The sequence below is a fragment of the Cellulosimicrobium composti genome (assembly GCF_010287905.1).
In the GTDB taxonomy this organism is placed as follows: domain Bacteria; phylum Actinomycetota; class Actinomycetes; order Actinomycetales; family Cellulomonadaceae; genus Cellulosimicrobium; species Cellulosimicrobium composti.
The window spans coordinates 1-50,951 of record NZ_JAAFAN010000028.1 but is presented as its reverse complement, the minus strand read 5'-3'; the positions used below and the strand labels follow the sequence as shown (position 1 = coordinate 50,951).

Annotated in this window: 45 protein-coding genes and 1 tRNA gene; 10 read left to right on the top strand and 36 right to left on the bottom strand. The window is 74.2% G+C overall.

The genetic code is table 11. The features are described 5' to 3' along the window. Window positions 1-204 precede the first annotated feature (204 nt). The 6 genes from GYH36_RS10055 to GYH36_RS10030 all read right to left on the bottom strand — a co-directional run bounded on the left by GYH36_RS10055 (window position 205) and on the right by GYH36_RS10030 (window position 6,379). Window positions 205-1,506 carry an ABC transporter substrate-binding protein gene (locus GYH36_RS10055; RefSeq protein WP_162289775.1) on the bottom strand — a complete coding sequence of 434 codons (1,302 nt, stop codon included), beginning with the start codon at window positions 1,504-1,506 and terminating at the stop codon, window positions 205-207. Between the two features lie 73 nt (window positions 1,507-1,579). Next, window positions 1,580-2,632, bottom strand: coding sequence for a LacI family DNA-binding transcriptional regulator (locus GYH36_RS10050; RefSeq protein WP_155098583.1), 1,053 nt, complete (start codon window positions 2,630-2,632; stop codon window positions 1,580-1,582). 252 nt (window positions 2,633-2,884) lie between these two features. After that, on the bottom strand, window positions 2,885-4,165 hold the full coding sequence (locus GYH36_RS10045) for an N-acetylglucosamine-6-phosphate deacetylase (protein WP_162289774.1): 1,281 nt from the start codon (window positions 4,163-4,165) through the stop codon (window positions 2,885-2,887). A gap of 68 nt (window positions 4,166-4,233) precedes the next feature. Further along, complete coding sequence (locus GYH36_RS10040; protein WP_024839288.1) at window positions 4,234-4,755, bottom strand: DUF1990 domain-containing protein; 522 nt, start codon at window positions 4,753-4,755, stop codon at window positions 4,234-4,236. Further along, window positions 4,752-5,690: a YndJ family transporter gene (locus tag GYH36_RS10035; RefSeq protein WP_162289773.1), complete on the bottom strand. Its 939-nt coding sequence runs from the start codon at window positions 5,688-5,690 to the stop codon at window positions 4,752-4,754. Before GYH36_RS10035 ends, GYH36_RS10040 begins: the two co-directional genes overlap by 4 nt. Continuing rightward, on the bottom strand, window positions 5,687-6,379 hold the full coding sequence (locus GYH36_RS10030; RefSeq protein WP_115942956.1) for a TetR/AcrR family transcriptional regulator: 693 nt from the start codon (window positions 6,377-6,379) through the stop codon (window positions 5,687-5,689). The genes GYH36_RS10035 and GYH36_RS10030 overlap by 4 nt, the downstream gene beginning before the upstream one ends. Window positions 6,380-6,556: 177 nt before the next feature. On the opposite strand from GYH36_RS10030, the gene GYH36_RS10025 reads away from it, so the two are divergent. Continuing rightward, window positions 6,557-9,922: an MGH1-like glycoside hydrolase domain-containing protein gene (locus GYH36_RS10025; RefSeq protein WP_162289772.1), complete on the top strand. Its 3,366-nt coding sequence runs from the start codon at window positions 6,557-6,559 to the stop codon at window positions 9,920-9,922. Window positions 9,923-9,944: 22 nt separating this feature from the next. Here the strand turns inward: GYH36_RS10025 and nucS are convergent, their stop codons facing one another. The 22 genes from nucS to argS form a co-directional block, all read right to left on the bottom strand. Continuing rightward, entirely contained in the window at window positions 9,945-10,640 is a 696-nt protein-coding gene (gene nucS, locus GYH36_RS10020) for an endonuclease NucS (protein ID WP_115942958.1), read from the bottom strand. 63 nt (window positions 10,641-10,703) lie between these two features. Further along, a complete protein-coding gene (locus GYH36_RS10015) occupies window positions 10,704-11,120 on the bottom strand; it encodes a DUF2550 domain-containing protein (protein WP_115942959.1) in 417 nt (138 codons plus the stop codon). A gap of 13 nt (window positions 11,121-11,133) precedes the next feature. After that, window positions 11,134-11,403, bottom strand: coding sequence for a F0F1 ATP synthase subunit epsilon (locus GYH36_RS10010; protein ID WP_024839294.1), 270 nt, complete (start codon window positions 11,401-11,403; stop codon window positions 11,134-11,136). A gap of 133 nt (window positions 11,404-11,536) precedes the next feature. Then, a complete protein-coding gene (gene atpD / locus GYH36_RS10005; protein WP_024839295.1) occupies window positions 11,537-13,018 on the bottom strand; it encodes a F0F1 ATP synthase subunit beta in 1,482 nt (493 codons plus the stop codon). 91 nt (window positions 13,019-13,109) lie between these two features. Then, the gene (locus tag GYH36_RS10000) at window positions 13,110-14,006 is read right to left on the bottom strand and encodes a F0F1 ATP synthase subunit gamma (protein WP_024839296.1); all 897 of its coding nucleotides are present in this window, start codon (window positions 14,004-14,006) and stop codon (window positions 13,110-13,112) included. Between the two features lie 2 nt (window positions 14,007-14,008). Then, window positions 14,009-15,640, bottom strand: coding sequence for a F0F1 ATP synthase subunit alpha (atpA, locus tag GYH36_RS09995; protein WP_024839297.1), 1,632 nt, complete (start codon window positions 15,638-15,640; stop codon window positions 14,009-14,011). A gap of 108 nt (window positions 15,641-15,748) precedes the next feature. Continuing rightward, window positions 15,749-16,564 (bottom strand): F0F1 ATP synthase subunit delta, encoded by an 816-nt coding sequence (locus tag GYH36_RS09990; protein ID WP_162289771.1) that lies wholly within the window; start codon window positions 16,562-16,564, stop codon window positions 15,749-15,751. After that, on the bottom strand, window positions 16,564-17,166 hold the full coding sequence (locus GYH36_RS09985) for a F0F1 ATP synthase subunit B (protein WP_024839299.1): 603 nt from the start codon (window positions 17,164-17,166) through the stop codon (window positions 16,564-16,566). The genes GYH36_RS09990 and GYH36_RS09985 overlap by 1 nt, the downstream gene beginning before the upstream one ends. Further along, complete coding sequence (locus GYH36_RS09980; RefSeq protein WP_024839300.1) at window positions 17,166-17,393, bottom strand: ATP synthase F0 subunit C; 228 nt, start codon at window positions 17,391-17,393, stop codon at window positions 17,166-17,168. The genes GYH36_RS09985 and GYH36_RS09980 overlap by 1 nt, the downstream gene beginning before the upstream one ends. Window positions 17,394-17,501: 108 nt before the next feature. After that, window positions 17,502-18,296, bottom strand: coding sequence for a F0F1 ATP synthase subunit A (atpB, locus tag GYH36_RS09975; protein WP_024839301.1), 795 nt, complete (start codon window positions 18,294-18,296; stop codon window positions 17,502-17,504). 219 nt (window positions 18,297-18,515) lie between these two features. Further along, window positions 18,516-19,037, bottom strand: a complete 522-nt coding sequence (locus GYH36_RS09970; protein ID WP_196217298.1) for a Cg1360 family ATP-synthase-associated protein — start codon at window positions 19,035-19,037, stop codon at window positions 18,516-18,518. Continuing rightward, on the bottom strand, window positions 19,034-20,278 hold the full coding sequence (locus GYH36_RS09965) for an MraY family glycosyltransferase (protein WP_024839303.1): 1,245 nt from the start codon (window positions 20,276-20,278) through the stop codon (window positions 19,034-19,036). Before GYH36_RS09965 ends, GYH36_RS09970 begins: the two co-directional genes overlap by 4 nt. Next, window positions 20,275-21,024 (bottom strand): L-threonylcarbamoyladenylate synthase, encoded by a 750-nt coding sequence (locus GYH36_RS09960; protein ID WP_162289770.1) that lies wholly within the window; start codon window positions 21,022-21,024, stop codon window positions 20,275-20,277. The genes GYH36_RS09965 and GYH36_RS09960 overlap by 4 nt, the downstream gene beginning before the upstream one ends. Continuing rightward, a complete protein-coding gene (prmC, locus tag GYH36_RS09955) occupies window positions 21,021-22,046 on the bottom strand; it encodes a peptide chain release factor N(5)-glutamine methyltransferase (RefSeq protein ID WP_376739820.1) in 1,026 nt (341 codons plus the stop codon). The genes GYH36_RS09960 and prmC overlap by 4 nt, the downstream gene beginning before the upstream one ends. A gap of 1 nt (window position 22,047) precedes the next feature. Continuing rightward, window positions 22,048-23,151, bottom strand: coding sequence for a peptide chain release factor 1 (prfA, locus tag GYH36_RS09950; protein WP_162289769.1), 1,104 nt, complete (start codon window positions 23,149-23,151; stop codon window positions 22,048-22,050). A gap of 171 nt (window positions 23,152-23,322) precedes the next feature. Next, window positions 23,323-23,541 carry a 50S ribosomal protein L31 gene (rpmE, locus tag GYH36_RS09945; protein WP_024839307.1) on the bottom strand — a complete coding sequence of 73 codons (219 nt, stop codon included), beginning with the start codon at window positions 23,539-23,541 and terminating at the stop codon, window positions 23,323-23,325. A gap of 166 nt (window positions 23,542-23,707) precedes the next feature. Further along, window positions 23,708-25,789, bottom strand: coding sequence for a transcription termination factor Rho (gene rho, locus GYH36_RS09940; RefSeq protein ID WP_115942962.1), 2,082 nt, complete (start codon window positions 25,787-25,789; stop codon window positions 23,708-23,710). A 248-nt stretch (window positions 25,790-26,037) separates the two neighbouring features. Then, entirely contained in the window at window positions 26,038-26,961 is a 924-nt protein-coding gene (gene thrB, locus GYH36_RS09935) for a homoserine kinase (RefSeq protein WP_162289768.1), read from the bottom strand. Further along, window positions 26,961-28,064 carry a threonine synthase gene (gene thrC, locus GYH36_RS09930; RefSeq protein WP_162289767.1) on the bottom strand — a complete coding sequence of 368 codons (1,104 nt, stop codon included), beginning with the start codon at window positions 28,062-28,064 and terminating at the stop codon, window positions 26,961-26,963. The genes thrB and thrC overlap by 1 nt, the downstream gene beginning before the upstream one ends. Next, window positions 28,064-29,401 carry a homoserine dehydrogenase gene (locus tag GYH36_RS09925; RefSeq protein ID WP_162289766.1) on the bottom strand — a complete coding sequence of 446 codons (1,338 nt, stop codon included), beginning with the start codon at window positions 29,399-29,401 and terminating at the stop codon, window positions 28,064-28,066. The genes thrC and GYH36_RS09925 overlap by 1 nt, the downstream gene beginning before the upstream one ends. Window positions 29,402-29,566: 165 nt before the next feature. Beyond that, entirely contained in the window at window positions 29,567-30,955 is a 1,389-nt protein-coding gene (lysA, locus tag GYH36_RS09920; protein WP_162289765.1) for a diaminopimelate decarboxylase, read from the bottom strand. Beyond that, window positions 30,952-32,637 (bottom strand): arginine--tRNA ligase, encoded by a 1,686-nt coding sequence (argS, locus tag GYH36_RS09915; protein WP_024839313.1) that lies wholly within the window; start codon window positions 32,635-32,637, stop codon window positions 30,952-30,954. Before argS ends, lysA begins: the two co-directional genes overlap by 4 nt. 216 nt (window positions 32,638-32,853) lie before the next feature. Here argS and GYH36_RS09910 point away from each other — a divergent pair, with 216 nt between their 5' ends. The 3 genes from GYH36_RS09910 to GYH36_RS09900 all read left to right on the top strand — a co-directional run bounded on the left by GYH36_RS09910 (window position 32,854) and on the right by GYH36_RS09900 (window position 34,589). Next, window positions 32,854-33,657: an isocitrate lyase/PEP mutase family protein gene (locus GYH36_RS09910; RefSeq protein ID WP_179151474.1), complete on the top strand. Its 804-nt coding sequence runs from the start codon at window positions 32,854-32,856 to the stop codon at window positions 33,655-33,657. 130 nt (window positions 33,658-33,787) lie between these two features. Further along, window positions 33,788-33,860, top strand: a tRNA-Arg gene (locus GYH36_RS09905). Window positions 33,861-33,956: 96 nt separating this feature from the next. Then, entirely contained in the window at window positions 33,957-34,589 is a 633-nt protein-coding gene (locus GYH36_RS09900; protein WP_155099586.1) for a CYTH domain-containing protein, read from the top strand. A gap of 50 nt (window positions 34,590-34,639) precedes the next feature. On the opposite strand, the gene GYH36_RS09895 is transcribed toward GYH36_RS09900, so the two are convergent. From GYH36_RS09895 to GYH36_RS09880, 4 genes are all read right to left on the bottom strand, one after another. Then, entirely contained in the window at window positions 34,640-35,197 is a 558-nt protein-coding gene (locus GYH36_RS09895; protein ID WP_162289764.1) for a hypothetical protein, read from the bottom strand. A 51-nt stretch (window positions 35,198-35,248) separates the two neighbouring features. Beyond that, window positions 35,249-36,058 carry a M15 family metallopeptidase gene (locus tag GYH36_RS20055; protein ID WP_034603340.1) on the bottom strand — a complete coding sequence of 270 codons (810 nt, stop codon included), beginning with the start codon at window positions 36,056-36,058 and terminating at the stop codon, window positions 35,249-35,251. A gap of 142 nt (window positions 36,059-36,200) precedes the next feature. Beyond that, window positions 36,201-37,244, bottom strand: a complete 1,044-nt coding sequence (locus tag GYH36_RS09885) for a hemolysin family protein (RefSeq protein ID WP_024839318.1) — start codon at window positions 37,242-37,244, stop codon at window positions 36,201-36,203. After that, a complete protein-coding gene (locus GYH36_RS09880; protein ID WP_115943734.1) occupies window positions 37,241-38,614 on the bottom strand; it encodes a hemolysin family protein in 1,374 nt (457 codons plus the stop codon). The genes GYH36_RS09885 and GYH36_RS09880 overlap by 4 nt, the downstream gene beginning before the upstream one ends. A 275-nt stretch (window positions 38,615-38,889) precedes the next feature. Between GYH36_RS09880 and GYH36_RS09875 the strand changes: the two genes are divergently transcribed. The 3 genes from GYH36_RS09875 to GYH36_RS09865 all read left to right on the top strand — a co-directional run bounded on the left by GYH36_RS09875 (window position 38,890) and on the right by GYH36_RS09865 (window position 45,068). Further along, window positions 38,890-39,570, top strand: a complete 681-nt coding sequence (locus GYH36_RS09875) for a response regulator transcription factor (RefSeq protein WP_231492789.1) — start codon at window positions 38,890-38,892, stop codon at window positions 39,568-39,570. After that, window positions 39,567-40,853 (top strand): sensor histidine kinase, encoded by a 1,287-nt coding sequence (locus GYH36_RS09870; RefSeq protein WP_162289763.1) that lies wholly within the window; start codon window positions 39,567-39,569, stop codon window positions 40,851-40,853. Before GYH36_RS09875 ends, GYH36_RS09870 begins: the two co-directional genes overlap by 4 nt. A gap of 348 nt (window positions 40,854-41,201) precedes the next feature. Then, window positions 41,202-45,068, top strand: a complete 3,867-nt coding sequence (locus tag GYH36_RS09865) for a multifunctional oxoglutarate decarboxylase/oxoglutarate dehydrogenase thiamine pyrophosphate-binding subunit/dihydrolipoyllysine-residue succinyltransferase subunit (RefSeq protein WP_312028586.1) — start codon at window positions 41,202-41,204, stop codon at window positions 45,066-45,068. 93 nt (window positions 45,069-45,161) lie between these two features. Here the strand turns inward: GYH36_RS09865 and GYH36_RS09860 are convergent, their stop codons facing one another. After that, complete coding sequence (locus tag GYH36_RS09860) at window positions 45,162-46,157, bottom strand: aldo/keto reductase (protein ID WP_162289761.1); 996 nt, start codon at window positions 46,155-46,157, stop codon at window positions 45,162-45,164. A gap of 108 nt (window positions 46,158-46,265) precedes the next feature. Here GYH36_RS09860 and GYH36_RS09855 point away from each other — a divergent pair, with 108 nt between their 5' ends. Next, a complete protein-coding gene (locus GYH36_RS09855; protein WP_312028585.1) occupies window positions 46,266-47,180 on the top strand; it encodes an aldose 1-epimerase family protein in 915 nt (304 codons plus the stop codon). Window positions 47,181-47,280: 100 nt separating this feature from the next. Further along, window positions 47,281-47,895 (top strand): GDSL-type esterase/lipase family protein, encoded by a 615-nt coding sequence (locus GYH36_RS09850; RefSeq protein ID WP_231492778.1) that lies wholly within the window; start codon window positions 47,281-47,283, stop codon window positions 47,893-47,895. Between the two features lie 128 nt (window positions 47,896-48,023). Here the strand turns inward: GYH36_RS09850 and GYH36_RS09845 are convergent, their stop codons facing one another. Genes GYH36_RS09845 through GYH36_RS09835 form a run of 3 tightly spaced genes read right to left on the bottom strand, consistent with a single transcriptional unit; the run spans window position 48,024 to window position 50,496 of the window. After that, on the bottom strand, window positions 48,024-48,827 hold the full coding sequence (locus GYH36_RS09845) for a DUF4097 family beta strand repeat-containing protein (RefSeq protein ID WP_024839326.1): 804 nt from the start codon (window positions 48,825-48,827) through the stop codon (window positions 48,024-48,026). A 53-nt stretch (window positions 48,828-48,880) separates the two neighbouring features. Further along, window positions 48,881-49,477 carry a PadR family transcriptional regulator gene (locus GYH36_RS09840; RefSeq protein WP_024839327.1) on the bottom strand — a complete coding sequence of 199 codons (597 nt, stop codon included), beginning with the start codon at window positions 49,475-49,477 and terminating at the stop codon, window positions 48,881-48,883. Beyond that, the gene (locus GYH36_RS09835) at window positions 49,477-50,496 is read right to left on the bottom strand and encodes a DUF4097 family beta strand repeat-containing protein (protein WP_162289760.1); all 1,020 of its coding nucleotides are present in this window, start codon (window positions 50,494-50,496) and stop codon (window positions 49,477-49,479) included. The genes GYH36_RS09840 and GYH36_RS09835 overlap by 1 nt, the downstream gene beginning before the upstream one ends. A gap of 145 nt (window positions 50,497-50,641) precedes the next feature. On the opposite strand from GYH36_RS09835, the gene GYH36_RS20470 reads away from it, so the two are divergent. Next, the gene (locus GYH36_RS20470; protein ID WP_099052597.1) at window positions 50,642-50,716 is read left to right on the top strand and encodes a 50S ribosomal protein bL37; all 75 of its coding nucleotides are present in this window, start codon (window positions 50,642-50,644) and stop codon (window positions 50,714-50,716) included. The last annotated feature ends 235 nt before the right edge of the window (window positions 50,717-50,951 follow it).

Sequence of the window (50,951 nt, the reverse complement as noted above, 5' to 3'; positions counted from 1 at the left end):
CCGCGTGCGTTCCGGCCGTCGCGCTTCAGGCGAGCGAGAGGAAGAGCTTCTCGAGCTTGGCCACGTCGAGCGTCGGGGGGGCGGCGGCCGCGGGGGGGGGGGGGGGGGGCGGGGGGCGGGCGGGGGGGCGGGGGCGGGGGGGCGGGGGGGCGGGGGCGGCCCGGCGGGGCGATCGGGGACCGCCGCGGCCGGCCGGGCGTCCGCTCAGCTGTCGAGCAGGTCGGCCTTGCCGTCCACGTAGGCGGACTCGAGGCCGTCGAGCACCTCGGTCGGCGACTTCGACTGGTTGATGAGCGACTGGAGCTCGCTGACGATCACGTCGTAGTAGCCGGGGACGGGCCAGTCGGGGTAGAACGCGAGGCCGTCGTCGTCGAGGATCGCCTGGAAGTTCTCGGTGAGCTGCTGCGTGCGCTCGTCGGTGATGACGGACGCGTCACCGGCGACGGGCAGACCGCCCTTCTCCGCGAGGATGTCCTGCACCTCGGGGCGCAGCGTGATGTCGATGAACTCCTCGGCGAGGTCGGGCGAGTCCGCGTTCGTCGGGACGACCCACAGGTTGCCGGACGAGCCGACCTGCAGCGTGCTGCCCGGGAAGTTGAACTGGCCCCAGTCGGCGTCCATCTCCTCGACGATGCGGCCGAACCACCACGAGCCGGAGACCATCATCGGGTAGGTGCCGTTGATGAACGACACGCCCATGTCCTCGGCGGTGAGCGCTGCGGAGTCGGACGCGACGTAGCCGGCCTTGATCCACTCGTCGAGCGTCTCGGTCGCCTGCGTCATCTCCGGGCCGTGGAAGTCCGGGTCGCCGTCGAACAGCTGGTACTGGTCCACGAAGCCGCGGTCGGCGTTCGCGAGCACGAGCTCGTACCAGAGCTGGCCCATCGGGTACTCGGCGCCGGCCTCCGCCAGCGGGGTCACGCCGTGGTCGGCGAAGGTCTGCATGACGGTCTCGAGCTCGTCGAGCGTCGTGGGCACCTCGAGCCCGTGCTCGGCGAACATGTCCTTGTTGTAGTAGACCTGCACGAACTCGCCGTAGTTCGGGACGCCGTACCAGTCGCCGGAGCCCATGAGGCCCTGCTCGTCGTAGGTGGCCGTCGTCTGGAGCGAGCCGCTGAGCTTCTCGTCCCAGCCGCGCTCGGACGCCGCGTCGGTGAGCGGGGTGAGCAGGCCCTGCGCCGCGAGCTGGCCCGCGGTCGCGTTGCCCTTGTTGTACTCCATGACGTCCGGCACGTCGTCGCCGGTGAGGACGATCTTGGCGTTCTTCTGGATCTGCTCGAACGTCTGCTTCTCGACGACGACCTCGACGTCCGGGTTCTCCTCCTCGAAGATCTCGATCGCCTTGGCCCACGCCTGGCCCATCGCCGAGTCGTCGTTCTCGTAGTGCCAGATGGTCAGGGTCTGGTCGTCCGACCCGCCGGCGCCGCCGGCGTCCCCGCACGCCCCGAGGGCGAGCGGGAGCGCTGCCACGGCAGCGACGAGCGAGATCTTCCGGGATCGCAGCATGTGCGTGTCCTCCTCATCGAGTTCCGGCGCGACTGCCGGAGGGTGACCGGGCCTCGCCCGGTCGGTCGGTGGATCAGCGAGCGGCAGGCTCGCGGTCGTCGTCCGGCGCCCGGCCCGCCGCGGGGGCGACGCTGCTGCCGGGTTCGAGGACGCACGGGATGAGCACGTTCGGCGTGCTCGGACGGGAGCCGTCCACGAGGGACAGCAACTTCTGGACGCCCAGGCGGCCGAGCTCGGCGCCGGGCGCGTGCAGCGTGGTCAGCGGCGGGTTGCTCATCTCCCCGACGCCGGGCGACGTGACGATCGACAGGATCGAGATGTCGGCGGGGATCGCGAGCCCACGCTGCTGGAGCTCGGCGACGACGCCGAAGGTCGCGATCTCGTTCATGGTGACGAAGGCGGTGAGCCGCGGCTCGCGCTCGAGCAGTGTCGCGACCGCTTCGCGACCGGCACGCGGGGACTCGTCCACGCGCAGGGCGTGCGGCTCGAGGCCGCGCCGGCGCATCGCCGCGACGAAGCCCTCCTCGGCGCGGAACGTCGGCGCGTAGCCGTCGTCGGCGGAGGCCTGGGAGTGGTTGACGAACGCGACGTGCTCGTGGCCGAGCTCGACGAGGTGCGCCACGGCGTCGTCCGTCGTGCGCTCGAAGTCGATGTCGACCGACGGCCGGTCGGAGACGTCGCGCGTGCGGCCGATCATCGTGTACGGCACGCCGGCCTCGTGGAGGACGTCGACGCGCGCGTCGTCGAGCGCGACCTCCATGAGCAGCACGCCGTCCGCCATCCCCTGGCGCACGAGGTCGCGGACCTCCGGAGCCTGGGTCGTGCGGAAGGGCCACAGCACGAGGTGGTACCCGTTCTCGCGCGCGGTCTCCGCGGCGGACGACACGAACTCGGCGACCGTGCCGCCGAGCCCCTTCTCCATCGCCGGGTAGATGAGCGCGAGCACGTGGCTGCGGCGCGACGCGAGCCCGCGGGCCATCGCGTTGGGCTGGTAGCCGAGCTCGGCCATCGCCTCCTCGATGCGCCGGCGCGTCGCGTCGGAGACGGGACGGGTGCCGGACAGCGCGTACGAGACCGTGCTCAGCGAGACCTGGGCGCGTCGCGCCACGTCCTGCATCGTCGCCATCGATCCACTCCCCTGTGGTCCGGTCCGTCGCCTCGTCCGTCGAAGCGCTTCGTCGAAACGCATCGTCGAAGCGCTTCGCTGTTACGAGTATTGGTTGAACAAAACGGTGGAGTCAAGTCCGTCGCGCGGGATCGCGCTCTCCGGCTACGCGTGGGAAGGATGACCTGCGGGGACGCCGAGGGGACCGGACGGCCACGGCCGTCCGGTGAGGGGGTGCGCGCCTCAGGCGCAGGGCGGCGGGCGCGCTGCGGCTCAGGCGGAGAGGTCGACCGGCTCGCCCGCGCGCAGCACCTCGCGCACCGTCAGGTCGGCGTCGGTCACGACGACGTCGGCACGGCGACCCGCGACGAGCCCGCCGCGGTCGTCGAGGCCGAGCACGCCGGCAGGAGCCCAGGACGCGGCGCGGACGGCGTCGACCAGCGGCACACCCGCACCGACCGTCTCGCGCACCACGTCGATCAGGTGGTACGTGCCGCCCGCGATCGAGCCGCCGTCGGTCAGCCGCGCGACGCCGTCCGCGACCGTGACGCGCATCGGGCCGAGCTCGTACGCGCCGTCGGCCATGCCCGCCGCGGCCATCGCGTCGGTGACGAGCGCGACGCCGTCCGGACCGGCGACCGCGCCGTCGACGCCGACGTGGGGCCCGACGAGCTCGACGACGCTGCGGATCGTGCCGTGCGCGAGGTGGGTGCCGTCGGCGACGAGCTCGACGACCATCTCCCCGCGCGCGGCCGCCGCGAGGCACGCCGCGACGGGGCCGGGCTCGCGGTGGTGCAGCGGCCGCATCCCGTTGAACAGGTGCGTGGCGGTCAGGCGCGCGCCCGGCCGGCCCGCCGCCGCGAGCGCCGCGACGCCGGACGCGATCGCGGCCTCGGTCTGCTCGGTGCTCGCGTCGGTGTGACCGATCGACGGCACGGCCCCGACCTCGACGAGCGTCTCGATCACTCCCCCGGGCCCGACGACGCCGGGCACCTCGGGCGCGACGGTCATCGTGCGCAGGTGGCCGCGCGCCGCGGCGGCGATCGCGCGCACGAGCTCGGGGTCGCCGTCGAGCATGTCGTGCGGGTTCTGCGCCCCGCAGCGGACCTCGGACAGGAACGGTCCCTCGAGGTGGATGCCGACGATCTCGCCCGCTTCGGCGAGGTCGGCGAGCGTCGCGGTGCGCTCGAGCAGCACGTCGCGCGGCGCGGTCACGAGGGACGCGACGAGGCTCGTCGTGCCGTGCCGCAGGTGCTCGCGCGCGCCGACGAGCGCGTCGGCCGCGCTCGTCGCGTCGGGGAAGCTCGACCCGCCGCCGCCGTGGTCGTGCACGTCGACGAGGCCCGGGAGCAGCGTGGCCCCGTCGTCCGCCGGCAGGTCCGCGTACCCGGCCGCGACGGCGTCCGCCCGGCGCCCGACCCACGCGACGCGCCCGCCCTCGACGGCGACCACACCGTCGTCGAGCACGCCCGTCGGGGTGACGACGCGGCCCACGAGGACGCGCGCCGGGAGGGGCTGCTGGTCGGGACGGGGGGTGCTCGCGGCGTCGGTCATGGGCCTATTCTGGCGCACTTCGTACACCCGGCGTGCAAACCCGTCGGAGCGTGGGACGGGGCGGGCGGTCAGCGGTCGCGGGACGCGAGGACGCGGCGCGCGCCGCGCCCGAGGTGCAGTGCGAACAGCCGCTGGAACGTCGGCACGGCGAGGACGAGCGGGCGCACCCACCACAGCGCGGGACGGCTGAACACGTCGATGCTCCACCACAGGTCGCCCGCCTCGTCGCGCTCGACGGCGAACCGCTCCTCCCCCACGAACGCGTGACCCGGGAGCGTGCCGTAGGCGAACGCGACGCGCCGTGCGGAGCGCTCGACCCACACGACCTCGCACGGCTCGTGCAGGCGCACGCGCCCGAGCCCGAGCCGGGTCGTGACGCGCACCCCGGGCGCCGCGACGGGGGCGTCGGTGTCGAGCCGCACGCGCGCCGCGGCGTGCACGCGCCACGTGAGCAGCTGCTCGCCGAGCCAGGCGAGGTCCTCGGGCGTCCGCGCGCGGTCGCTGAGCCGGCGCCGCACGTGCAGGTGCCGGTAGCCCGCGGGCCACGAGTCCGTGCGCGTCGCGCCGACCTCCGGGTAGGTGAACGTCATGCGGGTCTCCTCCTCGCCCCCGCGCGGGGGCTCGTGCGGTCGTGGTCGGTCGGGGCCGCGCCTCCGTGCGCGGCACGGTCGCGCGCGAGCAGGCGCAGGCCGAGCAGCGCGCACAGGACGAAGCCGAGCGCGTTGGCGACGCCGTGCGTCGCCGCCATGAGGTCGAGTCCGGGGTGGGCGAACCCGAGCGCCTCGCCCGCGGCCCACCACAGCGCGAGCACCATCGCGAGGGACACGACGACGGCGCTCGTCACGAGCAGGGCGCGGGCGGCGGCCGGGTGGCCGCCCGGGCGGGCGGCCGAGCGCACGACGGCGGCCGCCGTCGCCCAGAGCGCCAGCGTCAGGACGACGGCACCCACGAGCTCGGCGGCGTCGCCCACGAAGTAGCCGAGCAGGACGAGCGCCGTCCCGGCGGGCACGCCCCACGCCCCGGCGACGGCGAGCCGGTCGGCGGCGGCGAGCCGGGCGACGGCCCCGGCGACGAGCGCCGCGCCGAAGCCCGCGTAGAGCATGTGGGGCACGGTGAGCGCGAGGTACGTCCCCGAGAAGCCGAGCAGACCCCAGCCGGCGCGCTCCGCGACGAGCGCGCTCGCCCCGACCGCGGGCAGCACGAGCGCGGTCACGGTCGCGGCGGTGCTCGGGGGCCCGGCCGGCGAGGCGCCGCCCCGGTGCCCGCCGAGCGCACGCGCCGCGAGGCGGACCCCCGCGGCGAGCAGGACGGCGGACGCGAGCGCGAACGGCACCGCGAGCGCGGCGGCGAGCGCCCCGCGCGGCAGGAGGAGGCTCACGACCGCGCACGCCCCGGCGAGCGGCCAGGCCGCGCTGCGCGGCGCCGGGACGACCCGGGCGCCGAGCAGCCGCAGGCCGAGCGGGAGGACGACGACGGCCCCGACCGCGACGAGCAGCCCGACGAGCGCCGAGCCCGCGGGGCTCACGCGCGCTCGCCGCGGTCGGTCGTGGGCGCGGGCGAGACGTCGCGCACGAGCCGCAGGACGTCGTCGACCACCGCGCGCGCGACGGGCAGCCGTGCGAGCCGGACGAGGCTGCCGACGAGCGCCGCGCCGCCGTCGACGAGGCGACGCGTGCGGGTGAACCCGGGCGAGGTGTCGTAGACCCAGAACAGCGTGATCCCGAGGTGCGCGAGCCACAGGAGCTCGGGGAGCTGCGCGCGCAGGCGCTCGGGCAGGCGCGTGGAGGACCCGGCGACGACGTCCTCGAAGAGCGCGCGCGACAGGTCGCGCGACGTCGCCGAGGCCGCGGAGAACGGGCTCGCGTCCGACCCCGGCCGGATCGCGACGGAGACGAACTCCGCGCCGAACGCGTGGAACGGCGCGAACGCGTCGACCGACGCGGCCCACACGCCGCGCAGCCGTTCGGTGAGCGAGCCTCCCGCCGCGAGCACGGGTGCGGACCGCTCGGCGTGCTCGCGCTGCACCTCGAGGTAGAGCTCCTGGACGAGCGCGTCCTTCGACGGGAAGTGGTAGTACGCGTTGCCCGTGCTCACGCCTGCCTCTGCGGCGACGGCGCGCATCGTCGTGCGCTCGTACCCGACGTCCCGCAGCATCCGGATCGCGACCTCGCGCAGGTGCGCCCGAGTCCGCTCGGACTTCGGCGTCGCGCTCATGGTGCCGAGCCGTTTTTGAACATGTTCAAAAACTAGCACGCGCCCGGGCGGACGCCGCACACGACGGACATGGGAGCGACTGTTGTTTTCTGTTGTCTCTTGTGGGAATCTGTGGCCGACAGCGCAGTCAGCCGGACCGGTGCACGGACCGGCGCTCTTCGACGACGAAGGACCCGCATGCCCCGACCACGCTCGACGCGCGCGCTCGCGCTCGTCTCCGGACTCCTCGCGCTCGCGCTCGCGGCACCCGCCGCGGCAGCGACCACGCCGACCGCCCCCGCTCCCCCCGTCACGGCGGACGACGACCCGACCACCCCGCTCGACCGCCCCGAGGTGGGGCCCGGCACGTCCTTCGTCGACGTGGCCACCAAGCTCGACGGGTACGCCGACCCCGACTGGTACGCGGCGAACGTCCCCGTCGTCGACCTGCCCGACGCGGACGCCGAGGCCGTGTACTACTACCGCTGGCGCGTGCTCAAGGAGCACCTGCGCTACACCGAGCCCGGGACCGGGTGGGTCCTCACGGAGTTCCTCGACTGCTGCGGGTACGCCGCGCCCTACCAGGCGATCAACGCCGCCGCAGGCCACCAGCTCGCCGAGGGCCGCTGGCTGCGCGACCAGCGCTATCTCGACGACTACGAGGACTACTGGCTCACCGGGCCCGGCCAGATCGAGCCCGCGCAGAACCCCGAGGCGGCCGACTGGGCGCACCAGTACTCCTTCTGGGCCGTGACCGCGATCGTCGAGCGCGCGAAGGTGACCGGCGACCTCGACCGGCTCCGGTCGCTCCAGCCCGAGCTCGAGACCTTCGTCGAGGACTGGGGCAACCAGTTCGACGCCGACCTCGGCCTCTACTGGCAGACGCCCGAGTACGACGCCAAGGAGAGCTCCCCGGCGTCGTACGCGACCGACCGCGACTACGCCGGGCGGCACACGTTCCGCCCGTCGATCAACGCCTACCTCTACGGCGACATGCTCGCGCTCGCCGAGGTCGCGACGCTCAACGGCGACGAGTCGACCGCGACCGAGTACCGCGACCGCGCCGCCGCGCTGCGCGAGGCCGTCGACACCTACCTCTGGGACGACGAGCGGCAGTTCTTCTACGACGTCGTGGACTGGGAGAACCCCGGCCACGAGCGCCTGCGCGACCGCCTCGACGTCGGGTTCGTCCCGTGGAAGTTCGGCCTCGCCTCGCCCGAGCAGGCGGTCGCGCTCGACCAGCTCCTCGACCCGCAGGGCTTCGCCGCCCCGTTCGGGCCGACCGTGACAGAGCGCCGCTCCCCCGACTTCTGGCGCTCGGCCGACCAGGGCTGCTGCAAGTGGGACGGGCCGTCGTGGCCGTTCTCGACGTCGCTCACGCTCGACGGCCTCGCCACCGCGCTGCGGGACGACGCCGCGGGCGACCTCACGCGCGCCGACTACCTCGACCTGTTCGAGACGTACGTGCGCACCCAGTTCCGCGACGGCGAGCCATACGTCGCCGAGGCGCACCACCCCGACGAGGACCGCTGGATCTACGACGGGAGCAACCACTCCGAGGACTACCTGCACTCGAGCTACGTGGACCTCGTGCTCCAGGACGTGCTCGGCCTCCAGCCGCAGTCCGGCGACTCGCTCGTGCTCGACCCGCTCGTCCCGGCCGACTGGGACTGGTTCGCCGCGGAGAACGTGCCGTACCACGGGCGCAACGTCACGGTCCTGTTCGACCGCGACGGCACGCGCTACGGCGCGGGCACGGGCCTGCGCGTGTACGTCGACGGCGAGCAGGTGCTCCACGCCGGGGCCGACGCGCTCGCCGAGGGCGCCGACCCGGTCGAGGTCCCCGTGCCCGCGGGGGACCCCCAGCGGCTCCCGCACGCGGTGAACACGTCCGCCAACCCGCTGCGCCACGAGTACCCGCGACCCCTCGCGTCGTACACGTGGCGCTACGACGACGCGTGGCGCGTCCTCGACGGCAAGGTCTGGTACGACGAGGTGCCGCAGAACACGCGCTGGACGAACTACTCCTCGCCGAACGCGACCGACTGGGTCGGTGTCGAGCTCGCCGAGCCGACGACGATCGGCGACGTCAGGTTCCACGGCTACCAGGACGCCGACGCGGTCCAGCCCGCCGCGGCCTACGAGCTCGAGTACTGGGACGGCGCCGCGTGGCAGGTCGTGCCCGACCAGACGCGCGTGCCCGAGCAGCCCGCCGGGAACGGCCTCAACCGGATCACGTTCCCGCCGCTCGAGACGACGCGCTACCGGGTCGTGTTCCAGGCGGCCCCCGGGAAGTCCGTCGGCGTGACCGAGCTCGAGTCCTGGAGCCCGGTCGCGCGCGACGTCACCGTCCGCGTCGACGCGGCACAGCCTGCGCCCGGCCAGGCGTCGCGCGTCGACGTGACCGTGACGTCGCGCGAGGACGCCGTGACCGGCGTCGACCTCGCCCCCGACCTCCCCGAGGGGTGGACCGCCGTCGCCGTGGGCGACGACGGACCCGTCGACCTCGGCGCGTGGGACCGCGCGACACGGTCGTGGGACGTCACGCCGGCGCCCGACGCCGTCCCCGGGACCGAGGCGCGCATCGGCGCCGTCGCGCGCTGGGGCGGCGGCGACGCGCACGAGACGCGCGCGACGACGACCGTGCGGCTCGCGTTCGACCCCGCCTGGTACGACGACGTCGTGCTGCACGACGACTTCGGCACCGACACGCTCGCGGACTGGACCACGATGCAGCCGTCCGCCGGCGAGGCGCTGCCCACGCTCGCCGCGGGCGACGGGTCGCTCTCCGCGACCGGCGGCGCGCGCTACTGGGGCCTGTACGGGCACCGCACGGCCCGCGCGACGTCGTCGTCCGTGGTCATCGCCGAGATCGGCGCGTTCTCCGGGCAGGGCACCGCCGAGGACTCGCTGTTCCTCGGGCTCGCCGGCGGCGACCGCACCTACGCGCTCGCGTGGTTCAACCACACGAACGTCGCCTCCGGCCTCGACTACGTGGGCGGCGCGAACGGGTCGTCACCGTACTTCGGCCTCCGCGGCTACGGGCCCGGCAGCCGGATCGCGCTCCAGGTGAACGGCGCACGGGTCGACGTCTTCGCCGAGGAGGACGGCACGTGGACCTGGTACGGCGGCACGACGACGGGCGGCACGCTCGACACGTCCGACCCCGACGTCCTCGCCGGTCTCCTGCCGACCATCGGCTTCCGGGCCGACCGCGGCACGGTGAGCATCGCGTCGTTCGAGGTGCGCGCGCGGTCCGCCGCGCCCGGCCCGCAGGTCGACGTCACCGCCACGTCGCGCTGCCTCGCCGGGACCGCGCACGTCGCGGTCCGGGCCGCGTACACCGGGACGGGCGGGGCCGGCCTCGGCGAGCCGGTCGACGTCGAGCTCGTCACGCCGTTCGGGACGCGCACCGTCACGGGCGTCGCCCCGGGCGAGAACGCCTACCAGTCGTTCTCCGCCCGGGCCGGCACCGTCACCGCGGGCGAGGCGACCGTGCGCGTGACCGACGCCGCCGGACGCGTCACGCAGCACACGGCGCCCTACCCGGCGACCACCTGCTGACCGACGCCCGCGGGGCCAGGGCTCAGAAGAGGCGCGACTCCACGTCGTCCACGCCGCGCATCGCGTCGTAGTCGAGCACGAGGCAGCCGATCCCGCGGTCCGTCGCGAGCACGCGCGCCTGCGGCTTGATCTCCTGGGCGGCGAACACGCCCCGCACGGGCGCCAGGAGGGGGTCGCGGTTGAGCAGCTCGAGGTAGCGCGTGAGCTGCTCGACGCCGTCGATGTCGCCGCGGCGCTTGATCTCGACGGCCACGGTCCCGCCGTCGGCGTCCTTCGCGAGGATGTCGACCGGCCCGATCGCCGTGGGGTACTCGCGGCGCACCAGCGTGTGCCCGGAGCCCAGCAGCTCGATCTGCGCCGCGAGCATCTCCTGCAGGTGGGCCTCGACGCCGTCCTTGACGAGCCCGGGGTCGATGCCGAGCTCGTGCGAGCTGTCGTGCTGGACCTCGTGGAGCTCGATCTCCAGGCGGTCGTCGCTCTTCGCGTGCTGCACGGCCCAGACCTCGGTCACGCCGCGCTCGCGCGCCTCCTCGGACGGCTCGCGGACCGCGAGGGTGCACGGCGGGCTCATCCAGTTGAGGGGCTTGTACGAGCCGCCGTCGGAGTGGAGCAGCACGCTCCCGTCGGCCTTGACGATGAGCACGCGCGTCGCGAGCGGCAGGTGCGCGGAGAGGCGGCCGGTGTAGCGGGCGGAGCAGCGGGCGACGACGAGGCGCATGGGGCAGGTCCTCCGGGACGGGGGTGGGGCGGTCCGGTGGGGCGTCGGCCCGCGGGCGACGCGTCAGACGACGACGTCGCGGCGCCCGGGCGGCGCGGCCTCCAGCCAGGAGGCGAGCCCCTCGTAGGCGGCTCGCGACATCGTGAGCTCGAAGTCCTGGCCGCGGTAGCGGCAGCGGACGAGGTAGGCGTCGGGGCCGTCGCCGGAGAACGGCTCGCGGCCCGTGATGACGAGGTCGTAGCGCGACCAGGTGCGCGCGGGGCGCAGCGACACGGACCACAGGCGCCACCAGTCGATGCGCCCGACGCCGTAGTGCGCGATCCCGGCGACCCAGGGCGCCCCCGCGACGCCCGTGCGGCGCGCGGCGCACTCGAACGACCCGACGCGGTGCGACAGGGCGCGCAGACGCCACGCCCCCAGCCCGGTCGCGACGATCAGCAGGACGAGAAGTCCGATCGCGATCCAGGCCAGGGGCGTCATGGTCGTCCGAGGGTCAGCGCGAGGCCGGTACGGACTCGACCGAGTCCGCGACGATCGTGACCTGGTTCGAGTCGACGGAGAGGAACCCGCCGGTGACGCGCAGCTCGAGGGACTCACCCTCCGCGACGATGCGCACCGAGCCCTCGCGCAGCACGGAGAGCAGCGGCGAGTGGTCGGCGAGGATGCCGATCTCGCCGTCGGCCGCGGGGGCCGTGACCCGCTGCGCGCGGCCCGACCAGATCTTGCGGTCCGCCGCCACGAGGTCGACGTTCAGCTGTGCCACGGGAACTCCTTCGAAGGCGGTTCATGCCCGGCGTGGTGTCCGGGACGACGACCGGTCCGCGAGGCGCGGGCCGGGTCCGGGTGCGACGCCCGCGGGGCCGGACCGAGCGGCCCGGCCCCGCGTGTGCGTCGGATCAGGCGCCGTACTCCTTCTGGATGCGCGCCCAGTTGCGCTCGAGGTCCTCGAGCCCACCGATGTTGTAGAAGGCCTGCTCGGCGATGTGGTCGAACTCGCCGTCCGCGATCTTCTTGAACGCCTCGATGGTCTCGCTCAGCGGCACGGTCGAGCCCGCGACACCGGTGAACTTCTCGGCCATGTACGTGTTCTGGGAGAGGAACTGCTGGATGCGGCGCGCACGCGCGACGACCGTCTTGTCCTCCTCCGAGAGCTCGTCCACACCGAGGATCGCGATGATGTCCTGGAGCTCCTTGTTGCGCTGCAGGATCGACTTCACGCGCGTGGCGACGTCGTAGTGCTCCTGGCCCACGTAGCGCGGGTCGAGGATGCGGCTCGTCGAGGCGAGCGGGTCCACCGCGGGGTACAGACCGCGCGAGGCGATCTCACGGGAGAGCTCCGTCGTCGCGTCGAGGTGCGCGAACGTCGTGGCCGGGGCCGGGTCGGTGTAGTCGTCCGCCGGCACGTAGATCGCCTGGAGCGACGTGATCGAGTGACCGCGCGTCGAGGTGATGCGCTCCTGGAGGAGGCCCATCTCGTCGGCGAGGTTCGGCTGGTAGCCCACCGCGGACGGCATGCGGCCGAGCAGCGTCGACACCTCGGAGCCCGCCTGCGTGAAGCGGAAGATGTTGTCGATGAACAGCAGGACGTCCTGCTTCTTCACGTCGCGGAAGTACTCCGCCATCGTCAGCGCGGAGAGCGCGACGCGAAGACGGGTGCCCGGGGGCTCGTCCATCTGGCCGAAGACGAGGGCCGTCTTGTCGAAGACGCCCGCCTCCTCCATCTCGTGGATGAGGTCGTTGCCCTCACGCGTGCGCTCGCCGACACCGGCGAACACCGAGACACCGCCGTGGTCCTGCGCGACGCGCTGGATCATCTCCTGGATGAGGACCGTCTTGCCGACGCCCGCACCGCCGAAGAGGCCGATCTTCCCACCCTGCACGTACGGGGTGAGGAGGTCGATGACCTTGATGCCCGTCTCGAACATCGTGGTCTTCGACTCGAGCTGGTCGAACGCCGGGGGCTTGCGGTGGATCGGCCAGCGCTCGGTGATCTCCACGGTCTCGCCCGGGGCGGCGTTGAGCACCTCGCCCGTGACGTTGAAGACCTTGCCCTTGGTGACGTCGCCCACGGGGACGCTGATGGGCGCGCCCGTGTCGGTCACCTGGGCACCGCGGACGAGGCCGTCCGTCGGCTTGAGGGCGATCGCGCGGACGAGGGAGTCGCCCAGGTGCTGGGCGACCTCGAGCGTGAGCGTGAAGGACTTCTCGCCCTCGCCCTGCGACGAGAGGTCGATCTCGACGGTCAGCGCGTTGTAGATGTCGGGGATGGCGTCCGCCGGGAACTCGATGTCCACGACGGGGCCGATCACACGAGCGACTCGGCCCACGCCGGGACCGCTGGAGTGCTCGACCTGTGCTTCCACGGTGGTGGCGGTCATTGCTGGCCTCGCTTCGCAGTGCCGGGGAGGGCCCCGGCGGTGTCGGTCAGGATGTCGGTGTTGGTGCTGGCCGTGCGGGCCTCGCGGCCCGTCATGACGCCGCCAGGGCGTCGGCACCCGAGACGATCTCGCTGATCTCCTGGGTGATGTCCGCCTGGCGCGCCTGGTTGGCCAGCCGCGTGTAGTTGCGGATGAGGTCCTCCGCGTTGTCCGTCGCCGTGTGCATCGCCCGCTGGCGCGCCGCGAGCTCGGACGCCGCGGCGTCGAGGAGGCAGCTGAAGATCCGGCTGCGCACGTAGCGCGGGAGCAGGGCGTCGAGCACGGCCTCGGGCGACGGCTCGAAGTCGTACAGCGGGAGCACGTCGTGCTTGCCCGCCGGGGCCACGCCCTCGACGACCTCGAGCGGAAGCATCCGCACCACGCGCGGGCGCTGCGTGACCATGTTGACGAACTGCGTGTACACGATGTGCAGCTCGCTCACACCGCCCTCCGCGACCGGCGCGAGGAACGCCCCGAGGAGGGCGTCCGCGATCTCGCCCGCGATCTCCGAGTTCGGCGCGTCCGACCCGTACGACCACGTGCCGGCGAGCGTGCGCCCGCGGAACGAGTAGTACGAGATGGCGCGGCGGCCCGCGGCGTAGAGCGCGACCTCCTTGCCCTCCGCGACGAGACGCTCGACGAGGCGCTCCGTCTCGCGGATGATCGACGCCGAGTAGGCGCCGGCCATGCCGCGGTCGGACGCCACGACGAGGACCGCGACGCGGTTGGTGTCCGTGCGCTCGCTCGTCAGCGGGTGCTGCGTCGTCGAGTGCGTCGCGACGGCCGAGACGGCCCGGGTGATCGCCCGGGCGTACGGCGACGCGGCCGCGGTGCGGTCGCGCGCCTTGCCGATGCGGGACGCGGCGATGAGCTCCTGCGCGCGGAACATCTTCTTGAGGGACTGCGTCGACTTGATCCGCTGCTTGTAGACGCGCTGGGATCCGGCCATGCTCAGGCCCTCTTCTGACGGACGATCTGCTCCTGCTCGATCTCCGTCTCGGCCTCGTCCTCGGTGTCGCCACCGACGAGCGGCGTGCCGTCGCCCTTGAGGAAGCCGGCACGGAAGGCGTCGACCGCCTGCGCGAGCTGCGCCTCGGTCTCCTCCTCGAGCTTGCCGGTCTCGGCGATCGTCGAGAAGACGTCCGTGTTGCGGCGCAGGTGGTCGAGCAGCTCGGACTCGAAGCGACGCACGTCCTCGACCGGGACGTCGTCGATCTTGCCCTTGGTGCCGGCCCAGATGGACGCGACCTGCTCCTCGACGGGGAACGGCGAGTACTGGCCCTGCTTGAGCAGCTCCATGAGGACCGCACCACGCTGGAGCTGGCCGCGCGAGGCCGCGTCGAGGTCGGACGCGAACATCGCGAACGCCTCGAGGGAGCGGTACTGCGCGAGCTCGAGCTTCAGGGTGCCGGAGACCTTCTTCATCGCCTTGACCTGGGCGTCACCACCGACGCGGGACACCGAGATGCCGACGTCGACGGCGGGGCGCTGGTCCGCGTTGAACAGGTCGGACTGGAGGAAGATCTGCCCGTCCGTGATGGAGATGACGTTCGTCGGGATGTACGCCGAGACGTCGTTCGCCTTCGTCTCGATGACCGGCAGACCCGTCATCGAGCCCGCGCCGAGCTCGTCGGAGAGCTTCGCGCAACGCTCGAGGAGGCGGGAGTGCAGGTAGAAGACGTCACCGGGGTACGCCTCGCGGCCCGGCGGGCGGCGCAGGAGCAGCGACACGGCGCGGTAGGCCTCGGCCTGCTTCGACAGGTCGTCGAAGATGATGAGGACGTGCTTGCCGCCGTACATCCAGTGCTGGCCGATGGCCGAGCCGGTGTAGGGCGCGAGGTACTTGAAGCCGGCCGGGTCGGACGCGGGGGCCGCGACGATCGTCGTGTACTCCAGCGCGCCGGCGTCCTCGAGGGCGCCGCGGACCGACGCGATCGTCGAGCCCTTCTGACCGATGGCGACGTAGATGCAGCGGACCTGCTTCGTCGGGTCGCCCGACTCCCAGTTCGCCTTCTGGTTGATGATCGTGTCGATCGCGATCGCCGTCTTGCCGGTCTGGCGGTCGCCGATGATCAGCTGACGCTGGCCGCGGCCGATCGGGATCATCGAGTCGATCGCCTTGATGCCGGTCTGCAGCGGCTCGTGGACCGACTTGCGGGCCATGACGCCGGGAGCCTGGAGCTCCAGGGCGCGGCGACCCTCGGTCGCGACCTCGCCGAGGCCGTCGATCGGGTTGCCCAGCGGGTCGACGACGCGGCCGAGGTACCCGTCACCGACGGGGACCGAGAGGACCTCGCCCGTGCGACGGACCTCCTGACCCTCCTCGATGCCGGTGAACTCGCCCAGCACGACGACACCGATCTCGCGGACGTCGAGGTTGAGGGCGAGACCGAGGGTCCCGTCCTCGAAGCGCAGCAGCTCGTTGGCCATCGCGCCCGGCAGACCCTCGACCTGGGCGATGCCGTCGGCGGCCAGGGTGACCCGGCCCACCTCCTCGGACACGGCGCCCTCGGGCTCGTAGGACTTCACGAAGCTGTCCAGAGCGGCCCGGATCTCCTCCGGCCGGATCGTCAGCTCAGCCATTGCTCTTCTCCTGTCGTGGCCGCACCTCGTGGTTCGGGTGCGGTCGAACGTTTGTCGGTTGTGCGGCCGGTGGCCGGCAGGACGGTCGTCGGTCGGAAGGTCGGCTCGTCAGCTCGCGAGACGTCGGCGCGCGTCGGCGAGCCGGGAGAGCACGGTGGAGTCGACGACGTCGGCCCCCACCTGGACGCGGAGCCCGCCGAGCACGGCGGGGTCCACCGTGACGTTGAGCTGCACGGCCCGCCCGTAGGCCCGCTCCAGCAGCCCCGCGAGGCGGTCGAGCTGGGCCTGGGAGAGCACCGTGGCCGACGTCACCGAGGCCACGAGGCGCTGACGGCGCTCGGCCGCGACCTCCCCGATCCAGCCCAGCGTCGGCACGAACCGACGACCGCGCAGCGCGCGCGTGGCGTGCACGGCGAGCACCTCGGTCACCGGGTCGACCTTGCCGCCGAGCAGCGCCTTCAGGAAGGCCGCGCGACGGTCGGGGTCGGTCGTCTCGTCCGAGAGGAGCTGCCGCGCCTCGCGCTGCCCGACGAGGGCGCGCGACGTGCGGAACAGCTCGTCCTCGACCTTCTCGAGCGCCCCGCGCGCCTCGGCGGACGCGAGGACCGCGTCCAGGCCCAGGCGCTCGGTCGCGTCGGCGAGGTCGGTCTCGCGCGTCCAGCGCGAGCGGACCAGGCCGACCACGAGGTCCACGACCCGCTCGTCGAAGCCCGAGGACAGGACGGCGGACACGAGGGCCGCCTTGTCCGCCCCGGACCGCGACGGGTCCGCGAGCGAGCGCCGCAGCGGCGCCGACCCGTCGAACGCCGCGGTGACCGCGAAGAGCTGCTCGCCCAGGGCGAGCGCGCCCTCTCCCGCCGAGCGCAGGACCGGCTCGAACCGGTCCCGCGCCTGCGCCAGGGACTCGCCGCTCGTTCCGCGCATCAGCGCTCCTCGGAAGCCGTGCCCGCCGCGCTCGCCGCCGCGGGACCCGCGGCCTCGAGCTCGTCGAGGAAGCGGTCGACGACGCGGCTCTGGCGCGCCGAGTCGGCGAGCGACTCGCCGACGATCTTCGACGCGAGCTCCGTCGCGAGCAGACCGACGTCGTTGCGCAGCGAGACCGCGGCCTGCTGGCGCTCGGCCTCGATCTGGCGGTGCGCCGTCTCGACGATGCGCGCGGCGTCGTCGGACGCCTTCGCACGCAGGTCCGCGACGATGGCCGAGCCCTCGGCACGGGCCTCCTCGCGGATCTTCGCCGCCTCGGCGCGCGCCTCCTGCAGCTGCTGGTGGTACTCCGCCAGCGCCGCCGCGGCCTCCGCCTGCGCGGACTCCGCCTTGGCCAGGCCGCCCTCGATCTTCGCGGTGCGCTCGTCGAGGATCGCCTGGAACTTCGGCAGGACGGCCTTGTAGAACACGATCGCGATGACGACCAGGATCACGGTCGACCACAGCAGGTCGTACCCGGCGGGGAGGAAGAGCTCGATGCCCTCGTGCTCCTCGCCCGTCTCCGCCGCGACGTTGAGCGCGGCGTCAGCCAGCGCCGTCATCAGAACAGGAAGCCGGCGACGAGACCCAGCAGCGCGAGCACCTCGACGAACGCGACACCGATGAACATCGTCGCGCGGAGCTGCCCGGCGACCTCGGGCTGGCGGGCCATGCCTTCGATGGTCTTGCCGATCAGGATGCCGAGGCCGATGCCCGGGCCGATCGCGGCGAGGCCGTAACCGACGGTGCCGATGTTGCCGGTGACCTCAGCGAGAGTGGTGACGTCCACGATTGCTCGTTCCTTCCGTTGGGCGCCCGACCGGATGACCGGGCGTCGCGTTGGTACTGCGCTTGATGGTGTGTCTGGTGGAGCGGAGTCGGTGCACGACCCGGGGGGTCAGTGCTCCTCCTCGAGCGACATGTTGATGTACACGGCGGCGAGGAGCGCGAAGATGTAGGCCTGCAGGAAGGCCACGAGGATCTCGAACAGCGTGATCGCGAAGCCGCCGGCGAACGTCAGGACGCCGAACGCCTTCATGGCGGGGAGCGCCTCGAACACGAAGTACTGCGTCGCCGCGAAGCAGAGCACGAGCATGATGTGCCCCGCGATCATGTTGGCCGCGAGTCGGATCGCCAGGGAGGCGGGCCGGATGATGAGGATCTGCAGGAGCTCGATCGGGGTGACGATCAGGTAGATCGGGCCCGGGACTCCCGGCGGGAAGAGGCTGTTCTTGAGGTAGCCGCCGAAGCCGTGCTTCTTGATGCCGACCGCCCAGTAGGCGACGAACACCCACAGGGCGAGGACGATCGGGATGCCGATGCGCGACGACCCGGCCAGGTTGAGGCCGGGGATCACGCTCGTGATGTTGAAGGCGAGGACGGCGAAGAAGATCGTCGCGATCATGGGGACGAAGCGCTTGGCGTTCTCCTTCCCCATGATCTCCTCGACGATCTGCACCCGCACGAAGTCGATGAGCATCTCGAGGGCGTTCTGGAACCGGCCGGGCACGAGCTTCGCGCGCCGTGCGCCGACGACGAAGATCGTCAGCAGGACGATCGTCGCGACGATCCGGATGATCCAGATGCGGTCGATCTGGAAGATCGTGCCCTCGAAGAGGATGGCCGGCGGGAAGAAGTCGGCGATCGACGGCGCGTGGAAGCCACCTTCGCTCTCGGATGCAGCGAGGAGCACGGGGGTCGCAAGCGTGGACAGGGTGGACTCCCAATGGTCGTGTGGTCCGGGCAGCCCTCACCCGATGGGTGGGCACGCCGTCGGACCTGGCCGTCATGGATTCGCCAGTAGCCTAACGTATGGACCGGCGTGCTCAGGCCGCTCCGGGGCCGCTTGTGACATTTTGCTCATGCCGTCCGGGACCTGGGGCCCTGGACGGACCGGGCCCGGCGTGCCGGGTCAGCGGGCGCCGGGCTCCACGTACGGGACGCGGCCCCTCGTCACGGCGCGGTAGTCGAGCACCGCGGAGCCGATCACGCCGACGAGGAGCACGCCCGCGAAGACCCAGCGGTCGTAGAAGTCCATGCCGCGCAGCACGACGAGGATGACGATCAGCACGACCATCTTCGCGAGCCAGCTGCCCATGACGACCGCGGCGGTCGTCGTCGGGGTCGCGTCCACCGTGCGGAGCATCGCCCAGACGGTGGTCGCGGAGAAGAGCAGCGCGACGCCCACGCCGAGGAGCGCGCCCCACACGCCGGGCAGCCCGGCCACGAGCGCCCCGACCGCGACGCCGAGGACCGTGAGCGCACCGAGCAGCACGAGCACGTCGCGCAGCGCCGTGCGGAACACCGCGCGCACCGCCTCGCCCTGCGGACCGACGGTCTGCTCCGTGGACGGCGCTCCTGCCGGCGCGGCGGGGTCGGTCGTCCCGGCGGGGGTCTCGTCGGGGCGGGCGGGGTCGGGCTGGCTCGTCGTCATCTCAGGGCTTCCTTCGGCGGTGAGGGCACGGCGGGGGACGCCGCCGGGGCGGCGGGCGGGGGGTCGGTGGGGGGCGCGGAGGGCGCCTCGACGGCCGGCGCGGCGTCGTCGTCGAGGAAGCGCCCGCGCGTGCGCAGGGGTCCGAGCGTGAGGAGCGCGGCCACCACGACGGCGGCCCCGAGACCCACGGCGACGCCGTGCCAGTGCCACTGGACGAGCGCGACGGCGGCGAACGCGAACACGGCCGTCCACACGTAGAGGATGAGCACGGCGCGCCGGTGCGAGTGGCCCAGCGCGAGCATCCGGTGGTGCAGGTGCATGCGGTCGGGGTGGAACGGCGACCTTCCGCGCGCGACGCGGCGCACCACGGCCATGCCCATGTCGAGCAGCGGCAGGAGGATGACCGCGAGCGGCAGGAGGATCGGGATGAACGCCGGGATCTGCTGCGCGCCGGAGAGGGCGCTCGTGTCGATCTTGCCCGTCACGACGATCGCGGCGGCGGACATGACGAGGCCGAGGACCATCGAGCCCGAGTCGCCCATGAAGATGCGGGCCGGGTGGAAGTTGTGCGGCAGGAAGCCGACGCAGATGCCGACGAGCGCGGCGATGACGAGCGTCGCGAGGCTCGAGTAGTCGTCGGCGCTCGCCTTCTGGGTGAGCACGTAGGAGTACACGAAGAACGCGGAGCCGCCGATCGCGACGAGGCCCGCGGCGAGCCCGTCGAGGCCGTCGACGAAGTTCACGGCGTTCATCGCGACGACGACCACGAGGATCGTCGCGGCGAGCTGGAGGCGCGAGGACCAGATGAGCTGCTGGTCGCCGATCCCGATGGGGAGCGTGAACAGCACGACGCCCTGCGTCGCCATGAGGCCCGCCGCGAGCACCTGGCCCGCGAGCTTCGTCATCCAGTCGAGGTCCCAGATGTCGTCCGCGACGCCCAGCACGCACACGATCGCCGCCGCGCCGACGATCCCCCACGCGCGGGGGTCCGCGACGAGCCGTCCCGCGACCTCCCCCACGAACACGCCCTCGAGGAACGGCATCTGCGACGCGAAGACCACGGCCACGACGAGGCCGAGGAGCATCGCGACCCCGCCGAGCCGGGGCGTCGGGATCGTGTGGACGTCGCGGTCGCGCACCGCGGTGATGGCGCCGGTGCGCAGCGCGACCCAGCGGGCGAAGGGCGTCGCGAGGAACGTCACCGTCGCGGCGACGAGCATCACGAGCAGGTAGACCCTCACCCGCCGTTCGCCTCCGGCTCCCCGGGGCCGTCGGCACCCGCGCCGGCGGTCGCGTCCGCGGGCTCGTCGGCGGGCGCGTCCGGGGTCGTGGCCGCGGGCGGGTCGTCCGGCCCGGCGACGTCGGCGACCTCGCGGAGCTGCTCGAGCGTGACCGCTCCCTGGCGCACGACCCGGAGGGTGCCCGACGTCGCGTCGACGATCGTCGAGGCCACTCCCCCGGGCGCCGTCCCGCCGTCGAGGTAGACGGCGACCGCGCTGCCGAGCTGCTCGCGCGCGTCGTCGACGTCGAGCGCCGCGGGGTGGCCCGTCGCGTTCGCGGACGACACGGCGAGCGGGCCGGTGCGGCGCAGCAGCGCGAGCGCGGCCGGGTGGTCGGGCATCCGCAGCGCGACGGTGCCGTGGGTCTCGCCGAGGTCCCACGCGAGCGACGGCTGGGCCCGCAGGATGATCGTGAACCCGCCGGGCCAGAACGCCTCGACGAGCCGGCGCGCGGCGTCCGGCACCTCGGTCGCGAGGCCGTCGAGCGTGCGCGCGTCGGGCACGAGGACGGGTGGCGGCATGTGGCGGCCGCGGCCCTTGGCGGCGAGGAGCGCGGAGACCGCCTCCGCGTCGAAGGCGTCGGCGCCGATGCCGTAGACGGTGTCGGTCGGCAGCACGACGAGGCCACCGCGGGAGATCGCGTTGACCGCCTCGTCGATGCCGGCGCCCCAGGTGTTCGGGTCGGTCACGGGGTGGACGGAGCTCACGGGTCCATCCTTCCACGCCCGTGCGCCGGTCCCGGGCCGTCCGGCGCGCCGCCGCGGCGCGCGACGACCATCCGGTCGCGCCGCGTGAGGTCGGGCAGCGTGCGCACGTCGACGAACGCGCCGGTCGCGGTCGCGGCCTCGCGCACGGCGGCAGCCTGGACCTCGGCGTGCTCCATGACGAGCAGCCCGCCCGGGCGCAGCAGTCGTGCCGCGGCCAGCACGACGGCGCGCGGCACCTCGAGCCCGTCCGCGCCGCGCCCGTACAGCGCGAGGTCCGGGTCGTGGTCGCGGACCTCGGGGTCCACGGGCACCGCGTCCGGGGGGATGTACGGCGGGTTGGACACGACGACGTCGACGGTGCCGTCGAGCTCGGCGAGGAGCGCCGGGTCCGTCACGTCGCCGACGAGCGTGCGCTGGGTGCCCGACCCGACGCGCGCGGCGTTCGCCGTGGTCGCGCGCACCGCCTCGGGCGAGAGGTCGACCGCGACGACCTGCGTGCCGGGGACCTCGACGTCGACGCTCACGCCGATGACGCCCGAGCCGCAGCACAGGTCGACCACGAGCGGGGGGCGCCCGGCGCGCGCCGGGTCGTCGCGCAGCCGCGCCGCCTCGTCGATCGCGACCTGCGCGACCGTCTCCGTCTCGGGACGCGGCACGAACACGTCGTCGACGACCTCGACCGTGACGTGGCGGAACACGGCGTGCCCGAGGATGCGCTGCAGGGGCTCGCGCGCGCGGCGCCGCTCGACGGCCTGCGCGTAGGCCGCGAGGAACCCGTCCGCCGTGCCGCCGGGCAGGGCGGGGCCGAGGTCGGCGCCGCCCGCGGGGAGGCGGTACCACTCGAGCCGCGGGAGGCCGAGGCACCACGCGGCGAGCGCCTCCGCGTCGTGCCGCGCGGACGGCACGCCCGCCTCGGCGAGGATGCCCTCGGCGGCGCGGACGGCGCGCCGCAGGTCGTCGGCGGAGAACGCCGTGCCCGGTGCGGCGGGCTCGGGCCTGGTCCCCGCGCGCGGGTCGTGCACGTCAGGCCTCGCCCGCGGCCGCGAGGCACGCGGCCTCGTCCGCCTCGACGGCCGAGCGCACGACCGGGTCGAGGTCGCCGTCGAGCACCTGGTCGAGGTTGTAGGCCTTGTAGCCCGTGCGGTGGTCCGCGATCCGGTTCTCCGGGAAGTTGTACGTCCGGATCCGCTCGGAGCGGTCGACCGTGCGGACCTGCGAGCGCCGCAGGTCCGCGGCCTCGGCGGCCGCGGCCTCCTGCTGGGCCGCGAGCAGCCGCGCCCGCAGCACGCGCATGGCCTGCTCGCGGTTCTGGAGCTGGGACTTCTCGTTCTGCATCGACACGACGATGCCCGTGGGCAGGTGCGTGATCCGCACGGCCGAGTCGGTCGTGTTGACCGACTGCCCGCCGGGGCCCGACGACCGGTAGACGTCGATGCGCAGGTCGTTCGGGTCGATCTCGACCTCGCCCGCGTCCTCGACCTCGGGGAACACGAGCACGCCCGCCGCGGACGTGTGGATGCGCCCCTGCGACTCCGTCACGGGGACCCGCTGGACGCGGTGCACGCCGCCCTCGTACTTGAGGTTCGCCCAGACGCCGTCGGCCGGGTCCGAGGGTGTGCTGCGCGCCTTGACCGCGACCTGCACGTCCTTGTAGCCGCCGAGGTCGGACTCCGTGGACTCGAGCACCTCGGTCTTCCACCCGCGGCGCTCCGCGTACCGCAGGTACATGCGCAGCAGGTCGCCCGCGAACAGCGCCGACTCCTCGCCGCCCTCGCCCGCCTTGATCTCGAGGATGACGTCGCGCCCGTCGTCGGGGTCGCGCGGCACGAGCACGCGGCGCAGGCGCTCGCGCGCCTCCTCCTCGGCGGCGCGCAGCGCCGGCAGCTCCGCGGCGAACGCGTCGCCGTCCTCGCCCCCGAGCGCCGCGAGCTCCGCGGCGGCCTCGGCGTCGCCGCTCGCCTCGCGCCACGCGCGGTAGGCGCTGACCACCTGGTTGAGCTCGGCGTAGCGCCGCCCGAGCGTGCGCGCGCGGCCCGCGTCGGCGTGGACGGCGGGGTCGGCGAGCTGGGCCTCGATGTCGGCGTGCTCGGCGAGCAGCGGCTCGACGGCGGCGAACGACTCGGTCACGGACGGCTCCTCGGGCGGTGCGGCGGTTCGGTACGACGGCGGGTGCGGCGACGCGGCCCGGCGGCCGTGCGACGGCACCGCCCCCGGACAACGCGACAGCGCCGGTGGTCCGAGCGCACCGACTGCCCCTGGAGAGGTTGTCGGGCTCGGACCACCGGCGCTGCGGTGTCGCTACTTGCCGGCGGCCTTCTTGCCGTAGCGGGCCTCGAAGCGGGCCACACGGCCACCGGTGTCGAGGATCTTCTGCTTGCCCGTGTAGAACGGGTGGCAGGCGCTGCACACGTCGGCGCTGATCTTGCCGGACGTCTCCGTGCTGCGCGTCACGAAGGTGTTCCCACAGGTGCAGGTCACCTCGGTGACGACGTACTCGGGGTGGATACCAGACTTCACGGTTTTCTCCTTGGGGTGACGTCTCCGGGTCAGGTGCGGCTACCGCACCTGTGAACCGGCGACAGGCGGCCTGACGAGCGCAGGCCGACGAACCATTGTGCCAGATCGTCCGGGCGCCCCGGGAACGCTCCCGGGGACGCCCGGCACCCGTGCCGTGCGGCGCGGGTCAGATCGTGCGTCCCACGTTCTCGTCGTCGGCGAGACCGCCGGGCGTCGTCTTCTGGACGTGGAGCAGGAACTCGACGTTGGTCTGCGTCTTCTTGAGCTGGCCGAGCAGCAGCTCGATCGCCTGCTGCTGGTCGAGCGCGCCCATGACGCGACGGAGCTTGTAGATGATCTTCAGCTCGTCGTTCGACATGAGGATCTCCTCGCGGCGCGTGCCGGACGCGTTGACGTCCACGGCCGGGAAGATGCGCTTGTCGGCGAGGTTCCGGGACAGGCGGAGCTCCATGTTCCCCGTGCCCTTGAACTCCTCGAAGATGACCTCGTCCATCTTGGAGCCGGTCTCGACGAGCGCCGAGGCGAGGATCGTCAGGGAGCCGCCGTTCTCGATGTTGCGCGCCGCGCCGAAGAACCGCTTGGGCGGGTAGAGCGCCGAGGCGTCCACACCACCGGACAGGATGCGGCCCGAGGCCGGCGCCGCGAGGTTGTAGGCGCGCGACAGGCGGGTCAGCGAGTCGAGCAGCACGACGACGTCCTGGCCGAGCTCGACCAGGCGCTTCGCGCGCTCGATCGCGAGCTCGGCGACGATCGTGTGGTCCGAGGCGGGGCGGTCGAACGTCGAGGCGATGACCTCGCCCTTGACCGTCCGCTCCATGTCCGTGACCTCTTCGGGCCGCTCGTCCACGAGCACCACCATGAGGTGGACCTCGGGGTTGTTCGCGGCGATCGAGTTCGCGATCTGCTGCATGATGATCGTCTTGCCGGCCTTGGGCGGCGCGACGATGAGGCCGCGCTGGCCCTTGCCGATCGGCGCGACGATGTCGATCACGCGCGGCGTGAGACGCGTCGCCTCGGGGTTCTCGAGGCGCAGGCGCTCCTGCGGGTACAGCGGCGTGAGCTTGGTGAACTCGGGGCGCTGGCGCGCCTCCTCGGGCGACATGCCGTTCACCGTGTCGAGGCGCACGAGCGCGTTGAACTTCTGGCGCGCCGAGCTGCCCTGGTTCTCGCCCTCGCGCGGCTGGCGCACGGCGCCGGTGACGGCGTCACCGCGGCGCAGGCCCGCCTTCTTGACCTGCCCGAGCGAGACGTAGACGTCGTTCTGGCCCGGGAGGTACCCGCTCGTGCGCACGAACGCGTAGTTGTCGAGGATGTCGAGGATGCCCGCGACCGGCAGCAGCACGTCGTCCTCGCTGACCTCGATGTCGTCGAGGCCCGCGAGATCCGGGTTCTGGCGGTTGCGGCCGCGCTTGCGGTCGCGGTCACGACCGCGGTCGCGACCCCGGCGGCGGCGGCCGCCGCGCTCGTCGTCCAGCTGCTGGCGGTCGTCGCGGCGGTCGCCCTGGCGCTCGCCGCGGCCCTGCTGGCCGCCCTGCTCGCGCTGGCGGTCGCCGCCCTGCTGGTCGCGCTGGCGCTCGCCGCGCGGCGCGTCGCCGTCACCCTCGGTGCGGGGCGCACCCGCGCCCCGGCCCGAGCGGCGCGACCCGCGGTCGCCCGTCACGAGGCCGACGGCCGCCGCGGCACGTGCCGCGCGCTCGTCGGGCGTCTCGTTGGAGGTGTCGCGCGTGCGGACGCCCTCGCCGAGCGCCTCGGCCACCGCGGCCGCGGCCTCGGAGCGCGCGTCACGACGGCCCTCGCGGCGCTCGGCCCGCGGCTCGTCGGAGCGCACGGGCAGGTCGAGCACGGGAGCGGCGGTGCGCTCCTCGCGGCTCGCGGCCGACGGCGCGTCGTGGCGCGCCGGGGTCTCGGTGCCCGCGGGGCTCGCCGCGGGACGCTCGGCGCGGCGGCTGCGGCCGCGCCCGGAGGCGGCGGGCGCCTCGCCGGTCTCACGGGCCGGGGCGCTCGCCCCGTCCGTGTCGCGCCGCGACGCGGCGGGGCGCTCGGAGGCGCTCTGCTCGCCGGTGCGGGCGCGGATGACGTCCACGAGATCGCCCTTGCGCATCTTGGACGTGCCCTTGACCCCGAGCTGCGAGGCGAGGGCCTGCAGCTCCGGGAGGCGCAGCGTGGAGAGCGCGCCGGTCCGGGCGTTCCCGCCGGCAGCGGCCGAACCGGCCGCGCTGCTCGTGGCGGTGTCGATGGTGTCTGTCACGAAGGACCCTTCCCCCTCGTTTGCGCCCGCCTCTCAGAGGGCGGGCCGCGGGTGGTCGACGCCCGGTCGTCCGACCGGTGCGCAGGTGTTACCACGCGCCAGTGGTACGACGACGTCAGCTGACGCGGGCTGGATGGCCTTCTCTCGGACGGGCTGTGTCGCGGCACGTCTGCGCTGGGGAACGCTCGATGCTGGTGCGGAAAGCGTGACCGAAGGCTGACATCATCGTAGCACCGCGAGGACTGGGGTCAGTGCCGCCGCGCCACGACGCCGCGCGTGTCGACGTCGGGACGTCGCACGACCCAGTCGGCGCTGCCCCCGACGAGCTCGTCGGCCGCGCGCTCGACGCGGTCGAGGTCGGCCGCCGCGGACAGCACGAGGACCGTCGGCCCGGCCCCCGACACGGTCGCGGCCAGTCCGTGCGACCGCAGCGCCTGCACGAGCTCGAACGACGACGGCATGACGTCGGCCCGGTACGCCTGGTGCAGGCGGTCGTCGGTCGCGTCGAGCAGCAGGTCGGGGCGACGCGTGAGCGCCTCGACGAGGAGCGCGGCGCGCCCGGCGTTGAACGCGGCGTCGGCGTGCGGCACGCGCTCGGGCAGCACCCCGCGCGCGCGGCTCGTCGCGAGGCGCGACGACGGCACGAGCACCGTCGCGCGCAGGTCCGGGTGCACGTCGAGCCGGGCGGCCCGCGCTCCCCGGCCGCCGGCGCCCCACGCGACCGTCGCTCCCCCGAGGACGGCGGGCGCGGCGTTGTCGGGGTGCCCCTCGATCGCGGACGCGAGGCCGAGCACCGCGTCGTCGTCGAGGACGGACGGGTCGGCGACGAGGGCGCGCGCCGCGGCGACGCCCGCGACGACGGCGGCAGCCGACGAGCCCAGCCCACGGCCGTGGGGGATGCGGTTGACGCAGCGCAGGTGCAGACCGGTCCGCGGCGCGCCCGCGAGGTCGAGCGCCGCGTGCAGCGCCCGAACCACGAGGTGCGTCTCGTCGTCGGGCACCTCGCCGGCGCCCTCGCCCTCGACCTCGACGACGACCTCGTCGCTCGCGAGCGCGCGCACGTCGAGGTCGTCGTGGAGCGCGAGCGCGAGGCCGAGCGCGTCGAACCCGGGGCCGAGGTTCGCGCTCGTCGCGGGGACGCGCACCTGGACGTGGTCCGCGCCGAGCTGCATCAGCCGAGCCCGAGCGCGTCGGCGATGGACACGACGTCGGCGGTCACGCGCGTGGGCTCGACCTCGGCGCCGTCGGGCGTGCGCAGCGCCCACTGCGGGTCCTTGAGCCCGTGGCCCGTCACGGTGACGACGATCCTCGCGCCCGCGGGCACGAGCCCGCGCTCGGCGCGCGCGAGGATCCCGGCGACGCCGGCGGCCGACGCGGGCTCGACGAACACGCCGACCTCGCTCGACAGCACGCGGTGCGCCGCGAGGATCTGCTCGTCGGAGACGGCCTCGATGACGCCGCCCGACTCGTCGCGCGCGGCCTCGGCGAGCTCCCACGACGCGGGGTTGCCGATACGGATCGCGGTCGCGACCGTCTCGGGCTCGGTGATCGGGTGGCCCGCGACGATGGGCGCCGCACCGGCCGCCTGGAAGCCCCACATCTGCGGCACGCGCGTCGCCACGGCGGGCAGGCCCTCGCCCGCGTGGCCCGGCTCGCCCTGGCCCGCGTACTCGCGGAAGCCCTTCCAGTACGCCGTGATGTTGCCGGCGTTGCCGACGGGCAGCGCGTGGATGTCCGGCGCGTCGCCGAGCGCGTCGACGATCTCGAACGCGCCCGTCTTCTGGCCCTCGATGCGGTCGGGGTTGACGGAGTTGACGAGCTCGACCGGGTAGGCCTCGGCGAGCTTGCGCGCGGCGACGAGGCAGTCGTCGAAGTTCCCGTCGACCTGGAGCAGGCGCGCGCCGTGCGCGATCGCCTGGCTCAGCTTGCCCATCGCGATCTTGCCGTCCGGCACGAGCACGGCGCACGTCATGCCGGCGCGCACCGCGTACGCCGCGGCCGACGCCGACGTGTTGCCCGTCGACGCGCACACGACCGCCTGGGCGCCGCGCGCGGCGGCGGCGGAGATCGCCGTCGTCATGCCGCGGTCCTTGAACGACCCGGTGGGGTTCATGCCCTCGACCTTGACGAACACCTGCGCGCCCGTGCACGCCGACAGCGCCGGCGCCTCGACGAGGGGCGTGCCGCCCTCGCCGAGCGTGACGACGCGCTCGGACACGTGCGCGGGCAGCCGGTCACGGTACTCGGCGATGATTCCTTGCCACTGGTGGGCCATCAGGCTCCCTCGACTCTCAGGACGGAGGTGATCGTGCGGACGGGCTCGAGCGCGGCGACCGCCTCGACGGTCGCCGCCAGCGCCGACTCGGGCGCCGCGTGCGTGGTGATGACGAGCTCGGCGACGCCCGGCTCGGCGGCGCCCGCGCCGCCGGGGGCCGTCGGCTGGCGCACGGCCTCGATGGAGACGCCGTGCTCGGCGAGGGCGTGCGCGACCTGCGCGAGCACGCCCGGGCGGTCCTCGACGTCGAGGCGCACCTGGTAGCGCGTGACGGCCGCGCTCGCGGGGAGGATCGCGAGCTCGGCGTACGTCGACTCCTGCGGGCCCTTGCCGCCGAGCACGCGGTGCCGCGCGGCGGAGACGACGTCGCCGAGGACGGCGGACGCCGTCGGCGCGCCGCCGGCCCCCCGCCCGTAGAACATGAGCTCGCCCGCGGACTCCGCCTCGACGAACACCGCGTTGAACGACCCGCGCACCGTCGCGAGGGGGTGCGCCGTGGGCACGAGAGCCGGGTGCACGCGGACCGAGACGCCCGCGGGGACGCCCGCGGCGCCGTCGCGCAGCTCCGCGATGGCGAGCAGCTTGATGACGTGGCCGGTCTGCGCGGCCCACGCGACGTCGTCGGCCGTGACGGACAGGATGCCCTCGCGCGCGACGTCGTCGAGCGACACGCGCGTGTGGAACGCGAGGCTCGCGAGGATCGCGGCCTTGGCCGCGGCGTCGTAGCCCTCGACGTCGGCCGTCGGGTCGGCCTCGGCGTAGCCGAGAGCCTGCGCCTCCTTGACGGCCTCCTCGAGGTCCATGCCCGTGGTGGCCATCTGGTCGAGGACGTAGTTCGTCGTCCCGTTGACGATGCCCAGCACGCGGCGCACGTGGTCGCCCGCGAGCGACTCGCGCACCGGGCGCACGATGGGGATCGCGCCCGCGACCGCGGCCTCGAAGTAGATGTCGACGCCGGCGGCGTCCGCGGCCTTGTAGAGCGTCGGGCCGTCCTCGGCGAGGAGGGCCTTGTTCGCCGTGACGACCGCCGCACCGGCCTCGATCGCGCGCAGCAGCAGGGTCCGCGCCGGCTCGGTGCCGCCCATGACCTCGACGACGATGTCCGCGCGCTGCACGAGCCCCTCCGCGTCGTCCGTGAGGAGCGCGCGGTCGATCGCCGCGTCGCGCGGGGCGGCCACGTCGCGGACCGCGATCCCGACGAGCTCGAGCCGCGCGCCGACGCGCGACGCGAGGTCGTCCGCCTGCTCCGTCAGCAGCCGCGCGACCTGGGTACCGACGACGCCGCAGCCCAGCAGGGCGACGCGCAGGGGCGGGTGGGACTCGGCGGCAGGGGGCACGACGGACCTTCCTCGGGTGGTCAGGACGGGTGCGACGCCGTGCGCGCGGCCCGGGTCGTGCCCGGCCGGCTCGGGCGCCGCAGGCACAGGATACGGCGCCGCGCGGCGCCGCCCGGGGCGTGCCCACGGGTCGGATGCCGCGCGACCCGCCCCGCGGGTCGGGCCTCAGCCCTCGTCGAGCGCGAGGAGGTCGTCGACCGTCTCGCGCCGCACGAGCACGCGACTCGCGCCGTCGCGCACCGCCACGACGGGCGGGCGCGTCAGGAGGTTGTAGTTCGACGCCATCGAGCGCCCGTACGCGCCCGTCGCGGGCACCGCGAGCAGGTCGCCCGCGCGCACGTCGCCGGGGAGCAGCACCTCGTGGACCACGATGTCGCCGCTCTCGCAGTGCTTGCCCACCACGCGCGCGAGGACCGGTTCCGCGTCCGACGCCCGGCCCACGACCTCCGCGTGGTACTGCGCCTCGTACAGCGCGGGGCGGATGTTGTCGCTCATGCCGCCGTCGACCGACACGTACGTCCGCACGCGCCCGTCGTCGAGCGCGACGGGCTTGACCGTGCCCACCGTGTAGAGCGTGAGCCCCGCCGGGCCGACGATCGCACGCCCGGGCTCGATCGAGAACCGCGGCAGGGGCGTGCCGAGCTCGGCCGCCGCCGCCTCGACGGCGCGCGCGACGTCCTTCGCGACGCGCTCCGGGTCGAGCGCGACGTCGCCCGGGAGGTACGCGATGCCGTAGCCCCCGCCGACGTCGACCTCGTCGACGAGCACGCCCGTGCGCGCGGCGAGCCGGGCCCGCAGGTCCAGCACCGCCCGCGCCGCGACCTCGAAGCCCGAGGGGTCGAGGATCTGGGAGCCGATGTGCGAGTGGATCCCCAGCAGGTGCAGCTCGGGGCGCGCGACGACGTCGAGCAGCGCCGTCATGGCCGGGGAGTCGCCGGCCGGCTCGCCGTCCGCGCCGCGCGGTGCCGCGATCGACAGGCCGAACTTCTGGTCCTCGTGCGCCGTCGAGATGTACTCGTGCCCGCCCGCGTGGACGCCCGTCGTCACGCGCACCATGACCGGCGCGACGACACCCCGCTCCCCGGCCAGCCGCGCGACGCGCGCGACCTCCACGAGCGAGTCGACGATGATCCGGCCCACGCCCTCGTCGAGCGCGCGGACGATCTCCGCGTCGGACTTGTTGTTGCCGTGCAGCCCGATCAGAGGGCCGGGCACGCCCGCGCGCAGCGCGACGGCGAGCTCGCCCCCGCTCGCCGTGTCGACCCGCAGGCCCTCCTCGCGCGCCCAGCGCGCGACCGCCACCGTGAGCAGCGCCTTGCCCGCGTAGTACACGTCGACGTCCGACCCGACGGCGCGGAACGCCGTCTCGAACGCGGTGCGGTACGCGCGGGCGCGGGTGCGGAAGTCGTCCTCGTCGAGCACGTAGGCGGGCGTGCCGTGCTCGGCCGCGAGCCGGTGCACGTCGACGCCCGCGACCTCGACGACGCCGTCCTCGCGGCGACGCACGCCGCGCGACCACGGCTCGCCCGGGTGCCCGGGCACGCCCGTGCTCACATGCGCTCCGGCGCGGACACGCCGAGCAGCCCGAGGCCGTTGGCGAGGACCTGGCGCACGGCGTCGTTGAGCCACAGGCGCGTGCGGTGCGTGTCCGTCACCTCCTCGTCGGGGTAGGGCAGGACGCGCTGCGACTTCTGCTGGTACCACGTGTGGTAGTCGCCCGCGAGCGCCTCGAGGTAGCGCGCGACGCGGTGCGGCTCGCGCAGCTCGGCCGCCTGGGCGACGATCCGTGGGTACTCCGTGAGGCGCCCGATCAGGGCGGCCTCCGACGGGTGGTCGAGCAGCGCGGGCTCGAACCCGTCGGCGCGCGACACCCCGCGCTCGGCGGCGTTGCGGTCGACCGCCGCGGTGCGCGAGTGCGCGTACTGCACGTAGTAGACGGGGTTCTCGTTCGTCGCGCGGGCGAGCAGGTCGAGGTCGAGGTCGATGTTCTGGTCCGCGGAGGAGCGCGCGAGCGAGTAGCGGGCGGCGTCGACCCCGACGGCCTCGACGAGGTCCTCGAGCGTCACGACCGTGCCGGCGCGCTTGGACATGCGCACGGGCTGGCCGTCCTTGACGAGGTTGACCATCTGCCCGATGAGGAGCTGGAGGTTCTTCCCCGGGGTGTCGCCGAACGCGGCGGCGACGGCCATCATGCGGCCCACGTACCCGTGGTGGTCGGCGCCGAGCATGATGATGACCTCGTCGAAGCCGCGCTCGCGCTTGTCGAGGTAGTAGGCGATGTCTCCCGCGATGTAGGCGGCGTCGCCGTCGGACTTGATGACGACGCGGTCCTTGTCGTCGCCGAAGTCCGTGGTGCGCAGCCACGTCGCGCCGTCCTTGTCGAACATGTGCCCGGACGCGCGCAGGCGCTCGACGGCGCGCTCGACGGCGCCCGACTCGTGCAGCGAGTCCTCGTGGAAGTACACGTCGAAGTCGACGCCGAAGTCGTGCAGCGACGCCTTGATCTCGCCGAACATGCGCTCGACGCCGCGGGCCCGGAAGACCTCCTGCGCCTCGTCGTCGGGCAGCGTCCGCGGGTCGGGCTCGCCCGCCGCGGTCGCGTCGGCGATCACCGCGTCCGCGATCTCGGAGATGTACTCGCCGCCGTACCCGTCCTCGGGCGCCTCCAGGCCGCGGGCGCGCGCGAGCAGGGACCGCGCGAAGCGGTCGATCTGCGCGCCGTGGTCGTTGAAGTAGTACTCGCGCGTCACGTCCGCGCCGCTCGCCTCGAGCACGCGCGCGAGCGAGTCGCCGACGGCCGCCCAGCGGACGCCGCCGATGTGGATCGGGCCCGTGGGGTTGGCGGAGACGAACTCGAGGTTGACCTTCTTGCCGGCCTCCGAGTCGCCGCGACCGTACGCGGGGCCCGCCTCGACGATCGTGCGCGCGAGCTCGCCCGCGGCGGCGGCGTCGAGCGTGATGTTGAGGAAGCCGGGGCCGGCGACGTCCACGGCCTTGACGCCCGGCGTCGCGGCGAGGCGGTTGGCGAGGTCCTCGGCGAGCGCGCGCGGCGTCGTGCCCGCCTTCTTCGCGAGCTGCAGCGCGACGTTCGTGGCCCAGTCGCCGTGCTCGCGCTGGCGGGGTCGCTCCACGTGGACGCGCTCGGGGACCGCGGTCGGGTCCAGGGCGAGGGTGCCGTCGGCGACGGCGGCGGCCAGGGCAGCGCTCAGCGCTTCGGAGAGCTCGTCGGGGGTCACCGGACGATTCTACCGAGGGCGCGGGTGCGTTCCGTCGCGGCGTCCGCACCACGTCCCGTCCGGTCGGCACGCGAGGGAAAGGGGTTGTGGCCCCGGGTGGCCCGGGCGTGGGATGGGCACACGGACGACGGCGGTCCGGGGGGCGACGAGCCACCCCTCCTGCCGTGCCCGCCGTCCCGCCGATGCACCGTTTCCGCCGAGAGCCTGGGAGTTGTCATGGACGACCGCGTCGCCGCGTTCCACCGCCTGCACGAGGACGGGTGCTTCGTCATGCCGAACCCGTGGGACGCCGGCTCCGCCCGCGTGCTGGAGCAGCTCGGCTTCCCCGCCCTCGCGACCACGAGCGCGGGGTTCGCGTGGACCCGCGGCGCGCCGGACGCCGGGGTCGGCCTCGAGGAGGTGCTCGACCACCTCGGCGCGGTCGCCGCGGCCGTCGCGGTGCCGGTCAACGCGGACTTCGAGGGCGGCTACGCGGTGGACCCCGAGGGCGTCGCGGCCCACGTGTCCCGTGCGGTGACGACCGGCGTCGCCGGGCTGTCGATCGAGGACTCCACGGGCGACCCGGACCGCCCGCTGCACGACGTCGGCCTCGCCGTCGAGCGCGTCCGGGCGGCGCGCGAGGCGATCGACGCGAGCGGCACGGGCGTCCTGCTCACCGGCCGCTCGGAGGGGTTCGTCGTCGGCCGACCGGACCTCGACGAGACACTGCGCCGGCTCGTGGCGTACGCCGAGGCGGGCGCGGACTGCCTCTACGCGCCCCGGCTCGCCTCGCTGGAACAGGTCGCGGCGGTCGTCGAGGCGGTCGCCCCGAAGCCGGTGAACCTGCTCGTCAACGCGCCGTTCACGACGGTCGCGGAGGCGGCCGCGGTCGGGGTCCGGCGGATCAGCGTCGGCGGCACCCTGGCGCGCGCCGCCTGGGGCGGGTGGCTCGCGGCCGCGCGCGAGATGGCGGAGGCCGGCACGTTCACGCGGTTCGACGCGCTCCCCGACGTGGACGCGCTGCTCGCCCCGCCCCGGTAGCCTCACGGGCCGTCGCACGCCGCCCGCACCCGCCCGGGCCGAGGCCGACCCGCCGGGTGCGGGACGGGTCCACGCACCCCGCACGTGCTGGTAGTCTCGTGCCTCGCGCCGACGGTCTCCGTCGGTGCACGCCCTCGTAGCTCAGTGGATAGAGCGTCTGCCTCCGGAGCAGAAGGTCGTAGGTTCGAATCCTATCGAGGGCACCTCTCCCCGAGCCCGGCCCGCCACGTGCGGCCGGGCTCGCGTCGTCCCCGGCCCAGGTCCTGCCGCGGCCCGCGCGCTCCCGCTACGGTGAGCCCATGACCGACGGCGGCTACGGCGACTTCGAGTTCGAGCGCCGGTTCCTCGTGCGCGACCTCCCCGAGGACCTGCGCGACGCCCCGGCGCTCGTCGTGCAGAGCTACTACCTCGCCGACGAGGGGTACGCGCTGCGGCTTCGCGCCAAGGTCCCGACCGTCGACGAGACGATGGACGCCACGACCGACCCGGTGCGCCTCCTCGACCGGTACGCGCCCGCCGTCGACCTGTGCACCCTGACCGTCAAGGGACCGATGGCGGGCGGCACGCGCTACGAGGCGGAGCGCGAGGTCGACGTCGCGGTGGGCGTGCAGATGATCCGGCGAGGCGGCGCGCGCGTCGTCAAGACGCGCTACTCGGTGTGGGTCGGGGCCGACGGCTGGGTCGTCGACGTGTTCGGGGGCGAGAACCACCCGCTCGTCGTCGCGGAGTGCGAGCGCACCGGACCGGTGACCGACCTGCAGATCCCCGCGTTCTGCGTCACCGAGCTCACGGACGACCCGCGGTTCTCCAACGACGCCCTCGCGAGCCGCCCCTACGGCCGGTGGCGCGAGGAGTTCGAGGCCGAGCTCGCGGCGTCGGGCCCGCGCTTCCTCCAGGACTTCGGCCGCAACGAGCGGCTGTCCGGGCCGTAGCGCCGACCGGGCGTCCGCCCGGGCGCACGACCCCGGCGGACGGGTCCGGTTCAGGCGAGCGCGTCCGCCGCGGCGCGCACCGCCGCGACGTCGAAGCGGACGGCGCGGCGGTCGACCGGCACCCAGCCCGGCTCGTGCCCGAACAGCACCGCCCACGGGAGCGCGCCCGGCGAGACGTGCTCGCGCACGTGGTCGTGGGCGCGCGCGTCGGCGACCTCGCGCTCGACCGCGTCCTCGAGCGCCACGAGCTCGGCGCGCAGGGCCTCTCCCTTCTCCGTGAGCCGGTGCGCACGCCCCGGCTCGAGGTAGCCGTCACGACGCGCCCCCTGCAGGACCCGGCGCGCGCCCGCGCGCAGCCGCGCGCGCAGGGCGTCGTCGGCGGGGTCGAGCACGACCCGCGCGCCGGGTGCGGCGTCCGCGCCGAACAGCGCCTCGACCGAGCCCTGCTCACGCTCCGAGCCGAGCGGTGTGTCGAGGAGGACGAGCGCGGGACCGGGCTCCGCCGTCTCGACGCGCACGGAGCCCGCGAGGGCGAGGGAGAGCACCTGCGCGGCGAGCGCGTGCTCGGGGCGGCGCAGGACGACCGCGGCGAGGAGCAGGTCGGCCACGTCCTCGACGATACGTCGGCACGGCCGGGACGGGCGCAGGACGGACCCGCGTCAGGAGCTCTGGATCTCCTCGACGCCCTGGACGTACTCGAAGTGCCACGGCTCGTAGGCGCCGCTGCCGCCGCGCTTGGCCCACGCCGGGTTCGCCCAGCCGTACGTGGCGCCGTTCTGGTTGATCCACGCGTAGACCTCGCGGGACCCGGTCTCGATCGAGCAGAGGTCGATCGCGAGGCCCCAGCCGTGCATGGACCAGCCGGGCGGCGCGGCGAACGCGCCGCGCGTGGACTTGAGCGAGACCTGCGTGGAGAGCGTGCGGTACGACGACACGAGGCACAGGTCCCGGCCGAACTTCGCGCGGAACGCCTCGTTCATGGCCGACAGCGCGACGGCGGCGTCGGGCCGCAGGTGCTCACCCGCCTGCCACAGCTCGCACAGCGCGTGCTCGTCGAGCTTGCCGTTCTCGCCCGCGGGGCGGACCGACGGGTCGCACCCGGGGAGCGGGTCGCGCGCCGCGGAGCGGGAGGCGGCCTCGCGACGCACCTCGACGCGCGGGGCGGCCGCGACGCTCGGGGAGACCGCGGGGGCCGTCGACGCGGCGGTCGCGAGGTCGAGCGCGCTCGGCCCGGCGGGACGGGTGTCCGGCTCGAAGGGCGACTGCGAGCCGAGGCCGTCGTCGGCCCCGGCGGAGAGCGGCATCGCGATGGTCGCGGCGGCCAGGGTCCCGAGGACGGCGACGCGCGGCACCCAGCGGTGCTGGCTGGCGACCTGTGCCTGGGGACGGCGACGGCGGGAGCCCTGCTCCGCCTCGCGCCGGGCACGTCGGGACTCGAGTGCGGGGGCGCCGGTCTGCTGCGACTCCACCCGCCACCTGCCTCTCCACCCTTCGGGGCGACCTGACGGCCGCCGACGTGCGATCAATCACGAGACAGTAACGAAGCACCCCGGCGATGCCAAGTCCCCTGCTCAGGGCCCCACGGACGCCCTCGGGGGACCTCCGGGCCCGTCAGTGCCGGCGCTGCATCGCGTCCCGCACCTCGCCGACGAGCTCCTCGAGGATGTCCTCGAGGAACACGACGCCGAGCGCGCCGCCGCCCTCGGGGTCGTCGACCCGCGCGAGGTGCGCGCCGGAGCGCTGCATCGCCCGCAGCGCGTCCTCGACCTCGTCCTCGGGCGCTGCCGTCGCGAGCGCGCGCACGCGCCACGCGGGGACCGGCGCACCGCGCGTCGCCTCGTCCGCGTAGAGGACGTCCTTGACGTGGAGGTAGCCCACGAGGTCGCCCGTCGCGTCCGCGACCGCGAAGCGCGAGAACCCGGTCTTGGCGACGAGGTGCTCGACGTCGTCGGGCGTGCAGCCCTCGGTCACCGTGACGAGGTCCGCGACCGGGACCATGACGTCGCGCGCCGTGCGCTCCGAGAACTCGATGGCGCCCGAGAGCAGGCCCTGCTCGTCGCGCAGCACGCCCTCGGCCTGGGAGTGCTCGACGATCGACTGCACCTCCTCGGCCGTGAACGCCGACGCCACCTCGTCCTTGGGCTCGACGCCCGTCGCGCGCACGGCGTGGTTGGCGAGCCAGTTGAGCGCCGCGATGACCGGGCGCAGCACGCGCCCGATCCACACGAGCGGCGGCCCGAACCACATGACGGCCGTCTCCGGCCCCGCCACCGCGAGGTTCTTGGGGACCATCTCCCCCAGCACCACGTGCAGGTACACGACGACCGCGAGCGCCACGACGAACGCGATCGGGTGCGCGAGCGCCGTGCTCACGCCGAGAGCGTGCAGCGGGTCCTCGATGAGGTGCGCGAGCGCGGGCTCGGCGACGACGCCCAGCCCGGTCGAGCAGATCGTCACCCCGAGCTGGGCGCACGCGAGCATGAGCGAGACGTTCTCCATGGCCCACAGCACGGTCTGCGCGCGGCGGTTGCCCTGGGCCGCGAGCGGCTCGATCGCCGAGCGGCGCGCGGAGATGACGGCGAACTCGGCGCCGACGAAGAACGCGTTGCCCGCGAGCAGCAGGACCGCGAGGAGGAGCGCGGTGGTCGAGCTCATGCGTCCTCCTCCGCGGGGTCGGGGCGCACGGAGAGCCGCTCGACCCGCCGGCCCTCCATCGCCTCGACGCGCAGCACGACGCGCGAGCGGCCGCTGCCCGCGACGACCTCGTCGCCGGGCGCGGGCACGCGTCCGAGCCGCGCCATGACGAGCCCGCCGAGCGTCTCGTACGCGCCGTCCTCGGGGACGGTGAGGGTCGTGACCTCGGTGAGCTCGTCCGGGCGCATGACGCCGGGCACGAGCCACGAGCCGTCGGCGCGGCGGGCGGCGCCGGCGCGGCGCGGGTCGTGCTCGTCCGCGACGTCGCCGACGAGCTCCTCGACGACGTCCTCGAGCGTCACGACGCCGGACGTGCCGCCGTACTCGTCGACGACGACGGCCATCTGGAGGCCGAAGCCGCGCAGCTCGACGAGCAGGGGGCCGAGCCGCACCGTCTCGGGGACGCGGGGTGCGTCGACCATGAGCGCGGCGGCGGGGACCTCGTCGCGCCGGTCGTAGGGGACGGCGACCGCGCGGCGCAGGTGGACGAGGCCGACGACGTCGTCGCGGTCCTCGCCGATCACGGGGAACCGCGAGTGGCCGGTCCGGCGCGCGGCGTCGACGACGTCCGCGGCGGTCGCGTCGCGCCCGACGACGACCATGCGCATGCGGTCGGTCATGACGTCGACGGCGCTCAGCTCGTCGAGCTCGATCGAGTTGGTGAGCAGGGTCGCGACGGAGACGTCGAGCGTGCCCTCCTGGGCCGAGCGGCGCACGAGCGCGGCGAGCTCGGACGCCGAGCGGGCGCCGGACAGCTCCTCGCGCGGCTCGACGCCGACGCGGCGCAGGATCGCGTTGGCCGACCCGTTGAGCACCGCGATCACCGGGCGGAACAGCTTGGTGAACTGGCGCTGCACGGGGACCACCTGGCGGGCGGTCGCGTACGGCGCGCTGAGCGCGAAGTTCTTGGGGATGAGCTCGCCGAACAGCATCGAGACGAAGTTCACGACGACGAGGGCCAGGACGCCGGCGAGGACCGCCGCCGTGGCCTGCCCGAGCGCGGTGGCGGCGAGCCCGGCGCCGAACAGCGAGAGCAGGGCCGGCTGCGCGGTGTAGCCGAGGAGGATCGTCGTCAGCGTGATGCCGACCTGCGCCGAGGAGAGCTCGGTCGACAGGTGCTTGAGCCCGGCGCGGACGCTGCGGTCGCGGCGGTCCGGGCGTGCGCCGCCGGAGGTGCCGGAGCGACGTCTGTCGCCCTCCTCGTCGGCGTCGTCGCCCGCCGGGAGGACGGCGGGGTCGAGGGTGACCAGCGAGAACTCGCTGGCCACGAAGACGGCGGTGCCTGCGGTGAGGAGCACCCCGAGCGCGACCATGACCCAGTCGCCTACCACGAGGTGCTCCACCGATATCGGGGGGTGCTCTTCATCGTGCCGACGATGCTAGCGCCCGTCCCCCGCGGCCCGCCCGGTCGGCGCACCCGCGCGCCCGGTGCCCGCACGGGAAATCCGGCCGACCTGGGCCGACGTGTGCCACGCTGTATCCCATGGCAGATCCGAGGGCAGCGAGCGCATCACCGACCGGCGCGGGCGCCGGTCCCGTCCCGGGCCGCGGGCCCGTGCCCACGACCGCGCCGTTGGCCGGCGCGACGCCGCAGCAGGCGGCCACCGTGCTCGTCGTCGAGGACGAGCCGGCGATCGCGACCGCCATCGCGCAGCGGCTGAGCGCGGAGGGCTGGCGCGTCGAGGTCGCGCGCGACGGCCTCTCGGGCGTCGACGCCGCGACGCGGCTGCGTCCCGACGTCATCGTGCTGGACGTCATGCTGCCCGGCATCGACGGCCTCGAGGTGACGCGCCGCATCCAGGCCGAGCAGCCGGTCCCGATCCTCATGCTCACCGCGCGCGACGACGAGACGGACATGCTCATCGGTCTCGGGGTGGGCGCCGACGACTACATGACGAAGCCGTTCTCGATGCGCGAGCTCGTCGCGCGCATCAAGGCGCTGCTGCGCCGCGTGGACCGTGCCACGCAGGCCGCGAGCGCCGCGCCGACCGACCCGCCCATGACGGTGGGCGACGTGACGATCGACAAGGCGCAGCGCCGCGTGTACCGCGCGGGCGAGGAGGTCCACCTCACGCCCACGGAGTTCGAGCTCCTCGTGATGCTCGCGAGCTCCCCGAAGACCGTGCTCACCCGCGAGCGCCTGCTCGCGGAGGTGTGGGACTGGGCGGACGCGAGCGGCACGCGCACCGTCGACTCGCACATCAAGGCGCTGCGCCGCAAGCTCGGCGCGGACCTCATCCGCACGGTGCACGGCGTCGGCTACGCGTTCGAGCCGCCCGTCGGATGACCTCCCCCGCCGACGGCACGGACCCCGGCGCCGGTCCCGCACGGGCGCCGGGCACCGGCTCGGCGCGTGGTGGGGTGCGCGCGCACACGATCCGCCCGCACCTGCCCGACGTCCGGCCGCTCGACTCGTTCCGCTCGCTGAAGATCAAGCTCGGCGTGCTGGTCGCCGCGACGGTGACGCTCGCCGTCCTCATCACGTGGATCGGCCTGCAGAACCAGCTCGGGCCGTCGCGCACGTTCCCGCTCGCGATCGTGCTCTCGCTCCTGCTCACGCAGCTGCTCGCGCGCGGGATGACCTCGCCGCTGCGCGAGATGACGGCCGCGGCGCGCGCGATGGCCGACGGCGACTACACGCGCCGCGTGCGCGCGACGAGCCGCGACGAGGTGGGGCAGCTCGCCGTCGCGTTCAACGTCATGGCCGAGGACCTCGCGACGAGCGACCAGGTGCGTCGCGAGCTCATCGCGAACGTCTCGCACGAGCTGCGCACGCCGGTCGCGGCGCTCCAGGCGCAGCTGGAGAACGTCGTGGACGGCGTCACGCAGCCGACGCCCGCGACGATGGAGATGGCCCTCGCCCAGACGGAGCGCCTCACGCGGCTCGTGTCCTACCTCCTGGACCTGTCGCGCATCGAGGCGGGCGCGGCCGCGCTGAACATCACGGAGATCGACGTCGGCGACTTCCTCGAGGAGAACGCGGAGGCCGTCTCGATGGTCGAGGCCGCGAAGGGGCTGCGGTACGTCGTCGACGTCACGCCGCCGGACCTCGTGCTGGAGGCGGACCGCGAGCGCCTGCACCAGGTCGTGACGAACCTGCTCCAGAACGCGATCCGGCACTCCCCGCCCGGGGGCGAGATCCGGCTCGAGGCCTACCCCGTGGACGACGACGTCGTGCTGGAGATCGTGGACGAGGGGCCGGGGATCGCGAAGGAGGACCGCGAGCGCATCTTCGAGCGCTTCGCGCGGGCGAGCGCGACGGGTGCGCACACGACGACGGGCGGCTCGACGGGCGGCACGGGGATCGGCCTCGCGATCGTCCGGTGGGCGGTCGACCTGCACGGCGGGCGGATCGAGGTCGCCGACTCGCGCAGCGGCGCGACGATGCGCGTGACGCTCCCGGCCCGTCCGCGGGCGTTCGGCGCGCCGCTCGACGGCGAGCTCGCGGACGACGGGTACGCGGCGGACGGGTACGCGGCGGACGGGTTCGCCGACGGTCCGGGGACGAGCACCTCGGACGGTCCCGCCGGCGACGACCGCGACGACCCCGGCGCACGCGGGTCGCGCTGACCGGCCGCGGCCCCGTGCTCGCACGCCGCCGGCAGGCGCGTGAGATCCGTCACACCGCCCTCGGCGGATACCCGGGGATGGCCTGGGATTCCGCGATCTTGCCCTCCGACGGCGTGCGCGTGGCGTCGCGTTTGCCTGCCCCAGACGCGGCGTGAAGAACCCGCGAACAGGCCGCGCCGGAACGCCTCGCCCGGCCCCCTGCGAGCCCGTCGAGGGCCTAGGCTGGAGTGGTCCGGAATCCGGACGAGTCCGTGCCGTCGTCGGTGCCGCGCGTCCCGCGTGCCGCCGCGCGCCGGCTCACGGGCTGTGACCGACAGCGACCTGTGTGTGAAAGTGGGCGATCCTCGCGTGTCCCCGAAGGCTGAGTCAGAGGCGATCAGCGACGCAAGCTCCGTGTTCGGAGCGAACGAGTGGCTCGTCGACGAACTGTACGAGCAGTACCTCCAGGACAAGAACGCGGTGGACCCCGCGTGGTGGGACTTCTTCGAGGACTACCGTCCCGCGGAGCGTGCCGACGCGGCCCCGGCCGACGACGAGCCGGCGGCACCCGTGAACGGCGCCACGGCCCCGGCCGCCGCGACGACGGCTCCTGCCACCCCGGCCGCCCCCGCCGCCGAGAAGTCTCCGGCGCCCGCCGCCCCCGCCGCGCCCGCCGCCGTCACCGACGGCTCGGCCGCCGCCGAGGCCGCCCAGCGCGTCAAGCCCCCGAAGCTCCCGGCCGACCCGGCGGTCAACGCCGCGGCGGAGGCCGTGCACGCCGCACGTCCGGTCGCGACCGCGCAGCCGGCCACCGCCCCGTACGCGCAGGTCCCGGCCCGCAAGGTGCCCGGCGCGCCAGCGCCCGAGGACGAGGCGTCGGACGACGTGCAGAAGCTCCGCGGTCCCGCGGCGCGCGTCGTGACGAACATGGAGGCCAGCATCCAGGTGCCGACGGCGACGTCGGTGCGCGCGGTGCCGGCCAAGCTCATGGTCGACAACCGCATCGTCATCAACAACCACCTGCAGCGCGGCCGCGGCGGCAAGATCTCGTTCACCCACCTCATCGGGTTCGCGCTCGTCGAGGCGCTGGCCGACATGCCGGTCATGAACGCGAGCTACACGCAGATCGACGGCAAGCCGGCGGTGAACCAGCCCGCGCACGTCAACTTCGGCCTCGCGATCGACCTGGCCAAGCCGGACGGCTCGCGCCAGCTCCTCGTGCCGAGCATCAAGAAGGCCGAGACGATGGACTTCGCCCAGTTCTGGGCGGCCTACGAGGACCTCGTGCGCCGGGCGCGCGGCGGCAAGCTCGGCGTCGACGACTTCGCCGGGACGACGATCTCGCTCACCAACCCGGGCGGCATCGGCACCGTGCACTCCGTGCCGCGCCTCATGCAGGGCCAGGGCACGATCATCGGCGTCGGCGCGATGGACTACCCCGCGGAGTTCGCGGGTGCCTCGACCGAGCGCCTCGCGCGCCTCGGCATCTCGAAGGTCCTGACGATCACGTCGACCTACGACCACCGCATCATCCAGGGCGCGCAGTCGGGCGAGTTCCTGCGGATCCTGTCGCAGAAGCTGCTCGGCGAGGACGGCTTCTACGACCGCGTGTTCGCCGCGCTGCGCATCCCCTACGAGCCGGTGCGCTGGGTCCGTGACAACACGACGGACGCGGAGATCGAGGCGGCGAAGCCCGCGAAGATCGCCGAGCTCATCCACTCCTACCGCTCGCGCGGCCACCTCATGGCGGACACCGACCCGCTCGCGTACCGCCAGCGCAAGCACGGTGACCTGGACATCCAGAACCACGGCATGACGCTGTGGGACCTCGACCGCACCTTCCCGACGGGCGGGTTCGGCGGCAGGTCCCGCTCGTCGCTGCGCGACATCCTCGGCCTCCTGCGCGACTCCTACTGCCGCACGGTCGGCGTGGAGTACATGCACCTCGCGGACCGCACGCAGCGCAAGTGGCTCCAGGAGCGGCTCGAGTCCGGGTACGCCCGCACGCCGCGCGAGGACCAGCTGCGCATCCTGCGCCGCCTCAACTCCGCCGAGGCGTTCGAGACGTTCCTGCAGACGAAGTTCGTCGGGCAGAAGCGCTTCTCGCTCGAGGGCGGCGAGGCGCTCATCCCGCTGCTCGACGCGATCCTGTCGAAGGCGGCGGAGAACGGCCTCGACGAGGTCGGCATCGGCATGGCCCACCGCGGCCGCCTCAACGTGCTCGCCAACATCGCCGGCAAGAGCTACGCCCAGATCTTCGCGGAGTTCGAGGGCAACCTCGACCCGAAGAGCGTGCAGGGCTCGGGCGACGTGAAGTACCACCTCGGCACCGAGGGCGTCTTCACCGCGGAGAGCGGCGCGACGACGAAGGTCTACCTCGCGGCGAACCCGTCGCACCTCGAGGCGGTCGACCCGGTGCTCGAGGGCATCGTGCGCGCCAAGCAGGACCGCATCGACTTGGGCGGCGACGGCTTCTCCGTGCTGCCGATCCTCATCCACGGCGACGCGGCCTTCGCGGGCCAGGGCGTCGTCCCCGAGGTGCTCAACCTCTCGCAGCTGCGCGGGTACCGCACCGGCGGCACCGTCCACGTCATCATCAACAACCAGGTCGGCTTCACCACGGGCCCGTCGTCGTCGCGCTCGACGACGTACGCGACGGACGTCGCCAAGGGCTACCAGGTCCCGATCTTCCACGTGAACGGCGACGACCCCGAGGCGTGCGTGCGCGTCGCGGAGCTCGCGTTCGCGTTCCGCGAGCAGTTCGACCGCGACGTGATCATCGACATGATCTGCTACCGCCGCCGCGGTCACAACGAGGGCGACGACCCCTCGATGACGCAGCCGCTCATGTACAACCTCATCGAGGCCAAGCGCTCGGTGCGCAAGCTCTACACCGAGAACCTCGTCGCGCGCGGCGACATCACGCTCGAGGAGGCCGAGCACGTCCTGCAGGACTACCAGGCCCAGCTCGAGCGCGTCTTCACCGAGACCAAGGAGGGCGGCTTCACGCCGTCCGCGGACCGCGAGCCGGTCGCGGGCCTCGAGCGCCCCGAGTCCCAGCTCGAGGACGCGGGCACGATGGTCGGCTGGAAGACGGCGATCGACCGCTCGGTCCTCGAGCGCGTCGGCCAGGTGCACGTCGCCCCGCCGGAGGGCTTCACGGTCCACCCGAAGCTCGCGCAGCTCCTCGAGAAGCGCCGCCAGATGTCCGTCGAGGGCAACATCGACTGGGGCTTTGGCGAGCTCGCCGCGTTCGGCTCGCTCCTCGTCGAGGGCACGCCCGTGCGCCTCGCCGGCCAGGACTCGCGCCGCGGCACGTTCGTGCAGCGCCACGCGGTGCTCCACGACCGCGAGACGGGCGCCGAGTGGACGCCGCTGCTGTACCTGTCCGCGGACCAGGCGAAGTTCTGGGTCTACGACTCCTCGCTGTCGGAGTACGCCGCGCTCGGGTTCGAGTACGGCTACTCCGTCGAGCGCCCCGACGCGCTCGTGCTCTGGGAGGCGCAGTTCGGCGACTTCGTCAACGGCGCCCAGACGGTGATCGACGAGTTCATCTCGTCCGCCGAGCAGAAGTGGGGCCAGTACTCGTCGGTCGTCATGCTCCTCCCCCACGGCTACGAGGGCCAGGGGCCGGACCACTCGTCCGCGCGCATCGAGCGCTTCCTGCAGCTCGCGGCCGAGGACAACATGACGATCGCGCAGCCGTCGACCCCCGCGTCGTACTTCCACCTGCTGCGCCGCCAGGCGTACGCGCGCCCGCGCCGTCCGCTCATCGTCTTCACGCCCAAGCAGCTCCTGCGCCTCAAGGCGGCCGCGTCGAGCGTCGAGGACTTCACGACCGGCACGTTCCGGCCCGTGATCCCGGACGCGGCGGCCGACCCGGCGAAGGTGGACCGCGTGCTGCTGTGCACGGGCCGCGTGTACTACGACCTGCTCGCCGAGCGCACCAAGCGCGGCGACGAGGGCGTGGCGCTCGTCCGGCTCGAGCAGCTGTACCCGCTCGACGTCGACGGCATCCGCGCCGAGCTCGCGAAGTACCCGGGCGCCGAGGTCGTGTGGGTCCAGGACGAGCCCGAGAACCAGGGCGCGTGGTCGTTCGTGCACATCAACCTGCCCGACGACCTGCCGCGCGTCAGCGTCGTCTCCCGCCCGGCGTCGGCGTCGACCGCGGCCGGCACGGCCAAGAAGCACCAGGCCGAGCAGGCCGTGCTCCTCGAGCAGGCGTTCGCGCGCTGACCGGCGGGTCACCGCACCCGGACACGACGAAGGCCCCCTCCGTGCGGAGGGGGCCTTCGTCGTCAGGTCACCCGGCCGTCCCGGGCGATGCCGCTACCAGCGGTCGTGCACCTGGGCGCGCAGGTGCCGGTCGTAGATCTCGCGCACGCCCGACGAGAACAGCGGCCCGAGCACGTCGGCGCTTCCGGCGGCGGCGTTCGCGCGCGCCTGCTCGACGCTGCGGGCGCCGGGGATGACGGTCGACACCCCCGGCTGCTGCCAGACCCACGCGATCGCGACCTGCGCGGGCGTGAGGTCCTGCCCGACGACGTCCTGCACGAGCGCGGAGAACTCGCCCGCCGCCTGGACGCCCGTCTCGAAGTCGACCCCGGAGAAGGTCTCGCCGACGTCGAACGCGCTGCCGTCGCGGTTGTAGGTCCGGTGGTCGTCGGCCGCGAACGTCGTGTCCGTGGTGTACCTCCCGGACAGCAGGCCGGAGGCCAGGGGCACGCGCGCGATGATCCCGACGCCGGCGTCGGACGCCGCGGGCAGGACCGTGTCGAGCGGCTTGAGCCGGAACGCGTTGAGGATGATCTGCACGGTCGCGACGCCGGGCCGCGCGATCGCGGTCAGCGCCTCGTCGACCGTCTCCACGCTCACGCCGTAGCTCGCGATCGCGCCCTCGGCGACGAGCGTGTCGAGCGCGTCGTACACCTCGTCGCGCGAGTACACCGGGGTCGGCGGGCAGTGGAGCTGGACGAGGTCGAGCCGGTCGGTGCGCAGGTTGCGGCGCGAGCGGTCGGTCCACTCGCGGAACTTCGCGAGCGTGAAGTTGTCCGGGTCCTGGGCCTCGCGGCGGCCCATCTTCGTCGCCACGGTGATGGAGTGGCCGGGGTTGTCGGCGAGGAACGCGCCGATGACCTGCTCGCTGCGACCGTCGCCGTAGACGTCCGCGGTGTCGAAGAACGTCACGCCCGCCTCGGCCGAGGCGTCGAGGACGGCGAGCGCGTCCTGCTCGCTCACGTCGCCCCAGTCGGCGCCGAGCTGCCAGGTTCCCAGTCCGACGACCGAGACGAGACGCCCCGTGCGCCCGAGCACCTGTCGTTCCATCGTTCCTCCTCGTGCTGCGTCGGGCGCGTCGGAAGACGCACCCGGGCACCGAGTCTGACGGTCGGGAGCGGATCGCGCACGCTCGCACGCCGAGTACCGTATGTGAGCGTGAACACCCCAGCCCCGTCGGGAACCCAGGTCCGCATCGCCCACGGCGAGCACGCAGCGACGATCACCGAGGTCGGAGCGGCCGTGCGCGAGTACACGGTGGGCGGCCGCCCCGTCTTCACCCCGTTCCGCGAGGACGAGGTGGCGCCCGCGTTCAACGGGGCGGTCCTCGTCCCGTGGCCCAACCGCCTGCGCGACGGCTCCTACGAGGTGGACGGCACCACGTACCAGGTGCCGATCACCGAGCCCGGGCGCGGCACCGCGCTGCACGGGCTCGCGTGCTGGCAGCGCTGGACGGTCGTCGAGCACGAGGCCGCGCGCGCGGCGCTCGAGCTGCACCTGCCGCCGTCGCCCGGCTACCCGTTCGACCTCGTCGTGCGCGTGACGTACTCGCTCGACGACGCCGGGCTGCGCGTCCACGTGCGCACGACGAACGTCGGCGCGTCGACCGCCCCGTACGGCGTGGGCTTCCACCCGTGGCTGTCCGCCGACGGCGCGGACCTCGACGCGTGCACGCTGCGCCTCGACGCCGCGACGCGCGTCACGACCGACGACCGCCTCCTGCCCACGGGCACCGAGCCGGTCGCGGGCACCTACGACCTGCGCGAGCCGCGCCTGCTCGCGGGCGTCGACCTCGACGACGCGTACGTCGACGTGCTGCGCGACGCCGACGGGCTGTCGTGGGTGCGCCTCACCGCGCCCGACGGGCGCACCGCCGCCGTATGGATGGACGGTTCGATGGACACGTGGCAGGTGTGCACGGGCGACCACGTGGGCGACGCCGCTTTCCAGCGCTCCGGCGTGGCCGCGGAGCCCATGAGCTGCGTCGCGGACGCGTTCCGCACCGGCGAGCGTCTCGTCCGGCTCGCGCCGGGCTCGTCGCACGAGGTCACGTGGGGCGCGACACTCCTGTGACGGTCCGCGCGCGGGCCGCCGCCGCTCCCGGCGCGCTCGACACGCCGTCCGCACCGGGCCGGATCGACCCGCGCGCCCCGCGTCGGGGAGAATGGCGCCCGTGGAAGACGCGGTGAGTCGTGAGGTACGGATCTGCGTCGTCGGCGACGAGCTGAGCGCCGGCGTCGGCGACGCCAAGGCCCTGGGGTGGGCGGGGCGCGTCGTCGCGCGCACGCGCTTCCCCCAGCCGGCGTACGTGTTCCCCCTCGCGATCCCCGGGGAGACGACGACGGCGCTCAGCCAGCGCTGGGAGGCGGAGACCGCCCGCCGGTTCTCGCCCGAGCCGGACGTGGACAACCGCCTCGTCATCGGGCTGGGCCGGCACGACCTCGACGCGGGGCTGTCCGTCGCGCGCTCGCGCCTCAACCTGGCGAACGTCCTCGACGTCGCGGAGTCGCGGCGGCTGCCGACGTTCGTCGTCGGCCCGCCGCCCGGGCACGCGCAGGACGCCGAGCGGCTCGCCGAGCTCTCGCACGCGTTCTCCGACGTGGCGAACCGGCGTCGCGTGCCGTACGTCGACACGTTCAGCCCGCTCGTGACGCACGAGCAGTGGCTCGCCGACCTCGCGCAGAGCGGCAACGGCTTCCCCGGGCAGGCCGGCTACGGCCTCATGGCCTGGCTCGTGCTGCACACCGGGTGGCACGCGTGGCTGGGCCTGCCCGACGACACGGTCTGAGAACGCCCCCGCGCGGAGCCGACGCCGGCGGTCGCCGGGCACGCCCCGGACGCGACGCGGCCCCGCGGGCCGAGGGCGGTCGTCCGACCGCTCCCGCACCGCGGGGCCGTGCTGCGCCGCGCCGACGCTCAGCCGCGTGAGACCGTGAGGTCGCCCGAGACGGTGTTCGCCGAGACGTACGCTCCCCCGGCGCCCGGCTGGTCGACGTGGTCGACCGACGTCGTGCGCTGCGCGCTCGACCCGAGCCGGACGCCGTCGAGCACGGCCTTGCCCGTGACGCTGCGGGCCTTGAGGTTGACCGGCGAGCCGGCGCCGAGGCGCACCGCCACGTCACCGGAGACCGTGCGCGCGTCCACGAGCGGCGTGCTCTCGCGCGCGACGACCTCCACGCCGCTCGTCACGGTGTTCACGGACACGCGGCCGAGCGTGCCGCCGAGCGTGACCGGCCCGGACGCGGTGCTCACGTGGACGTCGCCCACGTGCTCGCCGACGTCGACGGCCCCGGTCGCGGTCCGGACGGTCGCGGTGCCCGAGACGCCCTGGACGCGCACGGCGCCCGTCGCGGTGGTCACGGACAGGTCGGCCCGCGAGCCGACCACGCTCGCCGAGGCGCGCGCCGTCGTCACCTTGACCGGCACGTCCGCCGGGACGGTGAGCCGCACGACGGCGCGGTCCTTGTCCCGCAGGCCCTTCGCCCGCTCGACGATCCCCTCGACGCCCGCGAAGTCGTAGCCGACGCGCAGCTCGCCGTCGTGCGAGCTCACCTGGAGCGGGCGCTCGGACACCTCGCTGACGTCGAGGTGCGCCCCGCTCGGGCGCGCGGGGTCGGCGACGACGTCCACGGACCCGTCGGTGAGCTGGACGACGACGCGGCGGACGTCGGCGACGTCGACCGTCTGGGGTGTGGTGATGACCCAGGACTCGGTGCTCATGCGCTTCTCCTCGTTCGGTTCTCTGGTTCGGGTGCGGTGGTGGGTGTCGTCGGTCAGGGCAGCGTGGCGCGCACGGCCCGCCGCGCGCTCTCCAGCACGGTGCGCAGCGTGTCCACCGTGAGGTCGGAGACCACGCCCGCGGCGTCGGCGCGACGCAGGTCGGCGCGCACCTCCTCGCGGAACCGCTGCAGGACGGCCTCGGCCTCCGCGCGCGCGACGGACGACGCGCGCCGCCGCTCGGGCTCGCCGGACCGCGGGCGGGCGCGCGCGCTCTGCGCGGCCGCGGCGAGCTCGGCCCGCAGGCCCTGGAGCGAGCCCTGCACGTCGGCGCGCAGCGCCTCGGCGCGCTGGCGCACGGTCTCGGCGATGCCGTGCTCGAGCGCCGCCACGTCCGCACGGCGCGCCTCGATCTCGGCGCGGCCCGCCGGCGTGAGCTCGTAGGTCGTCTTGCGGCCGTCGGCGCTGCGGTGCACGAGGCCCTCGTCCTCGAGCCGCGCGAGCCGCGGGTAGATCGTCCCGGCGCTGGGCCGGTACGTGCCCCCGAAGCGGTCCGACAGCTCGGTGATGAGCTCGTACCCGTGCTTGGGGCCGGCGTCGAGCAGCGCCAGGAGGTACAGGCGGAGCTGGCCGTGCGCGAAGACCGTGGCCATCAGCGGTCCGCCGGCCCGGTCGTCGGGGCGGGGCGCGCGCCGCCGGGGCTGCCCCAGGCGGGGACGTCGGCGCGGTCGCCGTCGGGGGCGGCGTCCTCGGTCCCGGGAGCGTCCGCGGTCCCGGACGGCGTCCCGCCCCGCAGGACCGTCACGTCGCCCGAGACGGCGGAGACCCGCACCGGGGCGCCCGCGCCGACGACGGCGGGGCGGTGGAACGAGCGTGCCGCGCCGCGCTGCTCCTCGCCGTCGACGACGAGGCGACCGCTCATGCACCGGATCGCGTAGTCCATCGCGTCGGGCTCGGGCAGGCGCACGAGCACGTCCGCGGAGACCGCGCTGACCTGGATCTCGTCGGGGGTCGTGCGCGTGTCCACCGTGACGGACCCCGAGACCGAGTCGAGGCGCAGGGAGCGCAGCGCGCCGGTCGCGGTGAGGGAGCCCGAGACGGAGTCCATGCGGACGGCGCCGTCGTGCTCGCTCGCCGAGACCTCGCCGGACACGGTGTCCACGCGCAGCTCCCCGCGCGTGCGGCTCGTCACGACGGAGCCGGAGACCGTGGCGAGCCGGGCGCCGTCGCGCACTCCCGCGACGAGCGCCTCGCCCTGGACGGTCGCGACCTTGACCGTCGTGGACGCCGGGACCGCGACGTGCACGTCGGCCGCGTCCCGACCGGTGTAGGTGCGGAAGCGCTCGAGGAATCCCTTCCAGCCGGACCCGAACGGGCCGTACCCGACGCGGAGCGTCGAGCCGTCGAGGCGCACCTCGAGGGGGCGGCCGGTCACCGAGTGGACCTCGACGCGCACGTCGGTGCGCGCGGGGTCGTCGTGCGCGACGACGTCGAGCCGCCCGCCGATCACCGTCGCGTCGAGCGTCCTCACGTGCGCGAGGTCGATGGCCTGCGGACCGGTGACGGTCCAGCTCTCGTGCGTCATCGGGTGCTCCGTCCTGGTCGTCGCGGCGCGGCGGACGACCGTGCGGCCCGCGTCGAACTCGCGATATATCTCGTCCGTGGCAAACACGATATATCGCGTCCGCGGGGCTGGCAAGGGGCCGCGTGTGGGACGATGGGAGGCGGACTGGACACGCCGAGACCGGTCGTTCCACGTCGACACCCGTCGAGAACCGCCGAGACCGGCAGCACTCCCCGACCGTCAGGAGAACACCATGAGCAAGCGCGGACGCAAGCGTCGCAGCCGCAAGGGCAACGCCGCCAACCACGGCAAGCGCCCCAACGCCTGAGCACGCCCGACCCCCGCGGGGGTACGCGAGAGGGGCCCGGGCGGGGGGGGGGGGGGGGGGGCGCCGGGGGGGGGGGGGGGGGGGGGGGGGGGGGGGGGGGGGCGCGGGGGGGGGGGGGGGGGGGGGGGGGCGGGGGGGGGGGGCGGGGGCCCCGCCCCCCCGCCCGCAGGCCTGCGGGGCAGGCGGGGAGTGCTCAGGCCTGGGCGCCCGTGATGAAGGACACGGCGTCGCCGAC

Coding starts and splice junctions, on each gene's coding strand:
- GYH36_RS09870 (WP_162289763.1), top strand. CDS start 39,567: ATGACCTCCCCCGCCGACGGCACGGACCCCGGCGCCGGTCCCGCACGG.
- GYH36_RS10040 (WP_024839288.1), bottom strand. CDS start 4,755: ATGACGTTCACCTACCCGGAGGTCGGCGCGACGCGCACGGACTCGTGG.
- GYH36_RS10025 (WP_162289772.1), top strand. CDS start 6,557: ATGCCCCGACCACGCTCGACGCGCGCGCTCGCGCTCGTCTCCGGACTC.
- GYH36_RS10030 (WP_115942956.1), bottom strand. CDS start 6,379: ATGAGCGCGACGCCGAAGTCCGAGCGGACTCGGGCGCACCTGCGCGAG.
- thrC (WP_162289767.1), bottom strand. CDS start 28,064: ATGGCCCACCAGTGGCAAGGAATCATCGCCGAGTACCGTGACCGGCTG.
- GYH36_RS10000 (WP_024839296.1), bottom strand. CDS start 14,006: ATGGCCGGATCCCAGCGCGTCTACAAGCAGCGGATCAAGTCGACGCAG.
- GYH36_RS10050 (WP_155098583.1), bottom strand. CDS start 2,632: ATGGCGACGATGCAGGACGTGGCGCGACGCGCCCAGGTCTCGCTGAGC.
- GYH36_RS10045 (WP_162289774.1), bottom strand. CDS start 4,165: ATGACCGACGCCGCGAGCACCCCCCGTCCCGACCAGCAGCCCCTCCCG.
- atpD (WP_024839295.1), bottom strand. CDS start 13,018: ATGACCGCCACCACCGTGGAAGCACAGGTCGAGCACTCCAGCGGTCCC.
- thrB (WP_162289768.1), bottom strand. CDS start 26,961: ATGCAGCTCGGCGCGGACCACGTCCAGGTGCGCGTCCCCGCGACGAGC.
- GYH36_RS09885 (WP_024839318.1), bottom strand. CDS start 37,244: ATGAGCTCGACCACCGCGCTCCTCCTCGCGGTCCTGCTGCTCGCGGGC.
- GYH36_RS09990 (WP_162289771.1), bottom strand. CDS start 16,564: ATGCGCGGAACGAGCGGCGAGTCCCTGGCGCAGGCGCGGGACCGGTTC.
- GYH36_RS10015 (WP_115942959.1), bottom strand. CDS start 11,120: ATGACGCCCCTGGCCTGGATCGCGATCGGACTTCTCGTCCTGCTGATC.
- GYH36_RS09985 (WP_024839299.1), bottom strand. CDS start 17,166: ATGACGGCGCTGGCTGACGCCGCGCTCAACGTCGCGGCGGAGACGGGC.
- GYH36_RS09840 (WP_024839327.1), bottom strand. CDS start 49,477: ATGGCCACGGTCTTCGCGCACGGCCAGCTCCGCCTGTACCTCCTGGCG.
- atpA (WP_024839297.1), bottom strand. CDS start 15,640: ATGGCTGAGCTGACGATCCGGCCGGAGGAGATCCGGGCCGCTCTGGAC.
- GYH36_RS10055 (WP_162289775.1), bottom strand. CDS start 1,506: ATGCTGCGATCCCGGAAGATCTCGCTCGTCGCTGCCGTGGCAGCGCTC.
- GYH36_RS09845 (WP_024839326.1), bottom strand. CDS start 48,827: ATGAGCACCGAGTCCTGGGTCATCACCACACCCCAGACGGTCGACGTC.
- nucS (WP_115942958.1), bottom strand. CDS start 10,640: ATGCGCCTCGTCGTCGCCCGCTGCTCCGCCCGCTACACCGGCCGCCTC.
- GYH36_RS09970 (WP_196217298.1), bottom strand. CDS start 19,037: ATGACGACGAGCCAGCCCGACCCCGCCCGCCCCGACGAGACCCCCGCC.
- GYH36_RS09860 (WP_162289761.1), bottom strand. CDS start 46,157: ATGGAACGACAGGTGCTCGGGCGCACGGGGCGTCTCGTCTCGGTCGTC.
- GYH36_RS09910 (WP_179151474.1), top strand. CDS start 32,854: ATGGACGACCGCGTCGCCGCGTTCCACCGCCTGCACGAGGACGGGTGC.
- GYH36_RS09900 (WP_155099586.1), top strand. CDS start 33,957: ATGACCGACGGCGGCTACGGCGACTTCGAGTTCGAGCGCCGGTTCCTC.